We start from the raw sequence: 57,671 nt of genomic DNA on the forward strand, positions 1-57,671 counted from the left end.
GGTCACCAGCAGGGTGAGCAGCACCATCGAGCCGTTGAGGTGCAGCGGCACCCCGAACACCCGGCCGATGGTCAGGCCGGTCCGCGCGTCGGGCCGGCGGCGCGGTCGCCTCGTCTGCTCCATCGGCTCGATGCTACGCGGCGGGGATCATGCGCCGGTGCGGCGACGGCGGTGGTGTCACACCGGTGCCCTAACCTTCCGGGCATGACGGCACAACCGGTGACCACGCAGCAGTCCTCGACCCCGGCTGAGGTCCCGGCGACGGTGCGGGCCTCGCTGTCGCCGTCGCGGGCGGCGGATTTCAAGACCTGCCCGCTGCTCTACCGGTTCCGCAGCATCGACCGGCTGCCCGAACGCCCGAGCGTCGAGCAGGCCCGGGGCACGCTGGTGCACGCGGTGCTGGAGCGGTTGTTCGACCTGCCGGCCACCGGGCGCACCCCGACGGCAGCAGGCGACATGGTGGGCCCGCAGTGGGATCGACTGGTCACCGAGCAGCCGGAGCTGGCGGCGCTGTTCGCCGACGGCGACTCCCCGGCGGCGGCTGAGTTCCTCCGCTCCGCCGCCGGGCTACTGGAGGGCTACTTCGCGGTGGAGGACCCGCGCCGGTTGGAGCCGGCTGAGCGGGAGAGCCTGATCTCGGCGGTGGTCGACGAGGAGCTGCTGATCCGGGGCTACGTCGACCGGCTCGACGTGGCGCCCGACGGCGCCCTGCGGGTGGTCGACTACAAGACCGGCGGCGCGCCGCGGGAGGCGTTCGAGGCTCGGGCGTTGTTCCAGCTCAAGTTCTACGCGTTGGTGCTCTGGCGCACCCGGGGCGTGGTGCCCCGGGTGCTGCGGCTGCTCTACCTGAAGGACGCGGAGGTCTGCGACTACGCCCCGGACGCCGACGAACTGCTGCGCTTCGAGCGCACGGTGGTGGCGTTGTGGCGGGCGATCGAGCAGGCGACCGCCCAGCAGGACTTCCGCCCCCGGCCGAGCCGGCTCTGCGACTGGTGCAGCCACCAGGCGCTCTGCCCGACCTTCGGGGGCACGCCGCCACCGTTTCCGACGCAGGCGGCGCCGGATCCGCTGCGCGACGCCCGATCCCGCCCGACGCCCCCCGGCACCGACGAGTGACCACGCGACGCCGACGCTTCCCCGACCGGTGACCGGAGGTCTCTGTCCCTCGACGAGGGCGAACCCCGACGGCTCGCCGACGCCCCAGCCCCGCCGAAGAGGCGATGGCCCAGCAACCTCGTCGGGCGGGACGGCCCTCAGACGGGGCGCGGCGGTTCGCGAGCCGACCTCGACCGCGACCGTTCACCGACGGCCCATCGGTATGCGGGGTACGCCCGCGCGGCCGGTCGCGCCCAGCCGAGGATGAGCGGTTCTCCTCCTGAGGGAGGAGGCGAGGCTCACCGCTGGCGACGATCAATCGGGCGCGGCGGCGGATAGCGTCGCGGTATGACTTCGGGCCCCCGGGCGTGGCTGCGCCGGCACCCGCTCGCCGCGGACGCGCTCCTCGCTGGCGGGCTCGTCGTCGTGGAGGTGGTGCTCACCGCGCTGACTCCCCGCGAGTACTGGCCGGGGCGCCTGCTGGCCGCGCTGGGCTGGAGCGTGGTCTGCGCCGTGCCGGTGGCGTGGCGGCGGGTGGCGCCGTGGGCGGCGGTCGGGATGGCGGTGGCGACGCTGGCGGTGCCCCTGCTGGTCGGCCCCGCGCCGGCCGCGCAGGGCCTGACCTTCATGGTGCTCACCTACACGGTGGCCGCCGCCGGGCCACCGGGGACGGCAGCCGTGGCGGCGCTGGCGCTGTGGATCCCGGTCGGGGTCACCAGCGCCCTGGCGCCGCCCGACGAACTGCTCGCGGAGGTCAATTCCGCCTACCTGGTGCTGAACAACCTGCTGATCGGGGTGGTGTCGTACTCGGTGGGGCGGGCCATGTACGCCCGCCGGGCCTCCACGGAGGCGTTGCGGGAGCGGGCCCGGGCGGCCGAGGAGAACCAGCGTTCGCTGGCCGAGCGGGCGGTCGCCGACGAGCGCCGCCGTATCGCCCGGGAGCTGCACGACGTGGTCGCGCACCACGTCAGCGTGATGGGGGTGCTCGCCACCGGCGCCCGGCGCGTACTGCCCCGGGACCCGGGCGCGGCCGACGGGGCGATCGCCACCATCGAGGAGACCAGCCGGGCCACCCTGCGGGAGATGCGCCGGCTGCTCGACGTGCTGCGTACCGACGCCGAGCCGGCCGCCGACCTGGCCCCGCAGCCGGGACTCGCCGGTATCGAGACGCTTGTGGACCAGGTGCGGGAGGCCGGCCTGCCGGTGACCCTGCGGGTCCAGGGCACCCCTGGGGCGCTGGATGAGGGGGTGGCGTTGACCCTCTACCGGATCACTCAGGAGGCGCTGACCAACACGCTCAAGCACGCTGGCGCGGCCACCGTCGAGGTGCTGCTGAGCTTCGACGGAGGCACGGTCGACGTGGAGATCACCGACACCGGGCGCGGTCCCGGGCCGGGCGGCGACCGGATCGGGCACGGCCTGGTCGGGATGCGGGAGCGCGTCGCCCTCTACGGTGGTGTCCTGCGCACCGGAGCCCGCCCGGGCGGGGGCTTCCGGGTGTCCGCGAGGATCCCGGTGGATCCCCGGGACGCGGCGGCGTGACCAGGGAACGGGACGGGGGAACCAGGTGACCGACGCGACGGTGCCGGCACGGCCGATACGCATCCTGCTCGCCGACGACCAGCCGCTGCTGCGTACCGGCTTCCGGATGGTGCTGGGCACGGAGGACGACCTGGACATCGTGGCCGAGGCCGCCGACGGCCTGGAGGCGGTGGAGTTGTCCCGCCGGCTGCTGCCCGACGTGGTGCTGATGGACATCCGGATGCCCCGGATGGACGGGGTCGCCGCGACCCGGGCGATCGTCGACGCCCGGCTGCCGGTGCGGGTGCTGATCCTGACCACCTTCGACCTGGACGAGTATGTGGTGGGGGCGCTACGGGCCGGGGCGAGCGGCTTCCTGGCCAAGGACGTGCCGGCCGACGACCTGGTGGCCGCGATCCGCACGGTGGCCGCCGGGGACGCGGTGATGGCGCCGCGGATCCTCCGCCGCCTGCTGGACCGGTTCGCCGACGCGCTGCCCGACCCGGCGGCCACGCCGCCCCGGACGCTGAGCTCGTTGACCGAGCGGGAGCGGGAGGTGCTCGTGCAGGTGGCCCGGGGGCTGTCCAACGCCGAGATCGCCCGGGCGTTGTCGGTCAGCGAGACCACCATCAAGACCCACGTCGGGCACGTGCTGACGAAGCTGGGGCTGCGCGACCGGGTACAGGCCGTGGTGCTGGCGTACGAGTCGGGTCTGGTTCGCCCGCGGGCGTAGCGCCTCGTCGCCGGCGGGCCCGGGCGGCGTACCCAGGGATGCGCCACGGCTCGACGGCGCGGTTGTCGCTGTCACCTACCGTGACCGGAAACGACGCCGCGAGGTTGACCCTGACGCGGCGTCACTGTGCAGGATCGGTCCCGGCCGGCGGAAATGCTCTCGACCGGCCGCCGTCTCAGGGGCAACCCTGAGTCGGAGGTGGGGGGCACCCGCAGCGCGAAATCCGCCGTGGCTCCGACCGGAGTCGGACGGATCGGGGCCGGCGAGCACAGATGATGGGACTGCCGCGCCGGACCAGCGGGGGCGGCGCGGATCGAAGACAGACGGAAGAGGTAGATGACGTGACCGCGACGGTAGGCCCGCAGGTGCAGGCCGCGGCCCGGGCGAACGACGTGTGGAAGGTGTACGGCAGCGGCGAGGCGCAGGTCGTCGCGTTGCGGGGGGTCAGTGCGGAGTTCGAGCGGGGCCGGTTCACGGCGATCATGGGGCCGTCGGGCTCGGGCAAGTCGACGTTGATGCACTGCCTCGCGGGGTTGGACTCGGTGACCCGCGGCACGGTGTCGATCGGCGACACCAAGGTCACCGGCCTGGGCGACGCGGGCCTGACGAAGCTGCGGCGCGACAAGGTGGGCTTCATCTTCCAGCAGTTCAACCTGCTGCCGACGCTGACGGCGAAGGAGAACATCCTGCTGCCGCTGTCGATCGCCGGGCGCAAGCCGGACCAGGCCTGGTACGACACGGTGATCGCCACGGTCGGGCTGCGGGATCGGCTGGACCACCGGCCGGCGCAGCTCTCCGGCGGTCAGCAGCAGCGGGTGGCGTGCGCCCGCGCGCTGGTCTCCCGCCCTGAGGTGATCTTCGCCGACGAGCCGACCGGCAACCTGGACTCCCGCGCCGGCGCGGAGGTGCTGAACTTCCTGCGCAACTCGGTACGCGAGCACGGGCAGACCATCGTCATGGTCACCCACGACCCGACCGCCGCCGCGTACGCCGACCGGGTGGTCTTCCTCGCCGACGGGGAGATCGTCTCCGAGTTGATCGAGCCGACCGCCGACACGGTGCTGGACACCATGAAGAAGCTGGACACCCCCGCCGAGGTGGCGCGCTGATGTTCAGGGCGACCCTCAAGAGCCTGCTGGCCCGCAAGGTCCGGCTGATTCTCTCCGGCCTGGCGGTGGTGCTGGGCGTCATGTTCGTCTCCGGCGCGTTCGTGCTCACCGACACCCTCGGCCGTTCGTTCGACTCGATCTTCGCCGACGCGTACGAGGGCGTGGACGTCAACGTCGCCGCCAAACCGAAGATCGACATCGGCGAGACCGAGGGCATGCAGGCCGCCTCGCCGGTACCGGCGGCCACCCTGGACAAGGTCCGGGCGGTGCCCGGAGTGGCCGAGGCCACCGGCGTCGTCGGCGTCGACGGGGCCCGGCTGATCGGCAGCAACGGCAAGGCGGTCGCCTCGTTCGGTCCGCCCCAGCTGGGCGAGAACTGGACCGGCGAGAGCGACCTGGTGCAGTTGCGCGAAGGGCGGGCGCCGCAGGCCGACAACGAGATCGTCATCAACAGGGCGCTCGCGACGGCCGGCAAGGTGAAGGTCGGCGACCGGGTCGGCGTGCTGACCCTCCAGCCCAAGCAGGAGTTCACCATCGTCGGCCTGTTCGGCTACAGCGGCGGCCGGGACTCCATCGGTGGCGCAAACGAGATCATGTTCACCACGCCGGTCGCGCAGCGGCTGATGCTCGGCGCGCCGGACACCTACAGCAACATCTCGGTCAGCGCCACGAACGGGGTGTCGGACGAGGCGCTGCGCGACGCCGTGGCCGCCGCGCTGGGCGCCGACTTCGAGGTCAAGACCGGTACGCAGCTCTCCGAGGACGCGGCGGCCGGCATGAAGGAGGCGCTGTCCTTCTTCAACCGGATCCTGCTCGGCTTCGCGGCGGTGGCGCTGCTGGTGGGCACCTTCCTGATCCTCAACACCTTCTCGATCATCGTGGCGCAGCGCACCCGGGAACTGGCGCTGATGCGTGCCGTCGGGGCCAGCGGCCGGCAGATCATCGGGTCGGTGGTGCTGGAGGCCGTCGCGGTGGGGCTGGTCGCCTCGGTGCTCGGCCTCGGTGCCGGCATCGGCATCGGCGCGCTGCTGGCGTACCTGTTCAGCACGTTCGCCGGCGGGCTGACCCTGGCGGGGGTCGGCGTGCCGCTGTCCGCCGTGATCGGCTCGTTCGCCGTCGGCCTGGTGATCACCGTGGTGGCGGCGCTGCTACCGGCGCTGCGGGCGTCCCGGATCCCGCCGATCGCGGCGATGCAGGACGTGGCCACCCCCGACCGCCCGCTGACCAAGGTCACCGTGGCCGGGGCGATCGTCACCGCCGTCGGCGGCACGCTGCTGGCCCTGGGGCTCACCGGCAACGCCGGGGGCAACACCCTGGCCACCATCCTGGGCGGGGTGCTGTTCGCCTTCATCGGGGTGGCCCTGCTCACGCCGCTGATCAGCCGGCCGGTGGTGAGCCTGCTCGGTGCGCTCTTCGCCTGGTCGGTGCCGGGCAAGCTGGGCCGGCTCAACTCCGGGCGCAACCCGCGCCGTACCGCCATCACCGCCGCCGCGCTGATGGTCGGCATCGCCCTGGTCACCGGGGTGACGGTGATCCTGGACTCGGCGAAGAGCAGCATCGGCGGGCTCGCCGAGGACAGTCTGAAGGCGGAGCTGGTGATCGCCGGGGCGCAGAGCGGCCCCCGGCCGCCGAGCTTCGACCCGGCGGTGCTGGAGAAGGCCGCCGCGATCCCCGGGGTGGCCCTGGCCGACGGCGAGTACGGTGACCTGGCGTTGGTCGGCGGAGAGCGCACCTGGGTGGCGGTGAGCAGTGACGTCGCCGCGCTGCGGCAGATCTTCGGGGCCGAGCCCACCGCCGGGAACATCGACCGGCTGGCGTCGGACGAGATGCTGGTCAGTTCGGACACCGCGAAGGCGCGCGGCCTCTCCGTAGGGTCCAAGGTGCCGGTGCAGACGTCCCGGGGCGAGGCACAGACCTACACGGTGACCGGCATCTACGCCAGTTCGCAGCTGACCAACCCGGTGGTGCTGCCGCCGGAGGCGGCCCGCGGCTTCGCCATCCCGCAGCCGATCCAGGGCTTCATCCAGTTGGCCCCGGGCACCCGGGTGGCCGACGTGCAGCCGCAGATCGAGGCACTGCTGGCCGACTCCCCCGAGGTGTCGGTGGCCGACCGGGAGGCGTTCATCGAGCAGCAGACCGGTCAGCTGGACGGGCTGTTGACGATGATCCAGATCCTGCTGGCGCTGGCCATCGTGATCGCCGTGCTCGGCATCATCAACACCCTGGCGCTGTCGGTGCTGGAACGCACCCGGGAGCTGGGGCTGCTGCGGGCCATCGGCCTGCGCCGGGCGCAGACCATGCGGATGATCACCGTGGAGGCGGTGGTGATCTCGGTCTTCGGCGCGCTGCTCGGCGTCGTCGTCGGCGCCGGCCTCGGTGCGGCCGTGGTCGAGGCACTCCGGGACGAGGGGATCACCGACCTGGTGCTGCCCTGGACCCAGATGGGGATCTTCCTCGGCCTCGCCGCGATCGTCGGGGTGGTCGCCGCGGCGCTCCCGGCGGTCCGGGCCGCCCGGATCAACGTGCTCGGCGCCATCGCCCACGACTGATCCCGACCAACGACGAGGGGCCCCGCCGGTCGGCGGGGCCCCTCGTCACGTCAGGCGCCGAGCAGGGCGGCCAGCAGTTCCAGGTCCGCGCCGGTCAGGCTCTCCAACTGGTGTACGCCGTCCAGCGGCCCGATCGGCACCTCCGCCGGTACGGCCAGCACCGCCGCCCCGGCGGCGAGCGCACTGGCCACCCCTGTCGGCGAGTCCTCGATCGCCACGCAGCGGGCGATCGGCACGCCGAGCAGCCGGGCGGCTGTCAGGTACGGCTCCGGGTGCGGCTTGGCGGCGTCGACCTCGTCGCCGCAGACGATTGCGTCGAAGCTGTCCCGCCCGAGGGTGTCCAGGGCCACCTCCACCAGGGGACGACCGCTGGAGGTCACCAGCGCGGTCGGGATGCCCGCCGCCCGGACGGCCCGCAGCAGGGTCAGCGCGCCGGGGCGCCAGCGCAGCCCGCTGCGGAACAGTTCCAGGATGCGGGCGTTGATCCACGCCGCACTCGCCTCGGGGTCGCGCCCCGGCTGGCCCAGGTCGTCGTGCAGGATGCGCATCGACGCGGCCATGGCGGTGCCGATCATCGCCCTGCGGGCGGGGTCGGAGAGGGTACCGCCGTACTCCGCCGCCAGTTCGTGCAGCGCGACGTCCCAGAGCTTCTCACTGTCGACCAGGGTGCCGTCCATGTCGAAGAGCACGGCGGCGGGGTGGTGGCTGCTCAGCGGGTCCTCCCTCGGATATGGGTACCCGGGGATCCTCTCAGCCGGCAGACCGCCGGCGCGCGCCCAGGTGCGGCGAGGTGACCTGGCCGACGGGTTGCGCGCGGGCCCGAGACTCGGGGACAACCGGCCGCCGCACGGCGGCCCTCGTTCGGAGGTCGCCATGCGCGTCCGATCTTTGGTCTCCCGGTGCACCGTGGTCCTGCTCGCCGCCGCCGTCGCGATCTGGCCGGCGGGGCCGGCCGCCGCGGCGAGCCTGCCGCTGGAACGGTGCTACGACCTGGAGACTCCCCAACACTCCGACGACCGGGACTGGTTCGCGCCGGGCAACGTGCACACCACCTGGCCGACACCTGTGGGCATGGTCGACCGGGACGTGTTCCGGGTGTCCGCCCTGGGCCGGGTCCGCATCGACCACTGGGGCACCCAGAAGTCGATCGCCGGCGAACTGCCGCTGGCCGGCAGCGGCTGGCCCGCGCCGGACGCCCCCCGGTACGCGCTGATCGCGAAGGTGACCTCGGGGTCAATGCTGGTGCTGAAGACCGGGCTGTTCTACGGCTCGGGCCGGTGGTTCCCGGTCGGCGCCGACAGCGGCTGCATGCTCTACTACAACGCCGGCATGCCGCCACGGCTGGTCTTCTCCTTCAACGACCCCAACCTCGGCGACAACGGCGGCGGCGCGTCGGTGTGGGTGCGGCAGTGGTGGAACTAGTGCTGCCCCGGCGGCTCAGCCGAGTCCGCAGGCGGTCCAGGGAGCGGGCCGGCGGGCGGTCAGGGGCTGGCCGCGAGGAAGACGAACGCGGCGAACAGCACCAGGTGCACGCCGCCCTGGAGCACGGTGGCCCGCCCCGGCACCACGGTCAGCACACTGGTGACGACGGTGAGGGCGAGCAGGGTCATCTGGGTGCCGCCGAGGCCGAGCAGCAGCGGCCCCTCCAACCAGATCGAGGCGATCGCTATCGCCGGGATGGTCAGCCCGATGCTGGCCATGGCCGAACCGAGGGCCAGGTTCAGGCTGATCTGCACCCGGTCGCGGCGGGCGGCCCGGGCAGCGGCGATCGTCTCGGGCAGCAGCACCAGCAGCGCGATGATCACACCGACGAACGACGGGGGCAGGTTCGCCCCGGCGACGGCGGACTCGATCGCCGGGGACACCGACTTGGCGTCGCCGACGACGGCGACCAGCGCCACCAGCAGCAGGCCGAGGCTGAGCACGGCGGCCCGGTTCGACGGCGGCTCGGCGTGCCCCTCCGCGTCGAGCACCCGCCCCTGACTGTTGACGGACAGGAAGTAGTCGCGGTGGCGGCCGGTCTGCACCATGACGAACAGGCCGTAGAGGGCGAGCGAGACCACGGCGGCGAAGGTGAGTTGCGCCGGGGTGAACTGCGGGCCCGGCCGGCTGGTGAAGGTCGGCACCACGAGGCTCAACGTGGCGAGGGTGGTCACGGTGGCCAACGCCCCGCCGGTCCCCTCGGAGTTGAACACCGCCACCCGGCGGCGCAGCGCGCCGAGCAGCAGCGACAGCCCGAGGATGCCGTTACAAGTGATCATGACGGCGGCGAAGACGGTGTCGCGCGCGAGGGACTGCGTCTTCTCGCCGCCGCTGATCATGAGCGTGACGATCAGGGCGACCTCGATGACGGTGACGGCCACCGCGAGCACGAGCGAGCCGTACGGCTCCCCCACCCGGTGAGCCACCACCTCGGCGTGGTGCACGGCGGCCAGCACCGCACCGGCCAGCAACACCGCCACCACGACCACGATGGGGCCGGACAGGTCGCGCCCCCAGGTCAGGACCAACACCAGGATCGCCAGCAGCGGGACGAAGACGGTCCAGTCGGTCATACGCGAACGGAACGGCGCGGCCATGCCCCAACCTTCTCAGAGCGAACGATCATCCGACCGCCGACCGGCGAGACCGGGCCGGCACCCTCCCCGCAGACGTCGCTCCGGCCCACAGTCGTACGGGTCCTGTCGGCTAGCGTGCGGGGATGGTTGTCCGATCGTCGCGTCGTGGTCCTGGTCAGTGGCGACCGCCGGTGAAGCCGAAGCCGCCCGCGTCGCTCGAGCTGGCGACGGTCGAGAGCGCCGCCGTCGAGGACGAGGCCACGTTCCGGCGGCTGGGTTTTGTCGATCTTGATTTGTCCGGGCGATCGGCGGACGGGGCCGAGTTCGCTCAGTGCCGGTTCAAGGGCACGGACCTCAGCGGCGCCCAGCTGGAGGGCGCGAAGTTCACCGACTGCCTGTTCGAGAGCACGAACCTGGCGAACCTGCGGGCGGAGAAGTCGTCGATGCTGCGGGTGCGACTGTCGACGGTGCGGATGACAGGCGTGCAGTGGATCAACGGCGGGTTACGGGACGTCACCGTCTCGGACTGCCGGCTGGACCTGTCGTCGTGGCGATTCACGAACTTCTCCAGCGTCGCCTTCGAGGGGTGCAATCTGACCCGGGCGGACTTCCAGAACGCGGACCTCGGCGGGGCGCGCTTCACCAACTGCGACCTGACCGGGGCGCAGTTCTCCCACGCGACGCTGGCGGGCACCCGGTTCGCCAACTGCGTCCTGGCCGGGATCGGCGGTGTGACGAGCATGGCCGGGGCGATCGTCGCCCACCAGGACCTCGCCGCCCTGTCCTACACCCTGGCGGGAGCGTTGGGGATCCGCATCGAGGACGCCGACGGCGAGTGAGCCCGGCGTCGCTCGTCGGAGCATGGCCCTGGTTCAGTGCGCCGTCTGGGCCCCGAGTTCGACCAGGAGGACGCCGGCGGCGATGAGGCCGATGCCGAGCATCATGACCTTGGTCAGGGGATCACGGAAGACGAGCCGCGCGATGATCGCCGTCAGGGCGATGCCGGCCGCGGCCCAGATGCCGTAGGCGACGCCCACCGCCATGCCGTTGCGCAGGGCCAGGCTGAGGAAGACGAAGCAGGTCACGTAGCCGCCGACGACGACGGGCGCCCAGGCCTTGTTTCGGAGGCCCTCGGAGGCACGCAGTGCCATGGTGGCGGTGATTTCGAAGGCTATCGCGGCGGCGAGGAAGACCCAGCTCATCGTGCCTCCTCGGCCTCGTTGTGAGCGCCCTGCGGTGTGCTGCGTCGCGGTTCGGCCTGGTGGGAGCCGAGTTCGACGAGCAGGACACCCGCGACGATGACGGCGAAGCCGAGTCCCATCACCCAGGTGAGCGCGTCGCCGAACAGCAGCGCGGCCAGCAACGCGGTGAGGGTGACCCCGCTGGCGGCCCAGATGCCGTAGGCGACGCCGATCGGCATGCCCTCGCGCAGGACCGCCGAAAGGAAGACGAAGGAGAGGGTGTAGCCGACGACGACCAACGCGATCCACGCGGAGTGGTCGTTGGCCGCGCGCAGCGCCAGGGTTCCGGTCACCTCCAGGCCGATGGCCCCGCCGAGGTACAGCCATTGCCTCACGAGTCGCCGCCTTCCGCGGTCAGGTCTTCGATGAGCGCGATGAGCGCGTCGTGGTCTTGCGGGTCGGGTGGGAACAGGCCGGTGGCGAAAGCGCTCCAGAGGCCATCGGCGGCCAGCCGGGCCAGGGTGAGCCGGGCGCGGATGGCCGGCGGCAGGTCCGGCGGCAGGTCGAACCACCTGGCGAGCCGGCGGATCCACGGCCCCGACAGTGCCGGCCGGTAGGCGGCTTCCGCGGCGACCGCGTACTCCGCGCGGCTGGCGTCACCCCGGTACGCGACGCGGGCGTACGCCCGGATCCGGGCGGCGGGGCTCGCCTGCTCGAACGGCACGCCGAGCGCGGCGAACATCGCGTCCTCGACCCGGGCCGCGGCGTGGTCGACGATCGCCAGCAGGAGGGCGTCCCGGGTCGGGAAGTGGTACATCAGTCCCGGCTTGGTGATCCCCGCCTGCCTGGCGACGGCGTCGAGGGTGATGTTCGCGCCCTCCTCGGCGGAGATCAGGGTCATGGCCGCGTCGAGGACGGCGGTTCTCTGGCTCGGTCGCACTGGATTACTTTACCTTCCGGACGGTAAAGTAATCACTCAATCGTGAGCGCGATCACGATCTCGGCGCTGACCTCGGTCGGGTGTCCCGACGGTGAATCGGGGTCGCGTCGCGGAGATGATGCTGACGGGACCCGGCACGAAATCCGGGTGGACTCAACCCCCGTCACGGCAGCGCCGAGCAGACCGGCCCGGACAGGGCGTAGGCTGGGGTCATCCCGGCACCGACGACATCCCACTCCTGAGGTGCCCGCCACGCCGGCTCCGCCCGTGGGTATGCGATCTTCGTACCCGACGCCACTCGATCCGTGGTGGCACGACCGACCGTCCGGTACGCACTTCTCACCTCCCAGCGGCCCAGGGTTCCGTCGACCCGCATCGGCGCGATCCCGGATCGGCACCGCCACGGCGCGGTCGCTCGCGATCGACACCCTGGTGAGCGGCACCGCCCGCGCCCAGCCGCGGCACCACCCCTGAGCAGGGCAACCGCCGGCCCGGCCGGAGGGTCGCCGAACCGGGCACCCCGCCCGGCGCAGGACGCGACCTCGCGCACGACCCCACCGCTACGCCGCGGTCACGGCGATAAGGATTCGACATGACGCCATCGACCAACGCCCTCGCTCCCCCGTCGTCGCCATCGACGCCGCGCCTGCGGATCGAACCGACCCGGTCCACGCGTACGCTGCTCGACGGCGGCTGGTGGCCCCGCTCGACAGATCCACTCGCGGAACTGCCCGGCCTCGTCCTCGCCATCGACCTGCTGCACGGGCCGATCGTCCGGCTGGTCCTCAACGCCGACACCTGGGACGACAATCCGCGCCACCTGGCCATCGCCGGCAGGGTGCTGCGGCTGGGCTACTTCGCCAGCCAGCCCGCCACCCTGCTGACCGCGATCTGTCTCAACGACGACCGGATCGACCTGCTGGTCGTACCGCCGGAGACCGCGGCCGGCCTGGCGGAGACGGCGATGGCGCTCGCCGCCTCCGCCGGCAACCTGGTCCATTCCCCGCAGCTTCTCGCCGCCGCCGGAACGATCTCCGAGGCGAGGGTCGACAGTGCGAGCAGGCACAGCTGGGAGGGCGAGGGCGGCCTTCTCCGCGCCGCACCCGCGCCGGCAGCACCTCCGCCAAGGCGACAGCGCCCCGGCGACGTTCCCAGCATCACCACCAAGGAGCAGACCATGACCATCGCCCGACACACGATCGTCTCCGCGCTGCGTCAACGCGGCCAGCACGCCAGGGCCGACTGGGTCGAGCGGGAGCTGCCGACGCAGGTCGACCCCTCTCGGCACGTCGGGCTACTCGCGACCCTGCGTCTCGACCTCGCCGAACTCGGCGGGTCGACGGCACGGTGAGAGTGGCCCTGCTGGGTCCGGTGGCCTGGCGGACGCCGCCGCGCCACTACGGCCCGTGGGAACAGGTGACCGGTCTCCTGGCCGAAGGGCTCGTCGCGCGGGGCGTAGACGTGACGCTCTTCGCCACGCTGGACTCGATCACCTCCGCCACTCTCGACGGGGTGTGCCCACGCGGCTACGCCGAGGATCAACGCATGGACGGGCGGGTCTGGGAGGCGATGCACGTCTCCCACGCGCTGGCCCGGTCCGCCGAGTTCGACCTCGTGCACAGCCACCTGGACTGGTTGCCGCTGGCCTTCGCCGAGCACTGCGACGCCCCGCTGCTGACCACCGTGCACGGCTTCTCCGGGGCGGGGATCCTGCCGGCGTACGAGAAGGGCCGCTCGTCCTACGTCTCCATCTCCGACGCCGACCGGACCCCCGGGCTCGACTACCTCGCCACGGTCTACCACGGGGTCGACCTCGACGGGTTGCCGTTCACCCCGGAACCCGGTCCCGGGCTGGTGGCCTTCGGCCGGATCCATCCCGACAAGGGCACCCACACCGCCATCGAGATCGCCCGCCAGGCCAACCGACCGCTGACCATCTGCGGCATCGTGCAGGACGAACGGTACTTCAGCGAGCAGGTGGCCCCGCACATCGACGGCGAGCGGGTCACCTTCCTCGGCGCCGTGGGCCCACAGCGCCGTGGGGAGATCCTGGGCGCCGCCGCCGCCCTGCTGCACCCCATCGCCTTCGACGAACCGTTCGGCCTGTCCGTGGTGGAGTCGATGGCCTGCGGGACGCCGGTCGTGGCGTACGCCCGCGGGTCGATGCCCGAGGTGGTCGACGAGGGGGTGACGGGGCTGCTGGTGCAGACCGCCGAGCAGGCGGTCGAGGCCGTCGGTCGGGTGACGTCGATCGACCGCGCCGGCTGTCGGGCACGGGCCCGGCAACGCTTCAGCGCCGACCGGATGGTCACCGACTACCTGGCCGTCTACGACGACCTCACCGGTCAACCAGAACGCTGATTCTGTCCAGGCGCCGACGATTCGCTGTGAATCCGGCTCCGCTCGATCCAGGTTCGCCCCGGCCCCACCCCGCTGACGCGGCGGCCGCCCGTGAACCCGTTCCGTCGGCCGTACACGTCGGCCGACGTGCGCCGTTACCTCGTGAGGCCGCCCCGTCCCCGGTGGCGGCCGACAACCGGAAGGCACGGCACCCGATGTCCATCAGTTACGGCTTCCTGAGCACCCACCCGCCGACCCGGTGCGGGCTGGCCACCTTCAACTCCGCCCTCGCCGCCCACCTGACCGCCGGCGGACCGCCCGGCGGCGTCGTCCGGGTCACCGCACCCGGCGACGACCAACGTCCGGAACCCGCCGTCGTGCACACCTGGTCGACGCGGAACGCGTCCGGTTGGCGGGGCGCCGCCGCGGCGCTCAACGCCTTCGGCGTGGTCGTGGTGCAGCACGAGTACGGCATCTATCCCGGGACCGACGGCGAGGACGTCCTGCCGTTGCTGCGCCGGCTCACCGTACCGAGCATCGTGGTCCTGCACACCGTGCTCCGTCAGCCCTCGGCCCGGCAGAAGACGCTGCTGGAGCAGATCGTGGCCGCCGCCGGCGCGGTCGTCACGATGACCGGCACCGCCCACGACCGGCTGCTCATCGGCTACGCGGTGGACCCGGCGAAGGTGTCGGTGATCCCGCACGGCGCCGCCGACCCCGTCGGCGCAGCCATCCCGAGGCGAACCCGTCCGCACCTGCTCACCTGGGGACTGCTCGGGCCCGGCAAGGGGATCGAGTGGGCCTTGCGGGCACTGGCCCGCTTGCAGGACCTCGACCCGACCCCCACGTACACCGTCGCCGGCCGGACCCATCCGAAGGTGATCGAGCATCAGGGCGAGGCGTACCGGGCCGGTCTGCACCGCCTCGGCGCCGAGCTCGGCGTCGCGCACACCGTGGACTACCAGGCCGCGTACCACGACCAGGCCACTCTCGGCGCGCTGGTCCGCTCCGCCGACGTGGTCGTGCTGCCCTACGACTCGACCGAACAGGTGACCTCCGGCGTCCTGATCGAGGCGGTGGCCGCCGGTGTCCCCGTCGTCGCCACGCCCTTCCCGCACGCCGTCGAGCTGCTCACCGGGGGCCCCGGGCTGGTCGTACCCCATCGGGATCCGGCGGCGCTGGCGGCCGCGATCCGGCGGATCCTCACCGAGCCCGGCCTGTCCGCCAACCTCGCCGGCCGATCGCGGCCGATCGCCGCGGACCTGCGCTGGCCGGCGGTGGCGGCGCGGTACGAGGCCCTCGCCGGACGGCTCATCGCCGGTCGCTCACCCACCGTCACCCCGGCAGCGGCGTGATCACGTCGCGCGACCGGGCCGGCGACGGCGGACACCGCGCCTCCGCCCTGCGGGCACCCACGCCGAGCTTCGCCCACCTGGCCCGGCTCAGTGACGACACCGGCCTCTTCGAGCACGCCCGGCACGCCATCGTCCGGCGGGAACACGGCTACTGCACCGACGACGTCGCCCGGGGTCTGTTGGTCGCCAGCCGGGAGCCGGAGCCGTCGGCGCAGGTGCTCGGGCTGGCCGAGCGCTACCTGGCCTTCCTGACCCACGCCCAGGACGGTCGCGGCGCCTTCCACAACCGCCTCGGCCACGACCGGCGCTGGACCGACCAGGCCGGTCTCGGTGACTGGTGGGGGCGGGCGCTGTGGGGGCTGGGGACGGCCGCCGCCCGCAACCCCGCCGACTGGATCCGCACCGAGGCGCTCGTGGCCTTCAGCCGCGGTGCGGCCCGGCGGTCGGCCGCGCCGCACGCCATGGCCTTCGCCGGGCTGGGCGCCGCCGAGGTGCTGCGCCGCCATCCCGGGCACGCCGTGGCGGGGGCGCTGCTCGACGACGCCGCCAGCGCAGTCGGCACCGGCGGCCCCGATCCGCGCTGGCCGTGGCCGCAGCAGCGGCTCAGCTACGCCAACGCCGCCCTCGCGGAGGTCGTCATCGCCGCCGGCCACCTGCGCGGGAACGCCGCACTGCTCGCCGACGGGCTGCGGATGCTGACCTGGCTGCGCGAGGTGCAGGTGCGCGACGGGCGGCTCTCGGTCGTACCCGCCGGCGGCTGGGGGCGCGACGGCCCTCGCCTGCGCCACGACCAGCAGCCCATCGAGGTCGCCGCCCTCGCCGACGCGTGCGCGACCGCCGCCGCGATCACCGGCGACCCGGCCTGGGAGGTCGGGCTCGGGCAGGCCGTCGGCTGGTTCCTGGGAGACAACGACCTCGGCATGGCCATGTGGGACCCGGCGACCGGCGGCGGCTACGACGGGCTCACCCCACACGGCCCCAACCTCAACCAGGGTGCCGAATCGACCCTGGCGTTGATCTCCACCCTGCAGCACGCCCGGCGGTCGTCGTGACCGAAATCCTGGCCACCCGCCAGAGCCTCACCCTCGCCCCCGATCCCCGACGGGTCATCGTCAAGCTCTTCGTCCCGGGAGAGGACGCCGCGGTGGCGCGCACCCGCGCGCACGACCTCGTCGACCGGATCGCGGGCCTCGCCGCCGACGAGACGCAGATCCTGCTCCGACGGACCCTGCACGACTTCGGCGACCGGCACCGCGACCTGGAAGACACCTTCCAGCACCACTACGAACTCGTCCGGCACCGGGTCGCCGGCGCCCGGCAGCTCTCCCCCACCGCCCGGCTGTTGGTGGGCGCCTACTTCAGCCACGAGTACGCCGTCGAGGCCGCCGCGCTGTGCAACCCGTCCATGGTGGCCCACCCCGACCAGTCCGTGCTGCGGCCCGGGCAACTGCGGGTCGCGGTCAGCCTGCGCCAGATCGGTGAGGGCCACCTCTCCTCCATCGGGTTCGCCAGCGCCGTGCTGGGACCCGGGAACCGCCTCGCCGTGCAGGGGCGGTCGGGACCACTGGTGAGCGGCCGACGCGGCCACGTCCGACAGCGACGGGACCTGCTCGCCGCCGGGCTACGCGAGGAGGGCTGGGACAACGAGGTCTGCGCCAGCGTGCTGGCCGCCCTGCCGGAACACTACGACGAGGCCGGCTTCGAACGGGTACTGGCCGCCCTGCCGCCCGACCTGTTCTACCGCAACACCACGCCGGACACCCTGGAACAGTTGCGCCGGCTCTCCGCGGCCAGCTATGCCGTCGCCTTCCCGGCCGACACCCTCCTGCATGAGCGGGTGCTCTGGCCGGCCACCGCGGCGGAGAGCAACGGCATGGAGGACGCCCGGTTCGTCAGGTTCGTCGATGACGCCGGCGCCCCGACGTACCAGGCGACGTACACCGCCTACGACGGTCGGCGGATCGCCCCTCGCAGGTTGGCCAGCGACGATCTGGGTCACTTCCGGATCGATCCGATGCGCGGGCCGGGCGCCCGGAACAAGGGTATGGCGCTCTTTCCCCGGAGCGTCGATGGCCGGCACCTGGCGCTCTGCCGCTCCGACGGCGAGACCATCGGCCTGACCGTACTGGCCGACGACAACACCTGGCGGGCCCCGGTGCCGCTGCACGGGCCGCGCCGCAGTTGGGAGTTGATCCAGGTCGGCAACTGCGGATCGCCCATCGAGACCGCAGCGGGCTGGTTGGTGCTCACCCACGGCGTCGGCCCGATGCGCCGCTACGCCATCGGGGCCCTGCTGCTCGACCTGCACCAACCGGAGCGGGTGATCGCCGAGCTGCCGGGGGCGCTGCTGGTCCCCGACGACACTGAACGCGATGGGTACGTGCCCAACGTCGTCTACTCCTGCGGCGGCCTGCTCCACGGCGACCTGCTCTGGCTGCCGTACGGCGCCAGCGACGCCCGGGTCGGCTTCGCCACCGTGCCTCTCGACGCGCTCGTCGAGGCGATGGTCAGGCACCGGTCCGGCTGATCCGCCACGAGACCACCCTGACGCGTTCCTGGAACGGAGTGCTCCGGTGGCCGAATCCGGCGGTTGCGCGGCGACGATCCGGGGCAAGGGCTCCGCCGCTCCTTGGGCTGATGAGCAGACGTGAGATGCGCCGACGCCGGTGCGGTGCGTACAGTTCCGGGTCGGACTTGGCATGGGCCGGGGAGATCCGGCGCGGGGAACGGGACGAGACAGCGACGGCATGGCAGCGGACAAGACTACCGAAACAGACCACGACGGCATCGACTCGAGCCAGCTGGAGATCTGTCTCAGCGTTTTCGAGGCGTTGGAGGACCTGCCTCCCGACCACCCCGACGTGGTGCGGATGCAGCGGGCCACCGCGCGGCTCTACAAGGTGATCAAGCAGCGTCGGCGCGAGGAACGGCGGGACGCCCTCGCGGCGGCCGACCACGCGGTGACGTCGGCCACCGCCACCGGCGCCCCGGGCCGGATCGACGACGAGACCCAGGGGATCCCGCTCGCCTCCCCCACCGAGGGCACCACGGCCGGCTTCCTGCACAACCCGCGCGGCTGCTACGTCTGCAAGCAGCGCTACCGCGAGGTGGACGCCTTCTACCACCAGCTCTGCCCGCCCTGCGCGGCACTGAACCGGGAGCGCCGCGACGCCCGTACCGACCTGACCGGCCGGCGGGCGCTGCTCACCGGGGGCCGGGCGAAGATCGGCATGTACATCGCGCTGCGACTGCTGCGCGACGGCGCGCACACCACGGTGACCACCCGGTTCCCGCACGACGCGGTCCGCCGGTTCGCCGCGATGCCGGACAGCGGGGACTGGCTGCACCGCCTGCGGGTCGTCGGGATCGACCTGCGCGACCCCGCTCAGGTGATCGCCCTCGCCGACTCGGTCAGCGAGCAGGGGCCACTCGACATCCTGATCAACAACGCGGCGCAGACCGTCCGCCGCACCCCCGGGGCGTACGCGCAGCTCATCGCCGCCGAGGCGGCGGCCCTGCCGGAGGGACCGCTGCCGGAGATCGTCACGTTCGCCAAGCCGGCCGGCCGGGACGACCCGGCGGGCAGCCTGACCGCCGCGCCCGCGCTCACCCCGCACGCGCTCACCGCGCTGGCGCTGACCAGCGGCTCCGCCTCACCGGAACGGATCGCGGCGGCCACCGCCATCGACGCCGGCGGCCTGGTGCCGGACCTCGACCCGGTCAACAGTTGGGTGCAGCGGGTGCACGAGGTGGACCCGGTGGAGTTGCTCGAAGTGCAACTGTGCAACGTGACGGCGCCGTTCGTGCTGGTCAGCCGGCTGCGACCGGCGATGGCCGCGGCGAGCGCCCGGCGCAGGTACGTGGTGAACGTGTCGGCGATGGAGGGCCAGTTCGGCCGCGGCTACAAGGGGCCGGGGCACCCACACACCAACATGGCCAAGGCCGCGCTGAACATGCTGACCCGCACCAGCGCCCAGGAGATGCTGACCGACGGCATCCTGATGACCAGCGTCGACACCGGCTGGATCACCGACGAGCGGCCCCACCCGACGAAGATGCGGCTCGCGGATGAGGGCTTCCACGCCCCGCTGGACCTGGTCGACGGCGCGGCCCGGGTGTACGACCCGATCGTCCGTGGTGAGCAGGGCGAAGACCTCTACGGCTGCTTCTTGAAGGACTACGCGCCCTGCGCCTGGTGAGCAGCGCGTCCACCCTCCGTCACCCCGATCCGAGGCTATTGCCAATCTTCGATGCGCCATGTAAAAGTTCTTCACTGAAATCAACCTCGTGTAAAGAATCCTTCGAGGGAGACCGGGATGAGAAGAACCACCACATGGCTGTTGAGCCTCGCCACCGCGGCGGGGCTCACCATCACGCTCGGATCGGCGGCCGTGGCAGAACAGGCGATGACCGCGCAGCCACCGGTCTCGGCGGCGGCTGCCGTCGGGCCGCAGCCCGGCACCTTCGTCGGTAAGGGCTTCGACACCTGCACCGCCCCGTCGCAGTCGGCGATGAACGCCTGGCGTACCAGCTCGCCGTACCGCGCGGTGGGCATCTACATCAGCGGGGCCAGCCGCACGTGCGCGCAGCCCAACCTGACCCCGACCTGGGTCACCAACCAGACCGCCAACGGCTGGCGGCTGATCCCCATCGAGCTCGGCTACCAGGCGCCCTGCGGCACCCGCGCGCCGAAGATGTCCGCCGACCCCGGCACCGCGCGGTCGCAGGGCCGGACCGCGGCCACCAGCGCCGCCAACGCCGCGACGGCGCTGGGCATCGGGGCCGGCAGCACCATCTACAACGACATCGAGCAGTACCCGACGACCACGGCGTGCCGCGCCGCGGTGCTGTCGTTCCTGTCCGGCTGGGTCGAGCAGCTGCACACCCGGGGCTACCTGGCCGGAATGTACTCCAGCGGATCATCCGGCATCAGGGACGTCTGCCTCGAGTACAACAACCCGAGCTACATCAGGCTGGACCAGATCTGGATCGCCTGGTGGAACGGCGTGGCCGACACCGACGCCGGCTCCTACTGCTCCGACGCGTACTACGCGAACCACCAGCGGCTGCACCAGTACGCCGGGGACGTGACGGAGACCTGGGGCGGCGTGACGATGAAGATCGACCGCAACTACCTGGACGTGAGCACGTCCCAGCAGCCGCCGCAGCAGTGGAGCACCACCATCGACAACACCACGGCCGGCGGGTTCACCGCGGGCGCGGCGTGGAGCACGTCGGCGTACTCCGCCCAGCGGTACGGCACGGACTACCGGTTCGCGAACCCGACGACGGCCAGTGACGTCGCCTGGTACCGGGCGAACGTCCCGGCGACCGGAAGCTACGAGGTCTCGGTCTGGTATCCCGCCGACGCCGGATACAACGACCGGACGCCGTACCTCGTCGCCACCACCTCGGGCAACCAGTCGGTGACGGTCAACCAGCGCGTCAACGGCGGACGATGGACGTCGATCGGCGTGTTCACCCTCGCTGCCGGCGACGGCAACAAGGTCGGGGTGAGCCGCTGGACCGCCGGCAGCGGCTACGTGGTCGCCGACGCGGTACGGATCACCCGGATGTGACCTGACGCCCGCCCGACAGGTGGGAACGGGGCGTCGCCGGTGCGTACGAGTCACCGCTGGCGGCGCCCCGCTGCGGCGTCCGATGCCGGCGCCGACCTCCGCAGGGGCCGCCGTTCGCACTCCGCCACCGTGGATGAGGGTGCTAGAGGTGGCAGTCCGGGTAGTTCTCGCCCAGCTGGATCTCGGCCCGCACGGCGAACTCGCGCAGCTTGGCCATCGCCTCGGCCGGCCCGCCGGTGGCCTGCACCATCGCCGACTGCGCCAGGATGATCAGCGCCTCGACCGCCTCCTGCGGCCGAGGGTTGACCAGAGCCGCGACCTGGGCCATGTCATCGTCGAAGTAGGCCAGCAGGATCCGGCTCGCGAGCCCGAAGGTCCGGGCGGTGTCCCGCGACAGGTCGCTCGCGCCGTCCGACACCACGTCCCACTCCCCTTCTCCACCACTCATGGCACCCCGGGCACGAGCAGACGGACGCCGTCAGCGGCTCGCGTGACTCCATCGAGGCGCGGGGCCATGGTGCCTGAGAAATCGATTCCCTGCCATATAGGATCTCAGGCTAACCACTCTCGGATGGTGGGCCGCGACGGACGGTGGCGCTCCTACGGCCGCTTTCGGGGATCCGACGCGGGACTGGGCGCAAGACACCGACAGGGGACGGCCGCATGACGACCATCTATGACGTGGCTCGGATGGCCGGAGTCTCGGCGGCGACAGTGTCCAGGGTGCTCAACGGGCACTCGTCGGTGGATCCGGACCTGGCGGCGCGGGTACGCCAGGCGATGCTCGACCTGGACTACCGGCCCAACGCGGTGGCCCGCAGCCTGCGCCGGCAGCGCACCAGTCTCTGGGCGGTGATCATCTCCGACATCGGCAACCCGTTCTTCACCTCGCTGGTGCGCGGCATCGAGGACGTGGCGCAGGAGGCGGGCTTCTCGGTGGTCCTCTGCAACGGCGACGAGGATCCCGACAAGGAGACCCGTTACGTGACCGCCGCCCTGACCGAGCGGATGGCCGGCGTGATCATCTCCCCGTCGGGGCGACCGACCCTGATCAACCGGCTCACCGAGGCCGGGATGCCGGTCGTGGCCATCGACCGGCAGCCCCACGGCGTGGCCGTCGACACCGTGCTCGTGGACAACGTCCACGGGGCCGAGACGGCCACCGCCCACCTCGTCGACAGCGGCTACCGCCGGATCGCCTGCATCACCGGACCACGTCGGATCTCCACCGCAGTGCAGCGGCTACGCGGCTACCAGCAGGCCCTGCGCGCCTCCGGCCGGACCGTGCCGGAAGACCTGATCCGGTACGCCGACTTCCGGGAGGACGGCGGCTACCGGGCCATGGCGTCCCTGCTGAACGCCGCCGAGCCACCGGACGCGGTCTTCGTCGCCAACAACCTGATGACGGTGGGCGCGGTGGAGTGCCTCGTCGACACCGGCGTCGTCGTTCCCACCCGGTGCGGCGTGGTCGGGTTCGACGACATCCCCTGGGCCCATCTGGTCCGGCCCTCGTTGAGCACCGTCGCGCAGCCCACGTACGACCTGGGGCGGGCTGCGGCGACGCTGCTCACCGAGCGGATCGCCAACCCCGCGAAGGCCTCCTCGACCGTGACCCTGCGGACGACCCTGCGGGTGCGTGAGAGTTCGGTCCGCTCCCTCCCCCAGCCGAACGGGCAGCTCGCGGACGGCCGGGTCGGGCCCGCCCGGGCCCGGTGAGCCGGCCGCGATCGGCCTCCGTCCAGCGCCCGAGCGGGGACACCTGCCCCGGCATCACAGCGCGACGTCACCGCACAGGTGCACCCGCACCCCGAGGGCGTCGAGCATCGCGGCCTTGACCCGCAGGGCACGGTCGGCGGCACCGGCGTCGGTGGCATAGACCACGTTGAGGTGATTGGCCCGGTGCCGGGCCATCAACTGGTCGCGGCCCACGCCGTGCAGCACCGCGTGCATGATCGGCCACTGCGGGGTGGTGGCCTGGAGCCGACGCTGCGTCTCGGCGGCCGGCAACTCCACCACGGTGCCCCGGCCCAGGTCGACGTGCAGCACCCCGTCCATGATGAAGATCCGCGACCAGACGATCTCGCCCGGCCGGGAGACACCGCTCAGGGTTCCCCCGCCCAACGGGAAGTACATCGGCGGCTGCCGCATGCTGTACGACCGGTCGTAGCCGCCGTTGTGCGACGCGGGGACCGAGCCGGAGATCTCGAACACCCAGACGAAGTCCGGCCCGTACTGCTCCCCCCAGCGGATGTCGTGCAGGGTGGTGGCCGGGTCCATCCCCATCGCGGTCCAGATCCGGTTGGTGACCAGCGAGTCCACCGCGACGCCCTCGTCGACCTCGTTGAAGTGCGGCAGGGCCAGTCCCGGATAGAGCTCGCGGGAGGCGTCCCGGCTGGTGACCGGCGGCCGGGACACGTTGTTCAGCAGCCCCTCGGCCAGGTCACTCGCCGGCACCGTGTCCTTGAGCCCCTGCTGGTACTGGATGCCGACCGCGTCCAGGCCGAAGTCGTCGGCGATGCGCAACGCGGCGACGTACATCTTGAACTGGCTGAGCAGTTGCGCGTCGGTCAGTTCGGTCGCCTCGTCGGTGCCGGTGTGGAAGGTCATGCCGGCGTCGTCGAGCCAGGCCCGCACCGCGTACGCCTCCTCGTCGGACACCCGCGACATCTCCGCGACCAGCGCGCTCTGCGACAGCCGCTCCTTGAACACACCGAGCGGGTTGAGCAGCTCGTCGTCGATGATCGCGTTGTACATGCCCATGCAGCCCTCGTCGAAGACGCCGATGACGGCCGGTCGGCGCCGCAACTCCCGAGCCAGCGCCACGCCGAGCGCGACCTCCGGGTCGACCGGCAACGGCGGCAGGTCCCGCACGTGGCTCTCGTCGTGGACCACCTCGCCGGTCTCCAGCCAGGCCTTCAGTCCGTCGCGGGCCCACTCGTCGGTGAAGTCCTCGCTCCACAGCGCCGAGTACCGCACGCCCGCCTTGGTGAGGCTGCCGGCGAGGTTCAGCAGACCCACCAGGCCGGGGAACTCCCCGCTCCAGTTCGCCACCAGCAGGATCGGCCCACGATGGGCGCGCAGCCCGGCGAGCACGTGGTGGCTGTACTGCCACACCGCCTCCACGACGACGAGCGGGGCGTCGAGGGGGATCCGCTGGAAGATCTCGATGCCGGCGCGCTGACTGTCGATGAAGCCGTGACCGGTGACGGCGTCCACCGGATGGGCCCGGCAGGTGTGCCAGCCCAGGGCGGTGACCGCGTCGGCGAAATCCGCCTCCAGGCGTTGCTGGGTCGGCCAACCGGTGACGTTCGCGCTCAGCCGCAGGTCGCCGCTGGCGACCGTGTAGACCGTCCGGGGGGCGGCGGCCGGCGGATCGACCAGCACCGGCATGGTGTAGTTGCTCACGGGTTGACTTCCTCCACTGGGTCGTCGGTGCCTGGCTGGGGCGTGGTCGCGAGACGTGCCTGTCGGGCGGCCAGCGCGTGGGCGACGGATTTCGAGCCGACGTACAGCTCCCGGTACAGCCGGTACAGCTCGTCGTAGTCGGCGGCGAGCGCCGGTCGTGGCGTACGGATCTCCCGGATCGGGTTCCACCGGTGGATGTCGACCCGCTCGACCGCGCCGGCGGCGAGGAACGCGGCGCCGTAGCTGGCACCGATGGTGACCGACGGGATGTGCTGCTCCCGGCCGGTGATGTCCGAGACGATCTGCGTCCAGAGGTCGCCCCGGGTGCCGCCGCCCACCGCCACGACGCGTCGGATGTCGCCGCCGGCCGCCTCGATCGTCTCGATGTTGTGACGCACCCCCAGCCCGGTCGCCTCCAGCGCGGCCCGGTAGATGTCGCCCCGGTCGTGGGAGAGCGTCAGGCCGGCGATGACGCCACGGGCGTCCGGATCGAGCAGGGGCGTCCGCTCGCCGGCGAAGAACGGCAGCATGAGCAGGCCCCGCGCGCCCGGCCCGGACCGCGCGGCCAGCCGGAGGAGTTCGGGGTAGTCGGCGGCGTCGAACAACTCCCGCAGCCATCCGGTGATCGCCCCGGAGGTCGCCATGCCGCCGGCCAGGTTGCGGGTGCCCGGCAGCGCGCCGACGGTGCCCCACAGCGACGGGCTGGTCAGCCGGTGCGGCACCGTGTGCACCAGGAACATGGTCGTGCCGTACATGAGCATCAGGTCGCCGACGCCCTGGGCGCCCACGCTGACCGCCTCCGACCAGGCGTCGATCGTGCCGGTGACGACCGGGGTGCCCGGCGACAGCCCGGTCGTCGCGGCGGCCTCGGCGGTGACCTGCCCGGCCACGTCGCCGGGCCACCGCAGTTCGGGCAGGTCCAGCTCCGGGGCGATCTCCTCGGCCCACGGGCGGTACCAGCCCTGGGCCGCGCTGTCGTACAGCGGGGTGCACTGGCTGGCCGAGTGCTGGTCGAGCAGGTATCGGCCGGTCAGCTGGAAGACCAGCCAGGAGCTCGGCATGAACAGCCGCCGGGCCCGGCCGAACAGCTCCGGCTCAGCGTCGGCGACCCAGGCGACCTTCGCCCCCGCAGCCTGGGTCGACAGCGTCGAGCCGCACCGTCGCAGGATCTCCTCCGCGCCGAGGCGCTCGGTGAGCCGGGCGATCTGCGGCGTGGAGCGGGTGTCCACGCCGTACAGGATGGCCGGTCGCAGGGGCGTGCCGCCGCCGTCGGTGAGCAGCACGCACGGCCCCATCCCGCTGACCCCGACCGCCACGACGTGGGCGTCACCGGGGGCGAGCAGGTCCCGGGTCAGGGCGACGAACTCGTCCCACCAGATCCGGCCGTCCATCTCCACCCAGCCGGGTCGCGGCCGGTCCACCCGGTGCTCCCGGACGCTGGAGCGCAGCACGCGCCCGGACAGGTCGACGAGGACGCCCTTGCTGCTGGACGTGCCGATGTCGACCCCGAGCACCGCCGTCACCGTCATGTCAGATCTCCCCAGGTCGGGCTCGGCCGTCGGGCCTTGCCGGGTCGGTGCTCAGGCGACGCCGCCGAGCCTGGCGTACGTCTCGGTGGCGTTCTCCCTGGTGATCCGCATCGTGTCGAGCGTGGTGCTGCGCGGGACGTCCTTGGCGCAGTCGACCAGGATCCTGCGGGCCAGGTCGACGGCCTCCCGGCCGCCTGTGGCGTACTGGAAGGTCGCCGCGAGCCGGCCCTGCTCGACGGCCTTGATGCCGCCCGACGGCACCGGCAGCGCGTCGATGCCGGTGAACTTCACCTTCGTGTGCAGCCCGGCCGCCTTCGCGGCCAGGTACGCGCCCTCGGCCATCGGGTCGTTGTGGGCGTAGACGGCGGCGGCGTCCGGGTGTGCCTTGAGCAGGGCGTCGGCCACCGACTGCCCCTTCTCCCGCAGCCAGTCCCCGGGCTGGGAGGCGACGACGTCGATCTTGGGGTTGGCCGCGATGCCGTCCCGGAAGCCCTGGGCGCGTTCGGCCGCCGGCGTGGAGCCGGGCAGCCCGGTGATCTCGATGACCTTGCCGCCGTCGGGCAGCAGCGTGCTGGCGTAGAACTCGCCGGCGGCCCGGCCGATCGCGACGTTGTCCCCGCCGACGAAGGCCGTGTACGCCTCGCCCTCCACCTTGCGGTCCAGCACGATGACCGGGGTGCCCCGCTCGTACGCCTTGCGCACCACCGCGGTCAGCGGCTTGGCCTCGTTCGGAGAGATGATCAGCAGGTCGATCTTCTGGGTGAGGAAGTTCTCCACGTCGGCGACCTGCTTGCTGTTGTCCTGGGCGGCGTCGGAGACCACCACGCTGAAGCCGGGGACGGACTTCGCCGCCGTCTGCACGTCGTTGTTCATGACCTGCCGGTAGGGCTCGGCGTTGTTGGCCTGCGACATGCCGATCAGGAAGTCCCTGCCGGTGCCGCAGTTCCCGGCGGCGGCGTCGGCGCCGTCGGACGGCTTCTCCACGCTGCACGCGGTGGAGGTGACGAGCGCGCCGGTGCACAGCAGCGCGAGAAGGACGGTACGGGTGCGCATGATGACGCTCCTTGTTCGGTGGTGGTTCAGACGATGCTGCGGCGTAGCTTCTGCAGCCCCGCGGCGGCCACGATCACCAGTCCCTTGATCAGCAGCTGCACGTTGGCGTCGATGTTGTTGAGCGCGAGGATGTTGTTGAGGATGCCGAGCAGCAGCGCCCCGGCGAGCGTGCCGCCCATCGAGCCGGTGCCCCCGGCCAGGCTGGTGCCGCCGATGACCACCGCAGCGATGGCGTCCAGTTCATAGCCGGCGCCGTCGTTGGGGCTGCCCTGGTTGAGCTGGCCCGCGTGGATGATGCCGGCCACCGCGGCGAGCAGGCCCGCGATGGCGAAGACCGCGACCTTGACCCGCAGCACGGGCACGCCGGAGAGCCGGGCGGCCTTCTCGTTCCCACCGATGGCGTAGACGTGGCGGGCGAACGCGGTCTTGCGCAACACGACGATCGCGGCCACGCCGATGCCGATGAACAGCACCGCCGGTACGGGCACCACCCCGTTGATGCTGCCGTTGAGGATCTCGAACGCCGGGGGCGCCTGCTGGGGACCGTCGCCGTAGGCGATCGGGATGCCGAGTCCATCCGACCAGATCCGGGCGAGGCCGCGCGCGACCTGGAGCCCCGCGAGGGTGACGATGAAGGACTGGATGCCGAGCCGGGCCGTCGCGTAGCCCTGAAGCGCGCCGAAGAGCGCGCCGATCAGCAGTACGACGGTGACCGCGGGCAGGATGCCGAGCCCGGAGTCGACCATCAGCGTCGCGGTACCGACGGCGGACAGGCCGAGGATGGCGCCGACGGAGAGGTCGATGCCACCGAGCAGGACGACGAACGTCATGCCGACCGCGATGATGCCGATCTCGGAGACCGCGCGGACGATGTTGCCGAGGTTCTCCGTGGACAGGAACAGGATCTCGCCGTCGCGGCGGGGCGACACGGCGATGGCCAGTACGAAGACCAGCAGCAGCGCGAAGAGGCTCTGCACGGCGAAGAGCCGCTCGACGAGTTCGCCCCGGCCGCCCGGTCGGCGCCACCGCCGGTGCCCGGCGACACCCGCCGTGCCGGCCCCGGCCGGGGCGACCGGCGTGCCGGATTCCTCCCCCGGCGCGCGCAGGTGAGTCATCGGTCGTCCCCTCCGGCGGACGCGCCGCCCATCGCCGCGGTCAGGATGTCCTCGCCGGTGCACCCGTCGGCGGGGAGTTCCGCGACGGCGCGTCCACGCCGCAGGACCACGATCCGGTCGCAGACGCCGGTCAGCTCGGGCAGCTCCGACGAGGCGAGCAGGATGCCCATCCCGTCGTCGGCGAGCCGGCGCAGCAGCCGGTAGATCTCCGCCTTGGCGCCGACGTCGACCCCACGGGTCGGCTCGTCGAGCAGCAGCAGGCGGGGGCGGGTGAGCAGGTGCCGGGCGAAGACGACCTTCTGCTGGTTGCCGCCGGAGAGGGCGCCGACCGGCGCGGTGCTCGACGGCGTCCTGATCGCCAGGGCGGCGACCTGCTGGCGTACCGCGTCCCGCTCGCGTCCGCTTCGGACGACTCCGGCGGTGCTGAGCCGGCGCAGGGCGGCCAGCACGATGCTCCGGCCGACGGGGTGCTCGAGGACCAGGGCGGAGCGGCGGCGGTCCTCGGGGACGAAGCCGACGCCGGCGCGCAGCGCGCGGCGGGGGCCACGTGGGGCGTACGGGTGGCCGGCCAGCCGGAGCAGGCCGGTGCGTCGACCGGGTGGACCAGCGCCGTACAGGGTCTCCAGCAGCTCGGTGCGGCCCGCCCCCATCAGGCCGGCCAGGCCGACGATCTCCCCGGCGTGGACGGTCAGGCTGACGCCGGCGGGTTCGCAGCGCCCGGGACGCCTGACCCGGGGTCGTACGGCGAGGTCGCCCACCTCCAGCACCGGCGGCCCGGCCGGGGCGGGCACTCCGGCGCCGGCGGATCCCGCGTTGAACAGCGCCTCCGCCGGGCGACCGACCATCAGCGTGATGATCCGCTGCCGGTCGGCGCGGTCCGGGCGCAGCGTGCCGGCCACCTCGCCGTTGCGCAGGACGGTGGCCCGGTCGGCGATGTGTTCGATCTCCTCCAGCCGATGGGAGATGTAGACGATGGCCACGCCGCGGTCGCGCAGCGCGCGGATGGTGGCCATCAGCCGCCGCACCTCGGCGTCGGCGAGCGCGGCGGTCGGTTCGTCCATGATGAGGACGCGGGCGTCGAGGGAGAGCGCCTTGGCGATCTCGACGAGCTGCTGCTCGCCGACGCGCAGCGAACCGACCGGCCGGCGCGGGTCGATGTCCGCGCCGAGCGGGCCCAGCCAGTCGCGGGCGGCGCGGGCCATCGCCCGTCGGTCGAGCGTCCGTAGCCGGGTGCGCGGTTCCCGGCCGAGCACGAGGTTCTCGGCCACGGACAGCGCCGGCACCAGGTCGAGTTCCTGGTGGATCGTGGCGATGCCGGCGGCCTGGGCGGCGGCCGGGCCGGCGAACCGCACCGGCTCGCCGCCGACCGAGATCTGCCCGTCGTGGTCGGTCACGACGCCGGACAGGATGTTGATCAGGGTCGACTTCCCGGCCCCGTTCTCCCCCAGCAGGGCGTGCACCTCGCCGGCCCGCAGGGTGAGGTCCACGCCGCGCAGGGCGTGCACGCCGCCGAAGCGCTTGGCGATGCCGGACATCGCGACAACCGCTCGGTCGCTCACGACGGCACGGCGTTGATGGCCGCGTAGACGGTGTCGGCGAACCCGGTGTCCCGCCCCACCCCGCTGGCGGCGAACCGCCACGTCCCGCCGGGGTACTGCCCGGCGGGCCACGCGAGGCCGCCGTTGCGCCAGAGCGGCTGCCAGGCCGACATCGAGTGGCCGGCGTCGTACCAGGTGTTGTCGCCGCGCCAGGCCGATGCCCACCGGTGCGCGGCCACCAGCGACAGGCCGGCGCCGGAGGTCATCGACCACGTCGGCATCCCCGTCACGTCCCCGGTCGGCCGGGCCGCCACGGCGGGATCACCGACCGCCGGCAGGGCACCGTCGACGTTGAACGCCACCTCCCACACCGGTGCCGTCGTCGGGCCGGTCACCGACCAGGTGACGTCGCTCTGCAGCGCCGGCCCGGCCCACCGGGGCGCCACCGTGAGCAGCCAGTCGGCGGTGACCGGCTCGTCGCCCATCCGGATGCCGACCAGGTTGATCCGGGAGCCGTCGGCGGAGACGTCCACCCGGGCCGGCGGGCCCGCCCGGTCGGTGACGTCGAAGCGGCCGACCGCCAGGTAGGGGCCGGTGCCCCGGTGCGACGAGTCCAACGCGGGCCGGTACGCCCCCACGCCGGCGGGGTCGACCGCCAGGGACGCGATCCGGGTGTGCGGCCAGGTACGCACGTCGGCGCGCAGGAAGCCGGTGCTCACCTGGTAGCCCCGGGCGACGACCCCGGTGGACCAGGTCAGCGGGGCGAGCCACAACCCGCCCTGCCCCCAGCCGGCGTGGCTCAGGTACCAGTTGTCGCCGTCCACCACGACCTCCGCGGCGTGCGCGTCGAGCACGGTCACCTTCTCCGCCCCCTCGAAGCGCAGCGGGTCCCGGCTGCGGTAGACCGCCGTGCGCCGGTACGCCGCGCCGTAGTCGGTGCCGTCGCAGCAGACGAAGAGGTACCACCAGTCCCCCCGGCGCACCACGAACGGCGACTCCGTCTGCCCGGCCGCCCGCCCGGTCTGCGGCGACACGTACGCGACGCCCCGCCCGCTCCAGGTGTGCAGGTCGGTGCTGGTGCGGTAGGCGACCACGTGGTTGCCGCCCTGCGGATGGGAGGTCGCCGTGTAGTACATGACCCACCGGTCACCGACCCGGGTCACCATCGGGTCGCGGCCCTCCCAGCCGTCGGTGAACAGCGGGTTGGCCGGGCTGCGGGTCCAGGTGAACAGGTCGGTCGAGGTGGCCAGGTGCATCCGGTAGTTCGCGTAGTCGGGACTCCCCGCCGCGTAGAACATGTGGTAGACGCCGCGGTCGTACACGACGTGCGGCGCCCAGATCCACTGTTCGCCCGCCGCCGGGTCGGCCGTCAACGCCGGTGGCCGCTTCGTCCACGGCCCGGTGGGCGTGGGCGCCGTCGCGTGGCCGAAGCTCTTCTCGTCCTGCGGCGCGCCCGGCTCCGCGTGGGCGATGGCGAAGGTGTGCCACAGCCCGGTCCGCTGGTCGCGCACGATCGTGTGGTCGTTGTAGTACCAGGACACCGGCTCCCCCACGCTCGGGTCGTAGACCCGGGTCAGCGGCCCCCGCGCCGGCGTCTCGCCCACCGTCTCGTACGCCGTGGTGGTGACCGCCGCCAGCGGGCCGACGCGGCGCAGGGTGAGCGTGTCCAGGCCGGCGAAGAAGCCGGTCGAGGACGCGGACCGGCCGGTCACCGTCACCGTCAGCCGGTGGGTGCCGGCGGTGAGCGAGGCGGAGCCCAGCGGCACCGCCTCGACGCGCCGCACCGTGGGGGCATAGCCGTCGAAGAGTTGACCGACGGCCACGCCGTCGACGGCGAAGCGCAGGGTGCCGTAGTCGGCGGCGCGGGTGAGCACGCCGCCGATGTCGTACTGCCCGGCCGGGACCGGCGGCAGCGACACGGTGACCGAGTCGCCCGCCCGGGCGGCACGCAGCCAGAGTTGCCGGCCGGCCGACCAGCTGACCCCGCAGCAGTTGGACTGGGCCTCGACCGGGGCGGTGGACGAGGTCACCGTCAGCGACTCCGCCTCGGCCCGTACGACATCCTCGGCGGCGGCCGGTCCGGCCGGTACGGCCACCAGGGCGGCGCCGAGCAGGAGCGCCGCGAGCATCCGGGGGGCGCGCATCACGACACGCTCGGGCGGGGCAGGTCGGTGCCGGGCGCGAACTGGTCGTGCCACCTGACACCGGCTCCGAAGCCGCCGCCGGTCGACAGCGCCACGTACACGTCTGCCCTGGTACCTCGGGTGTACGTCACCAGGTCCGCCCTTCCGTCGCCGTTGAAGTCGCCCACGCCGGGCAGTTCGTCGCCCACCGCGAACCAGTCATGCCACCTGCCGGGCTGCGGGGCGAAGCGGGTGCCGTCGGAGAGCGCCACGAACACGTCGCCGGTGGTGCCCCGGGTGAACGTCACGATGTCGTCGCGCCCGTCGCCGTTGACGTCCCCGAGCGCCGGTAGCTGGTTGCCGAGCGCGACCGATTCGTGCCACTTCCAGCCGTCCTCGACGAACCGGGTCCCGTCGGAGAGGGAGACGAACACGTCGCCGGTGGTGCCCCGGGTGAACGTCACGATGTCGTCGCGCCCGTCGCCGTTGACGTCGCCCACCGCCGGTGACTCGTCGCCGAGCGCGAAGTGGTCGTGCCATTTGACGCCGGGACCGAAGCCGCTGCCGGTCGACAGCGCCACGTACACGTCGCCGGCTCCGCCCCGGGTGAAGGTGATGATGTCCGTACGCCCGTCGCCGTCGACGTCGCCGACCGCGGGGATCTCCGTGCCGGTGGCGAAGAAGTCGTGCCACTTCACGCCGGGGGCGTAGGTCGAGCCGGTGGACAGCCCCACGTAGACGTCGGCGCTGTCGCCCCGGGTGAAGGTGATGATGTCGGCCCGGCCGTCACCGTCCACGTCGCCGGTGAGCGGGATCTCCTCGCCGACGGCGAAGAAGTCGTTCCACTTCCGGGCGTCCGGCACGAACCTGGTGCCGTCCGACAGGGAGGTCGTCACGTCGGCGGTGGTGCCCCGGGTGAACGCGACGGCGTCGTCGCGACGGTCGCCGTCGGCGTCGCTGGTGTTGCGGGTGCGGGTGGTCGCCGACACCTCGGCCGAGGGCGCGGAGCCGTTGCCGGCGCCGTCGAGGGCGACGACCCGGTAGTGGCGGGTCTGTCCGGCCGGCAGCGGGCCGTGCCGGAAGGCGGTCGTACGGGTCGTGCCGACCAGGTTGGCCGGGGTGATCGCGACGCCGGGGTTCCGCGAGGCGTAGACCCGGTAGCCGGCGACTCCCACGTCGTCCGGCGACGCCGACCAGGACAGGCCGATGGCGTGCACCCGCCCGCCGGCCAGGCTGAGACCGGTGACCGCGCCCGGCGCGGTGGCGTCGAGGAACGGGGCGACCATGCTGTCGGCCTCGTAGCGGGCCGCCGTCCACGCCGGGGCGCCGGCCACCGGGGTCAGGGTGACCGTGACCGTCGACCGGCCGGCGGTCAGCGCGGCCGGGAGGACGAACTCGTCGGCCAACCAGCGCTGCCGGTCGTTGCCCAGCGGTTGCAGCCACACGCCGGCCGGCCGGCCGTCGACCGACACGGCGGCCTGCTGGTGTGCGCCGGCCTGGTCGCCGTGCCGGCGCAGCCGTACGCCCTGGTTGGCCGGGTCGACGGCGAGCCGGAAGCTGACCGCGCCGCCGCTGGCGCGCACCTGGCCGGTGACGGTGGCGTTGTCGTCGTCGCCCTCGTACGCGCTGGTCAGCGGGTGCTGGGTGGCGGAGTCGGTGTAGGCGTGCCCGGCGCGGCTGGCCGCGTCGCCGGTGACCAGCGTGTCGGTGCGGCGCAGGGCGACGGTCGGCTGGGTGTAGAGGAAGGCGGTCGAGGCGTAGTCGGCCGGCATGTCGTTGGCGGGGCCGTGCTCGATGCCGAAGCGCAGCGCCGTGGCGTAGGGCACCGCGTCGCCGATCATCAGCCGGTAGACGGCGTCGCACTCGTCGACGCAGCCACCGGAGCGGAACAGGTGGGCGGTGTTGCCGGTGAAGACGCCGCTGTACTCGCCGCGGTTGAAGTACCACCCGGACTCGTAGAAGTCCTCGGTGCCGGTGCCGTAGATCTGCGGCGTGGGCGAGCCGTCGACGTGGATACGCTCGTCGCCCTCCAGGTAGTTGCGGGTGTTGCCGCCGGTGATGTGGCCCCGGGCGGTCTGTGACACGCCGACGAACCGACCGCGCCCGGACTGGTCGGCCACGATCCAGTCGCTGCCACCCACTGTCTCCGCCCGGCGGGACTGGGTGGTGAAGTAGCCGGCGGCGCCGTCGGGGGCGAGCGCGTCGGTCCAGGCGGCACCCGGCGCGGTGGTCACCTCCGCCTGCACGCCGTTGACGGCGGCGCCGGTGGTGTTGGCGACCGAGATCGTGGCGGTGGACCGGAACGGCATCGGCCACCAGGCGCTGTACCAGCCGCCCGGCGCGGCGTCCATGGCGAACATCAGCGAGCGTACGGACCGTTCGCCCAGGCCTGCGCCGAAGAACTCGCCGATCGGGCTGTCGACCGTGCTCCGCCCGTCGAAGGAGATCCGCAGTCGCAGGCCGGACAGCGTCGGCGCGGTGGCCGCGGCGTCGGGCAGTCGCAGCCGCAGCGCCGTGACGGCGGCGGGGCCGGTGAGCGTGGCGAGCGTGGAGCGTCCACCCGCCGGGACGTCGACCCGGGCGGTCCGGGTGGTCGCGCCGGGCTGGGCGGGCTTCGGGTCGCGCACGCCGGCGGCACGCAGCCTGTCCAGCACGTCGGTAGCGGGGTCGGCGGGGTCGAACGTGGGCACCCCGACGGCGTCGGCGAACTTCCGGTAGGTGACGTGGTGGAAGAGCGGGTTGAACTGGGTGGTGATCCGCATGGAGTCGCGGTAGGGCATCGGTACCTTGACGGTGACCCCGCCGGACGTCTGGTCGGCGTTGGTGACCAGCGGCCACACGAACGGGTGGCCGAGTCCACCGTCGACGAGTTGCTGAAGGCCGGTGTCGACCACCGTGACGCCGTCGAGCTCGATCCGGATCCAGCCGGTGGCGCTGACATCGCCGTCGTCGCGGGTGAACCAGATCGACTGCACCTCGCCGGGTCCGCGGTCCTCGGCGATGACACAGCCGCCGGACTGGCGCAGGCACGAGTAGGTGCCGACGAAGCCGTCGTCGTTGGAGCCGTCCCGGGCGAAGCTGGAGAACTGCCGGGTGCGGCTGCCGGCCGCCAGCTCGGGCAGCCGGTCGAGCCGGCGGTACACGTCCCAGCCGACCGGGCCCTTGTCGTCGACGACGGCGAGCGGCGCGGGGAGCGGCGCGGCGCCGCCCGAGGTCGGGGCGGACGGGGTGGCGTGCGCTGCCGTCGGGGGGATCATGGTCGCCAGCGCCGCGGCGAGAGCCAGCCAGCGGCGTACGTGGGGCTTCATGGATGTCCCTCCAGGATGACCGTCGGTGACCGCGCGGGAAATCGATTGCTCGGCAGTTAACTGGGGACATCGCAGTATGTCAATACTTTACCGCCGCCACTCAGTTGCCGAAGGAAGATTCCAGGACGCATTGACAGCCGTGAGGCTCCTGGCGATACTCCTCGGCAATCGATTTCCCACTCTCGCGAGGAAGTGCCCGCACCGGCACCGGACCACCTCCGTGGCGGAACGCTCGCCGCCCCCGCTGACCCCTCAGAGGAGCATCGTGAGACGTACTCCCCTCGCCCTGCTGGTCGGCCTCTGCACCGCCCTGGCAGCGGTCGTGGCGACCGCGCCGGCGCAGGCCGACGCTCCGATCGGCACGCTGGCCTGCACCTCCATCCCCGCGAACCACGATCCGGCGATCAGCGTGATCGTCTACCGGGTCGCCCGTGCCCACGACGTCAACGACAAGGTCATGCTGTCCGCGTTCGAGGCGGGCTGGGTCGAGTCGCACATGAACAACCTGCCGTGCGGCGACAAGTCCTCGCTCGGGGTGTTCCAGCAGCGGTGGGACTACGGCTGGGGCACGCCGGAGCAGATCATGGACCCGGTGTACGCCAGCACGCAGTACATCACCCGGGCGATCGTCTGCGACCGGAACAACCCCCGCCACACCGCCGGGCAGATCGCCCAGTGCGTGCAGCGCTCCGGCTTCCCCGACCGCTACGACCAGGTGGCGGCCAAGGCCCGGACCCTGCTCGACGAGGCGGCGCGTACCCACGCCATCGCCGGCGGGTCCGCCACCGACGTCAGCGGCGACGGACGCGACGACATCATCACCTTCACCCAGAACGCCCTCGCCGACGTCTACGTCAGCACCTCCACCGGCGCGGGCTTCACCGGGACCTCGGTGAAGTGGAACGACTTCTTCTCGATCGGCGGCGAGACAGCCTCGACCGGTGACGTCAACGGCGACGGCAGGGACGACATCGTCACCTTCGCGCACAGCAACACCGGCGACGTGTACGTGGCGCTGTCGAACGGCGCCGGCTTCGGCCCCGGCCAGAAGTGGCACGACTGGTTCGCCCCCGGCGCGGAGATCGGCGCGGTCGGTGACGTTAACGGTGACGGCCGCGACGACATCGTCGCCTTCACCCACAACGCGGCGGGCGACGTGTACGTGGCGCTGTCCACCGGGTCGTCGTTCGCCGGGACGGCGGTGAAGTGGCACGAGTACTTCTCGATCACCGGCGAGTACCCGGCCCTGGGTGACGTCAACGGCGACGGCCGCGACGACATCATCACCTTCACCCAAGGGCCCGCCACGGCGGCGGACGTCATCGTGGCCCTCTCCACCGGATCGTCGTTCGGCGCCCCCCAGAAGTGGCACGACCTCTTCGCCGTCGGCACCGAACAACCCCGCGTCGGCGACATCAACGGCGACGGCAAAGACGACATCGTCACCTTCACCTGCGACACCAACGCCGACGTCTACGCCGCAGTGTCCACCGGCACCTCGTTCGCCGGCACCACCGTCAAGTGGAACGACTTCTTCTGCCTGGGCGGGGAGTTCCCCTACCTCGCCGACGTCAACGGCGACGGCAAAGACGACATCGTCGTCTTCACCAAGGGCGCCACCAACGACGTCTACGTCGGACTCTCCACCGGCACCGCCTTCGGCGCCGGCGTCAAGTGGCACGACTACTTCGGTCGCAACGGCGAAACCACCCTGTGACCCGGGAACGGGAGACCACCATGCGATCCACCAGACTCTCTTGGCGCGGGGGCGCCGCCGCCGTCCTCGCGGTAGCGCTGCTGAGCCCCGTCGCACCGGCCACCGCCGCGACGGCCGGGTCCACCAGCCCGCTCGACACGGCCTTCACCCGCGCGGCCGGCGAGTTCGACGTACCGAAGGACGTGCTGGTCGCCGTCGGCTACGGCGAGACCCGGCTCGACGGGCACGAGGGCCGCCCCAGTCAGGCCAACGGCTACGGCGTCATGCACCTGGTCAGCAACCCCCGGCAGCGCAGCCTGGAACGGGCGGCCGAGTTGACCGGGCAACCGGTGGCCGCCCTGAAGTCGGTGACCTCGGTCAACATCAGGGGCGGCGCGGCCCTCCTCCGGGACATCGCCGACGCCGAGCGGCTCACGGCAGCCGACCGGGACCGGATCTCCGCCTGGTACCCGGTGGTCGCGCGGTACGCGCACGCCGTCGACGACGCGACGGCCCGCCTGTACGCCGACCACGTCTACGACCTCCTGTGGGCCGGCATCACCGCGACGTCCGTACGGGTCGCACCGCAGCGGGTACAGCCGGAACTCGGCCGGTACGCCGGGGTCAGCCCCGCTGGCGCGGCGGCGCCGGGCGCCCTCGCGGCGGCAGTGCCGGAGTACGCGCCGGCCCGGTGGGTCGCGGCGTACGGCGGCAACTACGCGGCGGGCCGTTCCTCGCGGATCACCACCGTGGTGGTGCACGTGACCCAGGGCTCGTACGCCGGCACGGTGAGCTGGTTCCAGAACCCGTCGGCGGGAGTGAGCGCGCACTACGTCGTGAAGTCGAGCAACGGCGAGGTCACCCAGATGGTGCGCGAGGGTGACACCGCCTACCACGCGCGGTCGGCGAACCCGTACTCGGTCGGTATCGAACACGAGGGCTTCGTCGACAACCCGGGTTGGTTCACCGATGCCATGTACCGCTCGTCGGCCGCGCTGACCCGCTACCTCTGCGACAAGTACGGCCTGCCGAAGAACCGCACCGCGATCAAGGGCCACCACGAGATGCCGGGCAACGACCACACCGATCCCGGTCCCCACTGGAACTGGAACTACTACATCTCGTTGGTCAACGCCGGCGGTGGGTCCGGTGGCCGGTATCTGGCGGGGTCACCGACGGACTTCACCGGCGACGGCCGCGACGACGTCATCGCCTTCACCCAGGGCTCGTTGAACGACGTCTACGTCTCCACCTCCACCGGCGCCTCCTTCGCCGGCACGTCGGTGAAATGGAACGACTTCTTCGGCCTCAACGGCGAAACCCTCCTCACCGGAGACTTCAACGGCGACAACCGCGACGACATCATCGCCTTCACCCACGGCACACTCGCAGACGTATACGTCTCACTCTCCACCGGCACCAACTTCACCCCATCCACCAAATGGCACGACTGGTTCGCCCCCGGCACCGAAATCGCCGCAGTCGGCGACGTCAACGGGGACGGCAAAGACGACATCATCACCTTCACCCACGACAACGCCGCAGACGTCTACGTCGCACTCTCCACCGGCACCTCCTTCACCGGCACCGCCGTCAAATGGCACGAATACTTCTCCATCACCGGCGAATACCCGGCCCTGGGTGACGTCAACGGCGACGGACGCGACGACATCATCACCTTCACCCAAGGACCCGCCACCGCCTCCGACGTCATCGTCGCCCTCTCCACCGGATCGTCCTTCGGCGCCCCCCAGAAATGGCACGACCTCTTCGCCGTCGGCACCGAACAACCCCGCGTCGGCGACATCAACGGCGACGGCAAAGACGACATCGTCACCTTCACCTGCGACACCAACGCCGACGTCTACGCCGCAGTGTCCACCGGCACCACCTTCACCGGCACCACCGTCAAATGGAACGACTTCTTCTGCCTGAGCGGCGAATTCCCCTACCTCGCCGACGTCAACGGCGACAACAAGGACGACATCATCGTCTTCACCAAAGGCACCACCAACGACATCTACGTAGGACTCTCCACCGGCACCACCTTCACCAACAGCACCAAATGGCACGACTACTTCGGCCTCAACGGCGAAACCACCCTCTGAAACCGTCCCACATAGACAGACAAGCTCCGCGCCGCAGCTTTCGTCCATTCTGGCGCGGTCTCACCCGATGGAGGATCCATGGACAACACCCCTGCCGTCCGCCGGCCCGTCAGCCGTCGACGTCTTCTGACCGGGGCCGCGGGAGTCGCCGCCGCCGGCACGTTCGCCGGGGCGCTCGCCGCGCCGCTGCCCGCGTCCGCCGCCCGCGACGGCCACGGCCTGCGCATCGTGGACCGCAACGAGAACGGCGGCCGACTCCAGTACTACCGGTTCGCCACCGACGCCATCCAGTGGGACCCGGCGGTCAACGTCCTGCTGCCCGACGGCTACCACACCAGCGGTAAGCGTTACCCGGTGCTGTACCTGCTGCACGGTGGGGCCGGCGACTTCCGGCAGTTCCACATGCACGACAACATCATCAACCTGACCGCCGGCAGGGAAATCATCATCGTCATGCCGGACGCCGCGACCGGTTGGTACTGCAACCCGGTGAGCAGCAACACCGGCCCCCGCAACTGGGAAACCTTCCACATGGCCCAACTCCTGCCGTGGATCGATGCGAACTTCCGCACCTTCGCCGAATACAACGGCCGGGCCGTCGCCGGCTTCTCGATGGGCGGGTTCGGTGCCCTGAAGTACACCGCGAAGTACTACGGGCACTTCTGCTCGGTGAGTTCCCACTCCGGCCCGGCCAGCCTGCGTCGCAACTTTGGTGCCGTCGTGCACTGGGCCAACGTCTCCTCGGCTGCCGTGGAACTCGGCGGGGGCACCGTCTACGGCGCACCGCTGTGGGACGAGGCGCGGGTCACCGCCGATAACCCGATGCAGCGCCTCGAGAGTTACCGCCACAAGCGGATCTTCCTGGCTGCCGGCACCTCGCCTGATCCGTGGAACTGGTTGGACATCGCCAACGAGACGGAGGTGCTGGCTGGCCAGCGCGAGTTCCGGGCGGCCCTCGGGCGGGCCGGCATCCCCCACGAGTGGCGTGAGCTCCCTGGCGGTCACTTCTTCCGGCACGACATCTTCGTCCAGGATCTCAACGGGATGCTCGGACGCCTGCGCCGCGCCGGCTGACCGCCGGCTGACGACGCGCCGTCGCACGCCGCCAGCGTGCGACGGCGCGCGACCCACCCATTCGACTCTTCCCTGACCGGAGTCAGCCCATGTCACGGCATTCAAGGACCAGGGTGCGTCGCGTCCTGGTCGCCCTGCTCACCCTGACGGTGGGCGTCCTGACCGGCGCGGTGGCGACATCGTCCCCCGCGCTCGCCGCGCCGAACTTCAAGGCCCCGTTTCCGTGCGGGCAGCGGTGGACCTACGGCCACCACAGCGCCGAGGTCCGGCAGGCCCTGGACTTCGTGCGGGCCGACGGAGGATCCACCGGGGGTACGCCGCAGGTCGCCTCCGCAGCCGGCGTCGCCCGGCGCCACTCGCAGCCCAGTGGCGCCGGCAACTACATCGTCATCGACCACGGCGGCGGCTGGACCACCTACTACTTCCACCTCAGTTCCTACTCGGTGCCCGACGGGGCGTACGTGCAGCAGGGCCAGCAGATCGGCATCACGGGCAGCACCGGCAACTCGTCCGGGGCGCACATCCACTACGAACAGCTCTACAACGGCGTCGGACAGACGATCGTGATCAACGGGATGTCGCTGGCACCGTATCCCGGCCAGTACCACCAGAAGTACCTGGTCAGCGACAACTGCGGTCCGACGCCGCCCACGGGTGGCCGGTATCTGGCGGGGTCGCCGACGGACTTCACCGGCGACGGCCGCGACGACGTCATCGCCTTCACCCAGGGCTCGTTGAACGACGTGTACGTCTCCACATCCACCGGCACCTCCTTCGCCGGCACGTCGGTGAAATGGAACGACTTCTTCGGCCTCAACGGCGAAACCCTCCTCACCGGAGACTTCAACGGCGACAACCGCGACGACATCATCGCCTTCACCCACGGCACACTCGCAGACGTATACGTCTCACTCTCCACCGGCACCAACTTCACCCCATCCACCAAATGGCACGACTGGTTCGCCCCCGGCACCGAAATCGCCGCAGTCGGCGACGTCAACGGCGACGGCAAAGACGACATCATCACCTTCACCCACGACAACGCCGCAGACGTCTACGTCGCACTCTCCACCGGCACCTCCTTCACCGGCACCGCCGTCAAATGGCACGAATACTTCTCCATCACCGGCGAATACCCGGCCCTGGGTGACGTCAACGGCGACGGACGCGACGACATCATCACCTTCACCCAAGGACCCGCCACCGCCTCCGACGTCATCGTCGCCCTCTCCACCGGATCATCGTTCGGCGCCCCCCAGAAATGGCACGACCTCTTCGCCGTCGGCACCGAACAACCCCGCGTCGGCGACATCAACGGCGACGGCAAAGACGACATCGTCACCTTCACCTGCGACACCAACGCCGACGTCTACGCCGCAGTATCCACCGGCACCACCTTCACCGGCACCACCGTCAAATGGAACGACTTCTTCTGCCTGAACGGCGAATTCCCCTACCTCGCCGACGTCAACGGCGACAACAAAGACGACATCATCGTCTTCACCAAAGGCACCACCAACGACATCTACGTAGGACTCTCCACCGGCACCACCTTCACCAACAGCACCAAATGGCACGACTACTTCGGCCTCAACGGCGAAACCACCCTCTGAAACCGTCGCTGCCGTTCCCGTCCGGCGGCCATGCCCGACGGCATGGCCGCCCCGGCGGTGACGACGGTCCGGGCTGGCCGCCCGGCGCCGACGATCAGATCAGATCAGCGTGCGCGGCGGTTGGCGCGCAGCGCGCCCAGGAGCACGCCGGGGGTGGCCAGCGACCTCGGGTGTTCGCGCATGGAGACGACCTCGTTGAAGCGCCGCGCGGTCGGCACGTGCGTGACGGTCGCCGCGACGATCTGCCCGCTGACCCAGCTGGACAACCGGTAGCCGCGCGGGTAGGGCCCGTCGACGTGCGGCAACGCCAGGTCGGCGGAGGTCGACATCGACCAGGCGACGTCGACCACGACCTTCTGCAGGGCGAAGAACCGGCGGGCGGGCACGCCCAGGTCCGGGCCCGACCGCAGGTACGTCGACAGGCAGGCCGCGTGCAGGGCCGCCGCTGTCATCCCCTGCCCGTACACCGGGTTGAACGAGGCGACCGCGTCACCGACGCTGACGAGCCCGGCGGGGAACCGCTTCAGCCGGTGGAAGTCCCGCCGCCGGCTGTCGGCGTGGCGGTAGGTCCGGACGTCGCCGAGCATCTCGTTTCCGGCGACCTCGCCGAACTCGGGCGGAAACTGGTCTCGCAGCCGGCGTACGAAGTCGTCCGCGGTGCGCCCCGGACGGTTGTCGCCGTAGCCGGCCATCATGGCCATCCACCGGCCGTCCTCCACGGCGAAGAACGCGGCGCCGGCCACGTCCGACGACATTTTCGGAGTGTGCAGCGCCAGGACGATCGTGGCATCCGGATCCGTCTCACGGCGCTGGAACAGGGCCGTCGCGTAGTTGAGGTTCACGGTCATCCGCCGCATGACGGGCCGGTCCCAGCCGGCCTGCGCCAACCACTCGGAAAGCCGGCTCGATCGCCCCATGGCGTCCACCACGAGATCGCCGGACTCGACGCCGGGCGCCCCACCGGCGTCGCAGCGGACCCCGGTGGTCACGGCACCGTCGAACACGAGACCCGTGGCGCGGGCGGTGACCGTCTTGACGTTGGGCAGTCGCAGCACCCGCTGGCGGATCAGCCCCTCCAGCAGGGGCCGGGTGCCGGCCAGGCTGTCGGCGTCGTCGGGTACGACAACCTTGAGGCGTCCGTCGAGATAGTTCCGCCTGGCCGCGGGTGGAGCCCCGACCGCCCCTCGGGCCAGGGCCTGTTCACGGAATCCCGGGAACAGGTGCTCCAGCTGGAGGAGGCCGCCGGGCAGCAGCGCGTGCAGTTGGGTCCCCTGTGGCACGCCCGGCCGCTCGCCGGTCACCTGTGGATCGTCCCGGTCGATGATGACGACACTCTGCGCGTAGTCGGACAACACCCGGGCCGCCAGCAACCCGGCGACGCTGCCGCCGATCACGACGGCCCTGCCGACGACCGGGGACGCCTGGTCGGGTGGCCGCACCGCGTTCAGCGCGGCGAAGACCCGGGCCGGGGACGAGGACATCATGCTCTCCAAGGTGTACGAGGTGGGGTGCCTTCTCGCCTGCCTGCCAGCGACCGGCGCCCGGGCCGACCAGCGGGACGGACCGGTCGGCACGACGCCCGTCGATCGTCGCACGGCACCGGGCGTAACACGCCCCCCTGCTCCCCCTCGCGAGGCGATCAGCACTCGATCACGTTGACCGCGAGGCCCCCGCGTGCCGTCTCCTTGTACTTGACCTTCATGTCGGCGCCGGTCTCCCGCATCGTCTTGATCACCTTGTCGAGGGAGACCGCGTGCACCCCGTCGCCCCGCATCGCGAGCCGGGCCGCCGTGACCGCCTTGATGCTGGCCACCGCGTTGCGCTCGATGCAGGGGATCTGCACCAGCCCGCCGACCGGGTCACAGGTCAGCCCCAGGTTGTGCTCCATCCCGATCTCCGCCGCGTTCTCCACCTGGGCAGGCGTACCGCCGAGCGCCTCGGCGAGCCCGGCGGCAGCCATCGAGCAGGCCGAGCCCACCTCACCCTGGCAGCCGACCTCCGCGCCCGAGATGGAGGCGTTCTCCTTGAACAGCACCCCGATCGCCCCGGCCGTCAGCAGGAACCGCACCACCCCGTCCGGGGACGCCGACGGCACGAACCGGGTGTAGTAGTGCAGCACCGCCGGAATGATCCCGGCCGCCCCGTTGGTCGGCGCGGTGACGACCCGACCGCCGGCCGCGTTCTCCTCGTTCACGGCGAGGGCGAAGAGCGTCACCCAGTCCATCACCCGCAACGGATCGGCGCTGCCGGTGTCAGCCGCCAGGCTCCGCCGCAACTCCGCCGCGCGCCGCCGCACCCGCAGCCCACCGGGAAGCACCCCGTCCCGCTCGCAGCCCCGCCGCACGCACTCCCGCATCACCCGCCAGATCTCCAGCAGACCGGCCCGGATCTCCGCCTCGGTACGCCAGGACCGCTCGTTGGCCAGCATCACCTCGCTGATCGACAGCCCGGTCGCGGCGGTGATGTCCAGCAACTCGCCCCCGGTGCGGAACGGGTATCGGACCCGCGTGGTGTCCGGGGTGATCCGGTCGGCCCCCGCCGCCGCCTCGTCGACCACGAACCCGCCACCCACCGAGTAGTAGGTACGGCTGCGCAGTTCGACGCCGCTGTCGTCGTACGCGACGAAGGTCATCCCGTTCGGGTGGTACGGCAGCGACCGGCGCCGGTGCAGCACCAGATCCCGGTCCGGGTCGAAGTCGATCTCCTGAACCCCCAGCAGAGCCAACCGCCGCTCGGCACGCAGCCCGGCCACCCACGCGTCGACGGTGTCCGTGTCGACCGTCTCCGGGGCCTCACCGGCCAGCCCGAGCAGCACCGCCCGGTCGCTGCCGTGCCCGTACCCGGTCGCCCCCAACGAACCGAAGAGCTCCGCCCGGACCCGGCCGGTACCGGCCAGCACACCGTCGGCCTTGAGCCCCGTCACGAACGTCCGGGCGGCCCGCATCGGCCCGACGGTGTGCGAACTGGACGGCCCGATGCCCACGCTGAAGAGGTCGAAAACGCTGATCATGACCGCACTCCCTGTCGTGTCGGCCACCCGTGGCAGCCGTCTCTCAATTGGCCGAACCGGGCTTGAACGAGCGGGCCAGCAGGAGCAGGTTCGCCGGCTTCTCGGCGAGTCGACGCATGAAGTACGCGTACCAGTCACGGCCGTACGGGAGGTAGACGCGCGTCCGGTACCCGTTCGCCGCCAGCCGCAACTGCTCGTTCTCGCGGATCCCGTACAGCATCTGGAACTCGTAGTCCTCCGCGCCGCGCCCACCGTCGCGTGCCAGGCGCAGGGTGTACTCGATCAGCTTCGGGTCGTGGGTCGCGATCATCGGATACCCGTCCCCCTCCATCAGGATGCGCAGACACCGCCGGAACTCGTCGTCGACCTCGCGCTTGCTCACGAACGCCACCGAGGCGGGCTCCGCGTAGGCCCCCTTGACCAGGCGGACCCGGCTGCCCGCGTGTGCGAGTCGCCGGCAGTCGGCCGCCGTCCGCCGCAGGCACGCCTGCAACGCGACCCCGACCCACGGGAACTCCGTACGCAGCTCGTCGAGGATGGAGAGGGTCGCGTCGACGGTGGTGTGGTCCTCCATGTCGATCGTCACGGTCGAGCCCACGGCCGCGGCGGCGGCGCAGACGTCGTGGGTGAGCCGGGCGGCGTGGTCGTACCCGCCCGCCGGCAGCGACCCGCCGAGCGCCGAGATCTTGAGCGAGACCTCGGCGGCGGCGGCCAGGTCCGCGGCGTGCAGTGACGACAGCAGCGCGAGGTACGTGTCGCGAATGCCCTCGGCCTGTTCGAGGGTCGTCGTCCCCTCACCGAGGTGGTCGATGGTGACCCGCAGGCCCGTCCCGGTGAGCCGGCGGGCCACCGCGATCACCTCACGGTCCTGCTCACCGGCGACGAATCGGTGCACGATTCCCCGGGTCAGGGAGGACTGCGAGACAATTCCGCGCATTCGTTCGTTCTCTGCTGCCACGAGCAGAAGCTTGTTCGGCATCAGCGGGTCCATCCTGTGTGCAGCGGGTGCCGGTCGGCGAGGCGGTCGACCCGCGAGCGCAGCCCGTCGCCGGCTTCCGCCGTGGTCAACCCGGTGGCGATGATGTCGGCGACCTCGACGAAGTCGGCCTCGTCGAAGCCCCGGGTGGCCAGGCCCGGGGTGCCGATCCGCAACCCCGAGGTGACCATCGGCGGGCGGGGGTCGAACGGTACGGCGTTGCGGTTGACGGTGATACCGATCCCCTGGAGCAGCCGTTCCGCCTGGAGACCGTCCAGCTTCGCCGTGCGCAGGTCGACCAGTACCAGATGCACGTCGGTGCCCCCGCTGACGACCCGGACACCGGCGTCGTGCGCGTCGGCGGCGCCCAGGCGTCCGGCGACGATCCGCGCTCCGAGCAGGGCCCGTCGCTGCTGGTCCCGGAACTCGTCCCCGGCGGCGATGCGGAACGCCACCGCCTTGGCCGCCATCACATGCCCCAGGGGGCCGCCCTGTTGGCCGGGGAAGACCGCCGAGTCCAGTCGCCGGGCCAGTTCGGTGTCGGCGCTGAGAATGGCGCCACCACGCGGTCCGCCGAGCGTCTTGTGCGTGGTCAGGGTGACCACGTGGGCGTGCGGCACCGGGTCGGGGTGCAGCCCGGCGGCGACCAGCCCGGCGAAGTGCGCCATGTCGACGAGCAGGTACGCGCCGACCGCATCGGCGATCCGGCGGAACCGCGCGAAGTCGAGCACCCTCGGGTACGCCGACCAGCCCGCCACGATCATCTTTGGCCGGTGCTCGTGCGCCAGCCGCTCGACCTCGTCCATGTCGACCAGGAAGCTCCCGGCGTCCACCTGGTAGCCCACCGCCCGGTACAGCCGGCCCGAGTAGTTGATCCGCATCCCGTGGGTCAGGTGACCGCCGTGCGCGAGGTCGAGCCCCAGGATGGTGTCCCCGGGGTCGAGCAGGGCCGCCATCACGGCGGCGTTGGCCTGGGAGCCGGAGTGCGGCTGCACGTTGGCGTACGCGGCGCCGAAGAGTCGCCTCGCCCGCTCGATCGCCAGACGCTCGATGGTGTCGACGTGCTCGCAGCCGCCGTAGTACCGCCGGCCCGGGTAGCCCTCCGCGTACTTGTTGGTGAGGACCGAGCCCTGTGCCTCGAGGACCGCCCGGGGCGCGAAGTTCTCCGAGGCGATCATGCCGAGGGTCTGCCGCTGCCGGCGCAGCTCGGCGGTGATCGCCTCGGCGATCTCCGGGTCGGCGTCGATCAGCCCCTGGTCGTGGACGGTCATGACGCGCCTCCGTTGTCGGTCTCGGTGAGGTGGGCGCGGTACTCGTCGGCCGTCATCAGCGGCGGCACGTCGGTCAGCCGGACCCTGAACAGCCAGCCCTCGACGTACGGGTCCGCGCCGATCAGGCCCGGGTCGGCGACGACGGCCTCGTTGGTGGCGACGATCTCGCCGCTCACCGGCATGTACAGCTCGGCCACCGACTTGGTGGACTCCACCTCGCCGCAGACCTCGCCGGCGGCCAGGTGGGTGCCGGGTTCGGGCAGCTCGGCGTAGATGACGTCGCCGAGCGCCGCGGCGGCGAACGCGGTGATGCCCACCGTCGCCGGCTCGGCCGTGTCGTCGATCCACTCGTGGTTCGTGCTGTAGCGCAGACGCGCGGGAACATCCATGTCCATCACTCCTCGCAGCGGGTGACGCGGGTCAGCGCGCACGGCGGTAGAACGGCAGCCGGGTGATCTCCACCGGCTCGGTGTCTCCTCGGATGACGACGCCCAGTCGGGACCGTGCCCCGACGGCGTCGGGGTGGACCCGGGCCAACGCGACGGGCCGGTTCAGCACCGGTGACAGTGCGCCGCTGGTGACCACGCCGACGGGTTCCGCCGTGCCGCCGTCGGCCAGCGCGACCACCGGATGGCCGGTCCGTGGCACGCGCCGTCCGGTTCCGGTGAGTCCGACCAGGACGGTGGCGGCGCCGGTGTCCCGGCGTTCGGCCAGTGCGGCCCGGCCGACGAAGTCCCCCGGCTTGGTGAAGGACACGACCCGGCCCAGTCCCGCCTCGAAGGGGGTGACACCGCGGTGCAGTTCGAAGCCGTACAGCGGCATCCCGGCCTCGATGCGCAGCGTGTCCCGGCAGGCCAGCCCGGCCGGCGTCAGCCCGTACGCGGCGCCGGCGGCGATCAGCTCCCGCCAGGTGTCGACCGCGTCGGCGGCCCGGACGAAGAACTCGAATCCGTCCTCGCCGGTGTATCCGGTGCGGGCGACGACCGCTGGCCGCCCGCCGACGTCCAGGTCGGCGGCGGTGTAGTACCCGAGGCGGGTCGACTCCGCGCCGACCACTGCCTCCACCGTGTCGGCGGCACGGGGCCCCTGCACGGCGATGATGGCCCGCTCGGTGGTGTGGTCGGTGACGGTCGCCCCGGGTCCGGCGCAGCGGGCGCGCAGTTCGGCCAGCGCGGTGCCGGTGTTGACGGCGTTGGTCACCAGCAGGTACCGGTCGGCGGCGAGCCGGTAGGCGACCAGGTCGTCGAGCACGCCGCCGGTCTCGTCGCAGAGCATGGTGTAGCGGGCGCGGCCCACCGGCACCGCCGACAGGTGCCCGACCAGCGCGTGGTCCAGTGCCGCCGGGGCCTGCGGCCCGGACACCTCGAGTTGTCCCATGTGGCTGAGGTCGAACAGGCCGGCGCGTTCGCGTACCGCGCGGTGCTCGGCGGTTTCGCTGCCGTAGCGCAACGGCATCGCCCAACCGGCGAAACCGGTGAACCGGGCGCCGAGTTCGGCGTGCGCGGCGTGCAGGGGTGGGTGGAGCAGGGTCGTCGGACTCTGGTGCATGGAGGACTCCCTCGTCCCGACGCGGTCGCGTCGTACGGTCGGTTGCCTCCCGCTCTGTCATGGACCTGAGAGCTTCGCCGCCGGGTGGCGGTTTGCACCGTGGGTGAGACGACGGATCGTCTGCTTTCCAGAGTTCGCCTCATCCGAGCGGTAACGGGGCCTGAGAGTTTCTTGGGAGTTTGCTCCTTCGGCGCCCCGACGGAAGATCGGGGTCTCTCCCGCGCGGATTCGAACGGCGTCTATGTAGTTGTGGGTCGCTCGCAGACCCTAGGCGAGCGGGCGAGCGGGTGTCAATGGTCACAGAGAGTGGTCATAACGCAACACATATAGAGGATGAACAATCCTTTACATGATGTGTGATGTGTGCCATTGTACTGGCCACCTGCGGCACAATGTCCGACCCGGATCGAAGGAGATCTACGCCGCAGCGCCCTCCGAAGAGGAGTAGACCGTCCGTCAAGCCGTGCCTCACCTGCGGAAACCCCCTCCCAGGCCAGCCTCGGCCACGGACCGGTGGACGGCCACCCCCACACCCCCACTCTCCGGCGCCAGGCCGGAGCACCGAACGCCAGGAGGCGATCCGTGAGAACCAGGAAGACACGAAATCGAGGCGGCTGGGCCGCCGTACCGCTCGCACTGGTGCTGGCGCTGGGGCTGAGCCCGCTGGCCCCCTCCGGCGCCGCGAACGCGGCGCCACCGGCGCGGCCGACCGGCGCCGCCCCGGCCGACGCCGGTGTCGGCTCCGGCACCGCCGACAAACACGTCCGGCGGGCACCGCTGCCGCTGAGCGAGCGGGCCCCGCTCCCCTCGTCCCGCGAGGAACTGCGCCGCGACTACGACCAGCCCGACGACGCCAAGCGGCCCGCCTCCCCGTCGATGCGCGGCCTGGCCGCCGCACCCTGCGCGGTCGCCGACTTCACCAGCCGGACCGGCAGCGCCCTGGTGCAACAGATCAAGGCGTCCACCACCGACTGCGTGAACACCCTGTTCAGCCTCTCCGGGAGCGACGCCTACCAGGCCTTCCGCGAGGCGCAGATGGCCAGCGTGGCATACGGGCTGCGGGACAACGCCGGCTCCTACGACGGCACCAACAGCACGGGTACCGCCCAACTCGTGCTGTACCTGCGGGCCGGCTACTACGTGCACTGGAACTACCCGTCCACGGTGGGCTCGTACGGCCCCACGCTGCGCACCGCAATCCGCGCCGGCCTGGACACGTTCTTCGCCAACAGCCGCTCCGGCGACGTGAACGACGCCAACGGCGAGGTGTTGGCCGAGGCGGTCACGCTGATCGACAGCGCCGAGGAGAACGCCCGCTACCTGTACATGGTGAAGCGGCTACTGACCGGCTACAACAGCTCGTACGACTCGTCGTGGTGGATGCTGAACGCGGTCAACAACGTCTACATCGTGCTGTTCCGGGGCCACCAGGTGCCCGAGTTCGTCAGCACCGTCACCGCCGACCCGAGTGTGGTGGACACGCTGTACGCCTTCGCCACCGGCAAACGGGCCCTGCTCGGCACCGACCGGGGCTACCTGGTCTCCAACGCCGGCCGGGAACTGGGCCGGTTCCTCCAGCACACCGCGTTGCGGTCCAAGGTGCGACCGCTGGCCCGGGGCCTGCTCGACCTGAGCGCGATCACCGGCCCCACCGCCGCGCTCTGGGTCGGCGTCGCCGAGATGACCGACTACTACGACAAGGCCAACTGCGCCTACTTCGACACCTGCAACCTCCAGGCGCGGCTGGCCGCCGTGATCCTGCCGATCACCTACACCTGCGGCAGCACCATCCGCATCCGCGCCCAGCAGATGACCTCGGCCGAGCTGGACCGGTCCTGCACCAGCATGCGCAACCAGGACGCGTACTTCCACTCGGTGGTGGCGGACAACGGCCCGGTCGCCGACGACCGCAACACCACGCTCGAAGTGGTGGTCTTCGACTCCAGCACCGACTACCAGACGTACGGCGGGCCGATGTTCGGCATCGACACGAACAACGGCGGCATGTACCTCGAAGGCGACCCGGCCGTCGCCGGCAACCAGCCACGGTTCATCGCGTACGAGGCGGAGTGGCTGCGCCCCACCTTCGAAATCTGGAACCTCAACCACGAGTACACCCACTACCTCGACGGTCGCTTCAACATGTACGGCGACTTCACCGACAACATCGCCACCCCCACCATCTGGTGGATCGAGGGCTTCGCCGAGTACGTGTCGTACTCGTACCGCCAGTTGACCTACAGCGCCGCGATCACCGAGGCAGGAAAGAAGACCTACCCGCTGCGTACGCTCTTCGACACCACGTACAGCCACGACAGCACCCGCGTCTACCGGTGGGGCTACCTGGCGGTGCGGTACATGCTCCAGTCGCACCGCGGCGACGTCACCACGCTGCTCGGGCACTACCGTACGGGCAACTGGAACGCCGCCCGTACGCTGCTGACCAGCACCATCGGCAGCCGCTACGACACCACCTGGTATGCCTGGCTGGACGCCTGCGCGGCCGGCAACTGCGGCGGCGGCACCAACCCGCCCGCCAACCAGGCCCCGGTCGCCGCGTTCACGTTCACCACCAACGGGCTGACCGCCACCTTCACCGACCGGTCGACCGACGCCGACGGCAGCATCGCCTCCCGCTCCTGGAACTTCGGCGACGGCAGCACCTCGACGGCGACCAACCCCACCAGGACCTACCAGGCCGCCGGCACGTACCCGGTCACGCTGACCGTAACCGACGACAAGGGCGCCACCGCCAGGACCTCACAGAACGTCACCATCACCGGCGGCCCCGCCCCGCTGCCCGAGTGCACCGGCGGCGACGTCCGGACGCTGGGCCGCAACTGCCAGCGCGGCGGCATCCAGGCCACCGCCGGCAACCTCTACTACCTCTACCTGCACGTTCCGGCCGGCACCACCAGCCTGAGGATCACCTCCTCCGGTGGCACCGGCGACGCCGACCTGTACTACAGCCCCAGCAGCTGGGCCACCACGAGCTCGTACACCCAGCGGTCGGTCAACACCGGCAACGGTGAGACGATCACGATCAGCAACCCGGCCGCCGGCTACCACTACGTCAGCCTGCACGCCAAACAAGCTTTCAGCGGGGTCACCGTGAAGTCGGAGTACTGACGCCGGCCAATGCGCACCCACGGCGTCGTCGGTCACCCTGGTGACCGGCGACGCCGCCGGCGGTCCGGTCCTCGGCGGTCACTCGTCGGCGGCGAGCTCGCCGAGCGTGACCGGCTGCGCCAGCGGACGGGACGCGTACCCGGTCAGGTCCGCCACGCTCGGCTCCCGGCCCGCTTCCCGCGCCGCCAGGCAGGCGGCGGCGTAGCCGCAGACCCGCCCCTGGCACCAGCCCATTCCGGCCCGGGTCAGCAGCTTCGCGCCCCGGGCGTCGCCGGCGGACAACTCCCGCACCGCCCGCCGGACCGCACCGGCGGGCACCTCCTCGCACCGGCAGACAAGCGTGTCGTCGTCGCACCAGTCCGGCCAGCCGGACGGTACGGGGTGCACCGCGTGCAGCGCCGCCGCGAACCGGCGCAGCCGGCGCCGGTCCCGCAGCAGGCGGTCGTGCCGGCGGGTCGACCAGGGCGGCGGACAGCCCAGGGAGAGCGCGACGGCACCCCCGGCGAGCTGCCCCTCCACCAGCGCCAGGTCGGCGCCGCCGACGCCGGTGACCTCACCGGCGGCGTACACGCCCGGTACCGACGTCGCCTGGGCCGGATCGACGGCCAGCACCAGGCTGCCGTCGGAGTCCAGCCGGGTCGCGCAGCCCAGGGCCACGGCCAGTTCCAGCTGCGGGGTGAACCCGAAGCCCACCGCGAGGCCGTCGCACCGCACCTCGGTCCCGGTACCGGCCAGCACGGTGCCACCGGGACCGACCGGGGCGACGGTCACCCCGGTCAGGTGGTCGGTGCCGTGCGCGGCCACCACCGCCGTCCGGCGGTGGTAGGGCACCCGGTGCCGGAGCATCCGCCAGCCGTACCGGCCGGCCTCGGCGAGCTTGCCGGCCGCGCCCAGGACCGGGCGGAGTTGGCGGGCGTACCCGATCGGGTCGTTCGCCTCGTAGACGCCGACGACGGTGCTGCCCGCCTCGGCGAGGCCGGTCGCGACCGGTAGCAGGAACGGTCCCGTCCCCGCCACCACGATCCGCCGCGCGAAACTCACCCCCTGGCCCTTGAGCAGGGCCTGGGCGCCACCTGCGGTGACCACCCCGGGCAGGTCCCAGCCCGGGAACGGCACGACCCGGTCGTGGGCGCCGGTGGCGATGACCAGCCGGCGCCCGTGCAGCACCTGCGATCGGGTGTGCACGGTGAACTCCGGGCCGGCGGAGCCCTCCCCGCAACGGGCTTCGACGAACCAGACGGCGGCATCGGTCCGGTGGTCGACCCCGTCGAGCTGCTCCCGCAGCCGGGCGAACGTCGACCAGTCGTGGTGGCCGCGCCCGTCCGCGTCGGACCGGTGCCGCCAGAACTGTCCACCCGGTCGGGGCCCGGCGTCCAGCACCGCCACCCGGCAGCCGGCCCGCGCCGCCCCGGCAGCCGCGGCCAGCCCGGCCGGTCCGGCACCGACCACCACCACGTCGTACCCGGTCACGCCCGCTCCCCGCCGTCGTCGTCGGTCTCGACCACGTCCCCGGGGCGGGCGAGCAGCAGGCAGGCCCGCTGGGACGGTACGCCGTTGACGCGGACCAGGCAGTCGAAGCAGATCCCGATCCCGCAGAAGATCCCCCGGGGCCGGTCGCCGATCCGGGTGCGTCGCCACGAGCGGACACCGGCGGCGAGCAACGCGGCGGCGATCGTTCGTCGCCCGTCGGTGGGGATCGGACGGCCGTCAAAGGTGAACATCGTGACGCTCCGGGGCGAATGGTCGTAGGTCCACGTCGGGGAGACGGCCGGTCAGCAACGCCGCGACGGCATGCCCGGTGGCCGGGGCGAGACCGATTCCGGCACCCTCGTGGCCGGTGGCGTGGTACAGGCCCGGCACCCGCGGATCGGCGCCGATCATCGGCAGGTGGTCGGGGCTGTACGGCCGGAATCCCCGGTAGGCGCGGATCGCCGAGACCCGGCCCAGGACCGGGAAGAGCCGGACCGCTCCCGCCGCCAGCCGGCGCAGCGCCGGCAGCGGGACGGTCCGGTCGAATCCCACCCGTTCCCGGGTGGAGCCGATCAGGATGGTGCCCGCCCTGGTGCCCTCGACCACCGGGGACACCTCCAGGTCCCCGGTGCTGCGTCCCACGTTGGCGACGTAGCCGGCCGCGTACACCTTGTGCCGGACCAGCGGCGGCAGCGCCTCGGTGACCAGGACGAAGCCGCGCCGGGGCAGGATCGGCAACCCGACGCCGGCCAGGGCGGCGACCTCACCGGCCCAGACCCCGGCGGCGTTGACCACCATCGTGGTGGGCAACGGTCCCCGGTCGGTCAGCACGCCCCGGACCGCTCCGGCGGCGTCGCGTCGTACGCCGACGACCGTGGTCCCGGTCAGCACCCTGACCCGGGCCGCGCGCAGCAGGTGGGCGGCGGCCAGCATCGGGTGCACCTGCATGTCCTGCGGGTAGCGCACCCCGCCGGTGAGATCCCGGGCCAGGTGTGGCTCGTGGTCGGGTAACTCGTCGGCGGGGACCTCGTACGCCTCGACCCCGGCGGCGCGCTGGCTCGCGGCGAACGCCCGCAGCGCGGCGTGTTCCGCCGGCGAGGCGGCCACCACCAGTCCGCCCTTGTGTTCCAGCTCGATGCGTTCCCCACCGAGCGTGTCCCCGAGCTCCCGCCACAGCTCGACGGAGTGCCGGGCCAACGTCAGCTCCGGCCCGGGCGGCTTGTCGGAGACGAGGATGTTGCCCTCGCCGGCTCCGGTGGTGCCGGTGGCCACTCCGCCCCGGTCGACCACGGTCACCGTGAGGCCGGCGCGGGCGGCGTAGTAGGCGCAGGCGACGCCGACCATTCCCGCCCCGATGACGACGACGTCCGCGCCGGCGGCGGTCATGAACTGATGCGGTGCATCCACGCCTCGACGTCGTCCGCGCGGCGGGGCAGGTCGTCGGAGAGCATCCGGTATCCGTCCTCGGTGATCAGGACGTCCTCCTCGATACGCATCCCCAGCCCGCGCAGTTCGGCGGGGAGGAGTTCGTCGTCGGGCTGGAAGTAGAGTCCCGGCTCCACCGTCAGCACGTGACCGGCCGCGAGCCGGCCGTCCAGGTAGGTGCCGGACCGGGCAGCGGCGCAGTCGTGCACGTCCAGGCCGAGCATGTGGCCCGATCCGCACAGGGTCCACCGGCGGTGCAGGCCGGAGTCCTCGGCCAGCGCCTGCTCCGGCGAACAGGGCAGCACCCCGAGGTCCGCCAGCCCGTGGACCAGCACGGTCATCGCCGCCTGGTGGAACGCCCGGAACTCCACGCCCGGTCGCAGGCACTCCAGCGCGGCGTCGTTGGCCTGCCGGCACAGCTCGTACAGGTCCCGCTGCAACGGAGTGAACCGGCCGGAGACCGGCAGCACCCGGGTGATGTCGGCGGTGTACAGGGACCGGGTCTCCGCCCCGGCGTCGAGCAGCAGCAGGTCGCCGTCGCGGATCGGCCCGTCGTTGTCGATCCAGTGCAGGGTCGCCGCGTGCGCGCCGGCCGCCACGATCGACTGGTAGCCGACGTCGTTGCCCTCCAGCCGGGCGCGCTGCCAGAACACCCCCTCCAGATACCGCTCGGAGGTACGCATCGCCATCGGCAGCGCCCGGACCATGTCCTCGAAGCCCCGGGTCGTGATCGCCACCGCCTGCTCCAGTTGGCCGATCTCCCAGTCGTCCTTGACCAGGCGTAGCTCGGACAGCACCGTGTCGAGCTCCGGGTCGCCGGCCCCGGCGGGCAGGAACGCGTCGACGCTCCGGTCGACGCCGCGCAGCACCCGGGTCGGTGCGTCCGCCCCGGCCAGCGTCGACTCCAGTTCGGCGATGTGCCGGGTCGGCAGGGCCAGCCGCCGGCGGCTCTCCCCCAGGGTGGGGCGCCGGCCGGCCCACAGCTCGCCGTAGACCCGGTCCCGGAAGAACTCGCCGTCCTTGCGGTCGGAGCGGGGACGCAGGAACAGCGTGGCGTCCCCGTCGGGTTCGATCACCAGGACCCCGTCGGAGGACTGGTCGCCGGTCAGCCAGGTGTAGGCGGAGTGGGGCCGGAAGCGGAAGTTCTGGTCGTTGGAGCGCTGCTTGTAGCCACCGGCGGGAACCACGAGCCGCTCCCCGGCGTACAGGTCGTGCAGTCGTGCGCGCCGCGCCGCGGCCCAACTGGCAACCTCGTCCTCCGGCAGGTCGTACTGCTCGGTGTCCGCCCAGCCGGACAGCATGAACTCCTCCAGCGCGGGGCTGACCGGCAGGTCGTGGCTGCCGGTACGCAGGTCGGCGCGGGTCACAGGGCCTCCTTGGCGGGGTGGGACGGTGGGGTGGGCCGGGTCGGTCGCGGCGGTGCCGCGAAGGTGACGGTACGAACCGAGGTGTAGAAGTGCAGGGCGGCGGCCCCCTGTTCACGCGGGCCGTAGCTGGACGCCTTCTCGCCGCCGAACGGCGCGTGGAAGTCCACTCCGGTGGTCGGCGCGTTGACCCGGATCAGGCCGGTGTCGACCCCGCGTACGGCGTCGAGCAGCGCGCCGACGTCGTGGCCGTGCACCGAGGTGACCAGCCCGTACCGCACGTCGTTGACCAACTCGACGGCGCTGGCCAGGTCCGGCGCGGCCAGGATGGTGGCCAGTGGGCCGAAGGTCTCCTCCCGGGCCACCGGGTGCGCGGGGTCGATCCGGTCGATCAGCACGGGCGCGACGAAGAAGCCGTCATCGGCGGTCGGGCCGCCCGTGCCGCCGGTGAGTATCCGCGCCCCGCTCGCCCGCGCCGCCTCGACGGCACCGAAGACCCGGCTCCGGGCGGCGGCGTCGATCACCGGACCGGCGACCACGGTCGGCTCGGCCGGATCACCGAAGCGCAGCGACGCCACTGCGGCCACCAGCGCCTCGGTGAACTCCCGGGCGTCGCCCACCACGACGATCCGCCGGGTCGCGGTGCACTTCTGGCCGGCGTACCCCATCGCGGCGCTGGCCAGCAGCGCGGCGGTCTGCCCGAGGTCCGCGTCGGGCAGCACCAGGGCCGCGTTCTGGCCGCCCATCTCCGCCTGCACCGGCAGCCCGGCGTGGGCCGCCGCGACCGCGACCTGGGCGCCGACGGTCGCGGACCCGGTGAACGAGACGATGTCGCTCGCCTCGACGACCGCCCGCCCGGTCTCCGTCCCGCCCGGTACGACGTGCAGCAGCCCGCTCGGCAGCAGTCCTTCGAACAGCCCCGCGACGGCGTCGCCGCAGGCGAGCGCGTCCGGGGAGGGCTTGAGCAGCACCGCGTTGCCGGTGGCGAGGGCCGGTGCGGCCTTCCACAGCGGGATCGCCAGCGGGAAGTTCCACGGCGTGACCAGTCCGGCGACACCGTGCGGCCGGCGTTCGGTGAAGAGCAGGCCGGGCTGGTGCGCCGGCAGCGACGGTGGCAGCACGTCACCGGTCGCGGCGAAGCAGGCCTGCGCGTAGTAGTCCAGGATGGCCGCGCCCCGGTCCACCTCGGCGCGGGCCTCGCTCGCCGGCTTGCCCACCTCGCGGACGATGAGGTCGGTGAGCGCGTCGGCCCGGTCGCGCAACCGGTCGGCAGCCGCGCGCAGGGCCGCGGCGCGTCCGGCCGGCCCTTCCCGGCACCACCCGGCCTGTGCGGTACGCGCCCGCGCGGCCAGCGCCCGGACCTCGTCCGGGGACACCGCGGCCTGCTCCATGACCACGTCGCTCGGGCACTGCGGGGAACGACTGCGAATCAACTCACTCACCACAGGAATCCTGCCGGGAAGGGGTCGTCAGGGTCGAGGAAGTGCTGTGCGGTGCCGGTCAGCCAGGCCCGCCCGGTGACGGTCGGCACCACGGCCGGCCGATCCGCGACGGTGGTGGTGTCGACCAGTCGCCCGACGAACCGGGTGCCGAGCAGGGACTCGTTGACGAAGTCCCGGTCGAGCGGGAGCAGACCCCGGGCGTGCAGTTGTGCCATCCGCGCCGACGTTCCGGTGCCGCAGGGTGACCGGTCGAACCAGCCAGGGTGGATCACCATGGCATGCCGGGAGTGGCGGGCGTCCGAGCCCTCCCCCGCCAGGTACACGTGACGGCAGCCGGCGATCTCCGGCTGCTCGGGATGCACCGGCCGGGCGGTGGCGTTGACCGCCGCCATGATGGCCAGTCCGGCGTCCAGCAGCCGCTGCTTGTGGGCCCGGTCGAGGCCGATCCCCAGCTCGGTGAGGTCCGCGACGACGTAGAAGTTGCCCCCGTAGGCCAGGTCGTAGCGGACCCGGC

46 protein-coding genes and 2 riboswitches (2 of these 48 cut by a window edge) are annotated in these 57,671 nt (G+C 72.1%); of the genes, 20 read left to right on the plus strand and 26 right to left on the minus strand.

Annotated features, from left to right (window positions below; genetic code table 11):
- Positions 1 to 27, minus strand: the 5' portion of a protein-coding gene (locus tag GA0070608_RS25595; protein ID WP_411970848.1) for a site-2 protease family protein. The gene continues 1,032 nt to the left of window position 1, outside the view; 27 of the gene's 1,059 nt are visible here — the first part of the coding sequence; its start codon is at positions 25 to 27; its stop codon lies beyond the left edge, outside the window.
- A 177-nt stretch (positions 28 to 204) separates the two neighbouring features.
- On the opposite strand from GA0070608_RS25595, the gene GA0070608_RS25600 reads away from it, so the two are divergent.
- The 5 genes from GA0070608_RS25600 (at position 205) to GA0070608_RS25620 (ending at position 7,007) form a co-directional block, all read left to right on the plus strand.
- Positions 205 to 1,116 (plus strand): RecB family exonuclease, encoded by a 912-nt coding sequence (locus tag GA0070608_RS25600; protein WP_091631013.1) that lies wholly within the window; start codon positions 205 to 207, stop codon positions 1,114 to 1,116.
- A 327-nt stretch (positions 1,117 to 1,443) separates the two neighbouring features.
- A complete protein-coding gene (locus GA0070608_RS25605) occupies positions 1,444 to 2,637 on the plus strand; it encodes a sensor histidine kinase (RefSeq protein WP_091631014.1) in 1,194 nt (397 codons plus the stop codon).
- Positions 2,638 to 2,662: 25 nt separating this feature from the next.
- The gene (locus GA0070608_RS25610) at positions 2,663 to 3,349 is read left to right on the plus strand and encodes a response regulator (RefSeq protein ID WP_091631015.1); all 687 of its coding nucleotides are present in this window, start codon (positions 2,663 to 2,665) and stop codon (positions 3,347 to 3,349) included.
- Between the two features lie 341 nt (positions 3,350 to 3,690).
- Positions 3,691 to 4,458: an ABC transporter ATP-binding protein gene (locus tag GA0070608_RS25615; protein WP_091631016.1), complete on the plus strand. Its 768-nt coding sequence runs from the start codon at positions 3,691 to 3,693 to the stop codon at positions 4,456 to 4,458.
- Complete coding sequence (locus GA0070608_RS25620) at positions 4,458 to 7,007, plus strand: ABC transporter permease (RefSeq protein WP_091631017.1); 2,550 nt, start codon at positions 4,458 to 4,460, stop codon at positions 7,005 to 7,007. The genes GA0070608_RS25615 and GA0070608_RS25620 overlap by 1 nt, the downstream gene beginning before the upstream one ends.
- A gap of 50 nt (positions 7,008 to 7,057) precedes the next feature.
- Here GA0070608_RS25620 and GA0070608_RS25625 read toward each other — a convergent pair whose 3' ends face one another.
- Positions 7,058 to 7,696 carry an HAD family hydrolase gene (locus GA0070608_RS25625; RefSeq protein ID WP_091631018.1) on the minus strand — a complete coding sequence of 213 codons (639 nt, stop codon included), beginning with the start codon at positions 7,694 to 7,696 and terminating at the stop codon, positions 7,058 to 7,060.
- Positions 7,697 to 7,880: 184 nt separating this feature from the next.
- Here GA0070608_RS25625 and GA0070608_RS25630 point away from each other — a divergent pair, with 184 nt between their 5' ends.
- Positions 7,881 to 8,429, plus strand: a complete 549-nt coding sequence (locus GA0070608_RS25630) for a hypothetical protein (protein WP_141719545.1) — start codon at positions 7,881 to 7,883, stop codon at positions 8,427 to 8,429.
- A gap of 59 nt (positions 8,430 to 8,488) precedes the next feature.
- On the opposite strand, the gene GA0070608_RS25635 is transcribed toward GA0070608_RS25630, so the two are convergent.
- On the minus strand, positions 8,489 to 9,586 hold the full coding sequence (locus GA0070608_RS25635; protein ID WP_091631020.1) for a calcium:cation antiporter: 1,098 nt from the start codon (positions 9,584 to 9,586) through the stop codon (positions 8,489 to 8,491).
- Between the two features lie 122 nt (positions 9,587 to 9,708).
- On the opposite strand from GA0070608_RS25635, the gene GA0070608_RS25640 reads away from it, so the two are divergent.
- On the plus strand, positions 9,709 to 10,404 hold the full coding sequence (locus tag GA0070608_RS25640; RefSeq protein ID WP_091631021.1) for a pentapeptide repeat-containing protein: 696 nt from the start codon (positions 9,709 to 9,711) through the stop codon (positions 10,402 to 10,404).
- 33 nt (positions 10,405 to 10,437) lie between these two features.
- Here GA0070608_RS25640 and GA0070608_RS25645 read toward each other — a convergent pair whose 3' ends face one another.
- From GA0070608_RS25645 to GA0070608_RS25655, 3 genes are read right to left on the minus strand one after another with little or no spacing between them, the layout of a single operon-like run.
- On the minus strand, positions 10,438 to 10,767 hold the full coding sequence (locus tag GA0070608_RS25645; protein WP_091631022.1) for a DMT family transporter: 330 nt from the start codon (positions 10,765 to 10,767) through the stop codon (positions 10,438 to 10,440).
- A complete protein-coding gene (locus GA0070608_RS25650) occupies positions 10,764 to 11,141 on the minus strand; it encodes a DMT family transporter (RefSeq protein WP_091631023.1) in 378 nt (125 codons plus the stop codon). The genes GA0070608_RS25645 and GA0070608_RS25650 overlap by 4 nt, the downstream gene beginning before the upstream one ends.
- Positions 11,138 to 11,686, minus strand: coding sequence for a TetR/AcrR family transcriptional regulator (locus GA0070608_RS25655; RefSeq protein WP_141719546.1), 549 nt, complete (start codon positions 11,684 to 11,686; stop codon positions 11,138 to 11,140). The genes GA0070608_RS25650 and GA0070608_RS25655 overlap by 4 nt, the downstream gene beginning before the upstream one ends.
- Before the next feature lie 592 nt (positions 11,687 to 12,278).
- On the opposite strand from GA0070608_RS25655, the gene GA0070608_RS25660 reads away from it, so the two are divergent.
- The 7 genes from GA0070608_RS25660 to GA0070608_RS25690 all read left to right on the plus strand — a co-directional run bounded on the left by GA0070608_RS25660 (position 12,279) and on the right by GA0070608_RS25690 (position 20,960).
- On the plus strand, positions 12,279 to 13,037 hold the full coding sequence (locus tag GA0070608_RS25660; protein ID WP_091631025.1) for a DUF5994 family protein: 759 nt from the start codon (positions 12,279 to 12,281) through the stop codon (positions 13,035 to 13,037).
- Positions 13,034 to 14,047, plus strand: coding sequence for a glycosyltransferase family 4 protein (locus tag GA0070608_RS25665; protein WP_091631026.1), 1,014 nt, complete (start codon positions 13,034 to 13,036; stop codon positions 14,045 to 14,047). Before GA0070608_RS25660 ends, GA0070608_RS25665 begins: the two co-directional genes overlap by 4 nt.
- Before the next feature lie 194 nt (positions 14,048 to 14,241).
- Positions 14,242 to 15,381, plus strand: coding sequence for a glycosyltransferase (locus GA0070608_RS25670; RefSeq protein ID WP_091636165.1), 1,140 nt, complete (start codon positions 14,242 to 14,244; stop codon positions 15,379 to 15,381).
- On the plus strand, positions 15,378 to 16,433 hold the full coding sequence (locus GA0070608_RS25675) for a glycosyltransferase (RefSeq protein ID WP_425413243.1): 1,056 nt from the start codon (positions 15,378 to 15,380) through the stop codon (positions 16,431 to 16,433). Before GA0070608_RS25670 ends, GA0070608_RS25675 begins: the two co-directional genes overlap by 4 nt.
- On the plus strand, positions 16,430 to 17,908 hold the full coding sequence (locus GA0070608_RS25680; protein WP_091631027.1) for a glycoside hydrolase family 130 protein: 1,479 nt from the start codon (positions 16,430 to 16,432) through the stop codon (positions 17,906 to 17,908). The genes GA0070608_RS25675 and GA0070608_RS25680 overlap by 4 nt, the downstream gene beginning before the upstream one ends.
- Positions 17,909 to 18,128: 220 nt before the next feature.
- On the plus strand, positions 18,129 to 19,580 hold the full coding sequence (locus tag GA0070608_RS25685; RefSeq protein ID WP_176733836.1) for an SDR family NAD(P)-dependent oxidoreductase: 1,452 nt from the start codon (positions 18,129 to 18,131) through the stop codon (positions 19,578 to 19,580).
- Between the two features lie 117 nt (positions 19,581 to 19,697).
- Positions 19,698 to 20,960 (plus strand): glycoside hydrolase domain-containing protein, encoded by a 1,263-nt coding sequence (locus GA0070608_RS25690; protein ID WP_091631028.1) that lies wholly within the window; start codon positions 19,698 to 19,700, stop codon positions 20,958 to 20,960.
- Between the two features lie 142 nt (positions 20,961 to 21,102).
- On the opposite strand, the gene GA0070608_RS25695 is transcribed toward GA0070608_RS25690, so the two are convergent.
- Positions 21,103 to 21,408 (minus strand): hypothetical protein, encoded by a 306-nt coding sequence (locus tag GA0070608_RS25695; RefSeq protein ID WP_141719547.1) that lies wholly within the window; start codon positions 21,406 to 21,408, stop codon positions 21,103 to 21,105.
- Between the two features lie 215 nt (positions 21,409 to 21,623).
- Here GA0070608_RS25695 and GA0070608_RS25700 point away from each other — a divergent pair, with 215 nt between their 5' ends.
- Entirely contained in the window at positions 21,624 to 22,676 is a 1,053-nt protein-coding gene (locus GA0070608_RS25700) for a LacI family DNA-binding transcriptional regulator (RefSeq protein ID WP_091631030.1), read from the plus strand.
- A 54-nt stretch (positions 22,677 to 22,730) separates the two neighbouring features.
- On the opposite strand, the gene GA0070608_RS25705 is transcribed toward GA0070608_RS25700, so the two are convergent.
- From GA0070608_RS25705 to GA0070608_RS33100, 7 genes are read right to left on the minus strand one after another with little or no spacing between them, the layout of a single operon-like run.
- Entirely contained in the window at positions 22,731 to 24,365 is a 1,635-nt protein-coding gene (locus GA0070608_RS25705) for a fucose isomerase (RefSeq protein WP_091631031.1), read from the minus strand.
- The gene (locus GA0070608_RS25710; protein WP_176733837.1) at positions 24,362 to 25,894 is read right to left on the minus strand and encodes an FGGY-family carbohydrate kinase; all 1,533 of its coding nucleotides are present in this window, start codon (positions 25,892 to 25,894) and stop codon (positions 24,362 to 24,364) included. The genes GA0070608_RS25705 and GA0070608_RS25710 overlap by 4 nt, the downstream gene beginning before the upstream one ends.
- A 51-nt stretch (positions 25,895 to 25,945) precedes the next feature.
- Positions 25,946 to 26,947: a substrate-binding domain-containing protein gene (locus tag GA0070608_RS25715; protein ID WP_091631032.1), complete on the minus strand. Its 1,002-nt coding sequence runs from the start codon at positions 26,945 to 26,947 to the stop codon at positions 25,946 to 25,948.
- A gap of 26 nt (positions 26,948 to 26,973) precedes the next feature.
- Entirely contained in the window at positions 26,974 to 28,062 is a 1,089-nt protein-coding gene (locus GA0070608_RS25720) for an ABC transporter permease (protein ID WP_091631033.1), read from the minus strand.
- On the minus strand, positions 28,059 to 29,621 hold the full coding sequence (locus GA0070608_RS25725; protein ID WP_245715946.1) for a sugar ABC transporter ATP-binding protein: 1,563 nt from the start codon (positions 29,619 to 29,621) through the stop codon (positions 28,059 to 28,061). Before GA0070608_RS25725 ends, GA0070608_RS25720 begins: the two co-directional genes overlap by 4 nt.
- The gene (locus GA0070608_RS25730; protein WP_091631035.1) at positions 29,618 to 31,744 is read right to left on the minus strand and encodes a family 43 glycosylhydrolase; all 2,127 of its coding nucleotides are present in this window, start codon (positions 31,742 to 31,744) and stop codon (positions 29,618 to 29,620) included. The genes GA0070608_RS25725 and GA0070608_RS25730 overlap by 4 nt, the downstream gene beginning before the upstream one ends.
- On the minus strand, positions 31,744 to 35,031 hold the full coding sequence (locus GA0070608_RS33100; protein ID WP_091631036.1) for a DUF2961 domain-containing protein: 3,288 nt from the start codon (positions 35,029 to 35,031) through the stop codon (positions 31,744 to 31,746). Before GA0070608_RS33100 ends, GA0070608_RS25730 begins: the two co-directional genes overlap by 1 nt.
- A 265-nt stretch (positions 35,032 to 35,296) precedes the next feature.
- On the opposite strand from GA0070608_RS33100, the gene GA0070608_RS25740 reads away from it, so the two are divergent.
- The 4 genes from GA0070608_RS25740 to GA0070608_RS34180 all read left to right on the plus strand — a co-directional run bounded on the left by GA0070608_RS25740 (position 35,297) and on the right by GA0070608_RS34180 (position 41,522).
- A complete protein-coding gene (locus GA0070608_RS25740; RefSeq protein WP_091631037.1) occupies positions 35,297 to 36,748 on the plus strand; it encodes an FG-GAP repeat domain-containing protein in 1,452 nt (483 codons plus the stop codon).
- Positions 36,749 to 36,768: 20 nt separating this feature from the next.
- The gene (locus GA0070608_RS25745; protein WP_091636178.1) at positions 36,769 to 38,835 is read left to right on the plus strand and encodes an N-acetylmuramoyl-L-alanine amidase; all 2,067 of its coding nucleotides are present in this window, start codon (positions 36,769 to 36,771) and stop codon (positions 38,833 to 38,835) included.
- A 78-nt stretch (positions 38,836 to 38,913) separates the two neighbouring features.
- Positions 38,914 to 39,909: an alpha/beta hydrolase gene (locus GA0070608_RS25750; protein WP_091631038.1), complete on the plus strand. Its 996-nt coding sequence runs from the start codon at positions 38,914 to 38,916 to the stop codon at positions 39,907 to 39,909.
- 89 nt (positions 39,910 to 39,998) lie between these two features.
- Entirely contained in the window at positions 39,999 to 41,522 is a 1,524-nt protein-coding gene (locus GA0070608_RS34180; protein WP_091631039.1) for a VCBS repeat domain-containing M23 family metallopeptidase, read from the plus strand.
- Between the two features lie 104 nt (positions 41,523 to 41,626).
- On the opposite strand, the gene GA0070608_RS25760 is transcribed toward GA0070608_RS34180, so the two are convergent.
- The 6 genes from GA0070608_RS25760 to gcvT are packed head-to-tail and all read right to left on the minus strand — an operon-like array spanning position 41,627 to position 48,327.
- Complete coding sequence (locus GA0070608_RS25760) at positions 41,627 to 43,117, minus strand: FAD-dependent oxidoreductase (RefSeq protein ID WP_245715947.1); 1,491 nt, start codon at positions 43,115 to 43,117, stop codon at positions 41,627 to 41,629.
- A gap of 44 nt (positions 43,118 to 43,161) precedes the next feature.
- On the minus strand, positions 43,162 to 44,532 hold the full coding sequence (locus GA0070608_RS25765) for an L-serine ammonia-lyase (protein ID WP_091631041.1): 1,371 nt from the start codon (positions 44,530 to 44,532) through the stop codon (positions 43,162 to 43,164).
- 43 nt (positions 44,533 to 44,575) lie between these two features.
- A complete protein-coding gene (locus GA0070608_RS25770) occupies positions 44,576 to 45,511 on the minus strand; it encodes a proline dehydrogenase family protein (RefSeq protein ID WP_091636182.1) in 936 nt (311 codons plus the stop codon).
- Positions 45,511 to 46,779: a serine hydroxymethyltransferase gene (glyA, locus tag GA0070608_RS25775; protein ID WP_091631042.1), complete on the minus strand. Its 1,269-nt coding sequence runs from the start codon at positions 46,777 to 46,779 to the stop codon at positions 45,511 to 45,513. The genes GA0070608_RS25770 and glyA overlap by 1 nt, the downstream gene beginning before the upstream one ends.
- Positions 46,776 to 47,168, minus strand: a complete 393-nt coding sequence (gene gcvH, locus GA0070608_RS25780; RefSeq protein WP_176733838.1) for a glycine cleavage system protein GcvH — start codon at positions 47,166 to 47,168, stop codon at positions 46,776 to 46,778. The genes glyA and gcvH overlap by 4 nt, the downstream gene beginning before the upstream one ends.
- A 31-nt stretch (positions 47,169 to 47,199) precedes the next feature.
- On the minus strand, positions 47,200 to 48,327 hold the full coding sequence (gene gcvT / locus GA0070608_RS25785) for a glycine cleavage system aminomethyltransferase GcvT (RefSeq protein WP_091631044.1): 1,128 nt from the start codon (positions 48,325 to 48,327) through the stop codon (positions 47,200 to 47,202).
- 44 nt (positions 48,328 to 48,371) lie between these two features.
- Positions 48,372 to 48,465: riboswitch (glycine riboswitch) on the minus strand.
- Positions 48,466 to 48,558: riboswitch (glycine riboswitch) on the minus strand.
- Positions 48,559 to 48,909: 351 nt separating this feature from the next.
- On the opposite strand from gcvT, the gene GA0070608_RS25790 reads away from it, so the two are divergent.
- On the plus strand, positions 48,910 to 51,456 hold the full coding sequence (locus GA0070608_RS25790; protein ID WP_176733839.1) for a collagenase: 2,547 nt from the start codon (positions 48,910 to 48,912) through the stop codon (positions 51,454 to 51,456).
- 78 nt (positions 51,457 to 51,534) lie between these two features.
- Here GA0070608_RS25790 and GA0070608_RS25795 read toward each other — a convergent pair whose 3' ends face one another.
- From GA0070608_RS25795 to GA0070608_RS25820, 6 genes are all read right to left on the minus strand, one after another.
- Entirely contained in the window at positions 51,535 to 52,926 is a 1,392-nt protein-coding gene (locus tag GA0070608_RS25795; protein ID WP_091631045.1) for an FAD/NAD(P)-dependent oxidoreductase, read from the minus strand.
- Positions 52,923 to 53,177 (minus strand): (2Fe-2S)-binding protein, encoded by a 255-nt coding sequence (locus GA0070608_RS25800; protein WP_091631046.1) that lies wholly within the window; start codon positions 53,175 to 53,177, stop codon positions 52,923 to 52,925. The genes GA0070608_RS25795 and GA0070608_RS25800 overlap by 4 nt, the downstream gene beginning before the upstream one ends.
- Positions 53,164 to 54,333, minus strand: coding sequence for an NAD(P)/FAD-dependent oxidoreductase (locus GA0070608_RS25805; protein WP_245715948.1), 1,170 nt, complete (start codon positions 54,331 to 54,333; stop codon positions 53,164 to 53,166). The genes GA0070608_RS25800 and GA0070608_RS25805 overlap by 14 nt, the downstream gene beginning before the upstream one ends.
- Positions 54,309 to 55,652, minus strand: coding sequence for an aminopeptidase P family protein (locus GA0070608_RS25810; protein WP_176734007.1), 1,344 nt, complete (start codon positions 55,650 to 55,652; stop codon positions 54,309 to 54,311). Before GA0070608_RS25810 ends, GA0070608_RS25805 begins: the two co-directional genes overlap by 25 nt.
- Before the next feature lie 62 nt (positions 55,653 to 55,714).
- The gene (locus GA0070608_RS25815) at positions 55,715 to 57,157 is read right to left on the minus strand and encodes an aldehyde dehydrogenase family protein (RefSeq protein ID WP_245715949.1); all 1,443 of its coding nucleotides are present in this window, start codon (positions 57,155 to 57,157) and stop codon (positions 55,715 to 55,717) included.
- A protein-coding gene (locus tag GA0070608_RS25820) for a proline racemase family protein (protein ID WP_091631050.1) crosses the window boundary here: on the minus strand, positions 57,154 to 57,671 show its 3' portion. It continues 484 nt past the right edge of the window; 518 of the gene's 1,002 nt are visible here — the last part of the coding sequence; its start codon lies off the right edge, out of view; its stop codon occupies positions 57,154 to 57,156. The genes GA0070608_RS25815 and GA0070608_RS25820 overlap by 4 nt, the downstream gene beginning before the upstream one ends.

The sequence above is a fragment of the Micromonospora peucetia genome (assembly GCF_900091625.1).
Lineage (GTDB): Bacteria > Actinomycetota > Actinomycetes > Mycobacteriales > Micromonosporaceae > Micromonospora > Micromonospora peucetia.

Bases quoted from the DNA above. Each gene is read 5' to 3' on its own strand.
- GA0070608_RS25600 (WP_091631013.1), top strand. From the start codon at position 205: ATGACGGCACAACCGGTGACCACGCAGCAGTCCTCGACCCCGGCTGAG.
- GA0070608_RS25605 (WP_091631014.1), top strand. From the start codon at position 1,444: ATGACTTCGGGCCCCCGGGCGTGGCTGCGCCGGCACCCGCTCGCCGCG.
- GA0070608_RS25620 (WP_091631017.1), top strand. From the start codon at position 4,458: ATGTTCAGGGCGACCCTCAAGAGCCTGCTGGCCCGCAAGGTCCGGCTG.
- GA0070608_RS25630 (WP_141719545.1), top strand. From the start codon at position 7,881: ATGCGCGTCCGATCTTTGGTCTCCCGGTGCACCGTGGTCCTGCTCGCC.
- GA0070608_RS25635 (WP_091631020.1), bottom strand. From the start codon at position 9,586: ATGGCCGCGCCGTTCCGTTCGCGTATGACCGACTGGACCGTCTTCGTC.
- GA0070608_RS25640 (WP_091631021.1), top strand. From the start codon at position 9,709: ATGGTTGTCCGATCGTCGCGTCGTGGTCCTGGTCAGTGGCGACCGCCG.
- GA0070608_RS25645 (WP_091631022.1), bottom strand. From the start codon at position 10,767: ATGAGCTGGGTCTTCCTCGCCGCCGCGATAGCCTTCGAAATCACCGCC.
- GA0070608_RS25660 (WP_091631025.1), top strand. From the start codon at position 12,279: ATGACGCCATCGACCAACGCCCTCGCTCCCCCGTCGTCGCCATCGACG.
- GA0070608_RS25670 (WP_091636165.1), top strand. From the start codon at position 14,242: ATGTCCATCAGTTACGGCTTCCTGAGCACCCACCCGCCGACCCGGTGC.
- GA0070608_RS25685 (WP_176733836.1), top strand. From the start codon at position 18,129: ATGGCAGCGGACAAGACTACCGAAACAGACCACGACGGCATCGACTCG.
- GA0070608_RS25690 (WP_091631028.1), top strand. From the start codon at position 19,698: ATGAGAAGAACCACCACATGGCTGTTGAGCCTCGCCACCGCGGCGGGG.
- GA0070608_RS25695 (WP_141719547.1), bottom strand. From the start codon at position 21,408: ATGAGTGGTGGAGAAGGGGAGTGGGACGTGGTGTCGGACGGCGCGAGC.
- GA0070608_RS25700 (WP_091631030.1), top strand. From the start codon at position 21,624: ATGACGACCATCTATGACGTGGCTCGGATGGCCGGAGTCTCGGCGGCG.
- GA0070608_RS25710 (WP_176733837.1), bottom strand. From the start codon at position 25,894: ATGACGGTGACGGCGGTGCTCGGGGTCGACATCGGCACGTCCAGCAGC.
- GA0070608_RS25715 (WP_091631032.1), bottom strand. From the start codon at position 26,947: ATGCGCACCCGTACCGTCCTTCTCGCGCTGCTGTGCACCGGCGCGCTC.
- GA0070608_RS25720 (WP_091631033.1), bottom strand. From the start codon at position 28,062: ATGACTCACCTGCGCGCGCCGGGGGAGGAATCCGGCACGCCGGTCGCC.
- GA0070608_RS25730 (WP_091631035.1), bottom strand. From the start codon at position 31,744: ATGCGCGCCCCCCGGATGCTCGCGGCGCTCCTGCTCGGCGCCGCCCTG.
- GA0070608_RS33100 (WP_091631036.1), bottom strand. From the start codon at position 35,031: ATGAAGCCCCACGTACGCCGCTGGCTGGCTCTCGCCGCGGCGCTGGCG.
- GA0070608_RS25745 (WP_091636178.1), top strand. From the start codon at position 36,769: ATGCGATCCACCAGACTCTCTTGGCGCGGGGGCGCCGCCGCCGTCCTC.
- GA0070608_RS25750 (WP_091631038.1), top strand. From the start codon at position 38,914: ATGGACAACACCCCTGCCGTCCGCCGGCCCGTCAGCCGTCGACGTCTT.
- GA0070608_RS34180 (WP_091631039.1), top strand. From the start codon at position 39,999: ATGTCACGGCATTCAAGGACCAGGGTGCGTCGCGTCCTGGTCGCCCTG.
- GA0070608_RS25765 (WP_091631041.1), bottom strand. From the start codon at position 44,532: ATGATCAGCGTTTTCGACCTCTTCAGCGTGGGCATCGGGCCGTCCAGT.
- GA0070608_RS25770 (WP_091636182.1), bottom strand. From the start codon at position 45,511: ATGCCGAACAAGCTTCTGCTCGTGGCAGCAGAGAACGAACGAATGCGC.
- glyA (WP_091631042.1), bottom strand. From the start codon at position 46,779: ATGACCGTCCACGACCAGGGGCTGATCGACGCCGACCCGGAGATCGCC.
- gcvH (WP_176733838.1), bottom strand. From the start codon at position 47,168: ATGGATGTTCCCGCGCGTCTGCGCTACAGCACGAACCACGAGTGGATC.
- gcvT (WP_091631044.1), bottom strand. From the start codon at position 48,327: ATGCACCAGAGTCCGACGACCCTGCTCCACCCACCCCTGCACGCCGCG.
- GA0070608_RS25800 (WP_091631046.1), bottom strand. From the start codon at position 53,177: ATGTTCACCTTTGACGGCCGTCCGATCCCCACCGACGGGCGACGAACG.
- GA0070608_RS25810 (WP_176734007.1), bottom strand. From the start codon at position 55,652: ATGCTGTCCGGCTGGGCGGACACCGAGCAGTACGACCTGCCGGAGGAC.